We start from the raw sequence: 56,080 nt of genomic DNA, 5'->3' as shown, positions 1-56,080 counted from the left end.
CGTGAACTCGTAAGGAACTCGCTGCGTATGCGCCCCGACCGCATCGTTGTTGGCGAGGTTCGTGGCGGCGAGGCGTTGGACATGCTCCAGGCCATGAATACGGGCCATGACGGTTCGGTGTCCACCGTCCACGCCAATTCGCCACGGGACGCCATAGCGCGTTTGGAAACGCTGGTGCTCATGGCTGGAATGGAGCTGCCGCTTCGCGCAATTCGCGAGCAGGTGAGCTCAGCCGTTGACCTGATCGTGCAGCTCACACGTTTGCGTGATGGCACCCGACGCGTTACGCACATCACCGAGGTCCAGGGCATGGAAGGAGATGTCGTCACGCTCCAGGACGCATTTGTCTTCGACTACAGCGCCGGCGTCGATGCCCACGGCAGGTTCCTCGGCAAGCCCATCCCCACCGGGGTTCGTCCGCGGTTCATAGAACATTTCCACAACGTTGGGATTTCTGTTCCCGCGGGTATTTTCGGGTCCATGCTTACCGGCGGAGCCGACGCAGGCAAGGGGAGGAGGTAGAGATGCAGCCGCTATTGGCCGTTGTAGGAATCATCAGCGCGCTGGGCGCAATATTGCTGGTTCTGTTGGTCGTATTCCGACCGGCAAGCGCAGACATATCGTTGGAGCGCCGGCGCCAAGGCAACATGATCGACGCCCAACATACTATTCTCACGCGGTTCAGCGGCGCAGCAGTGGGCGCCGTGGAGCGAGGTGTTGGGCATCAGGGAGGACGCCTCTTCAACCGGGCCGTACTTCAAGGGGCAGGTCTGAAGATGGCACCGGCCGAGTTCTTGGTTCTGTTGTTCTCTGCTGCCGTCGTGGCCGGATTACTTGGTTTCGTGGCTCTGGGCCCGTTGGGGGCCATCCTGCTCGCCCTTTTGGTGCCGGTCGTAGGGTGGGTGGTTTTGCGTTTACGCACATCCAGGCGTCGCAGTTCCTTCGATGCGCAATTACCTGACTTGCTGATGACGCTATCGGGGAGCCTGCGTGCGGGGCACTCTGTCATGCGAGCCTTCGATTCTGCGATTCAGGAATTCGAAGCACCGATGTCCGAGGAACTCAGCCGGATCGTGAACGAGGCCCGTGTGGGACGAGACCCGGAATCGACGATGATGGAAATCGCACAACGCATGGACTCGGAGGACTTTTCCTGGATTGCCGAAGCTATCCTGATCAACCGCGAGGTTGGCGGTGACTTGGCCCAGGTTCTGGACCAAGTCGGGGAGACAATTCGCGAGAGGGCACAGATCAAGGGCCAGGTGAGTGCATTGGCCGCCGAAGGCAAGATCTCCGCTTACATTTTGGTTGCCTTGCCCATTGGCGTGGCGTTGATGCTCGCCTTGGTCAATCCCACATACATCGGCAAGCTTTTCACGCATCCTATCGGTATTTTCATGCTCATACTCTCCGCAGTAATGCTCTGCATCGGGTCATTTTGGATGAGCCGCACGGTTCAAATCAAGTTCTAGGAGGGTGGACAACATGGGGATCGAAACAATCGGTTGGACGGCCATAGCGCTGGTGGTGTTTCCGCTGGCGTTCCTTACCTGGAGCTTTGTCTCGGTAGACCGGAACCAGCTGGTGCTCATCAAGCAAAACCTGAATAGGACACAGTTGGCCCCTGGCGAAGAAGCACCGCGGCAATCCGAGTTCACGGCTTTGGCCCGCCACCTGGTCTCAGGTACTTATGCGGCAAAACTAGATCGCCTGCTGGCGATGGCGGGTCGGCCCTCCACGTGGCCGCTGGATCGTGTGATCGTTGCCAAGCCAATCGCGGCGTTACTACTGGGTGGTCTCGGATTCTTCCTATTCCTGGTGAACCCGGTACCGGCGTTGTTCTTCTTGGCAACCGGGCTGCTGGTTCTCGGGTTCTTCCTTCCGGATCTGTTGGTCTACAACACCGGGATCAAGCGTCAGGAGACCATCCAGCTCGAACTTCCAAATATCCTGGACCAGTTGCTGATTTCCGTAGAGGCCGGTCTGGGCTTCGAGGCAGCAATGGCCCGGGTGGCTTCAACCAGTCCTGGTCCCATGGCGCAGGAGATGAGCAGGACGCTGCAAGAGATGCAGCTGGGCCGTTCCCGGGCCGACGCCTATGCGGCTTTGGCCGAGCGTTCCTCGGTGGCAGACCTGAAGTCCTTCGTCCGCGCGGTGATCCAAGCGGACCGCTATGGAATCGGCATCGTCAGGGTGTTGAAGGTCCAGGCATCGCAAATGCGCGTCAAGCGCCGCCAGCGGGCCGAAGAGAAGGCCATGAAGCTGCCGGTGAAAGTGCTCTTTCCTCTCCTGACGTTCATCTTCCCCGTTTTGTTCATCATCATTCTGGGTCCTGCCGTCATCAATATCTTGCAAAGCGGACTCCTCAAATAGGTGACAGCTCTTGCTGCTGATCGTCCGGCTACCCGCGGTTGCGGGCAGCCGGACGATGCATTTCAAGGGCAAGTTCCAACATGGCCTCGGCGCTGTGCGAGAAGCGGACGCGATCGTTCCAGACCATGGAGATGGGTACGTTCCGCGTAGCGGGATGGATGTGCCGCACCGCGAGGGGCTTGCCCTCGTAGGAGACGTCCGCGACCGGGCGCTGCACCAGGATCGCGTAGCCCATCCCCCGGGCCACCATCGAACGAGTCACCTCGAAGTCGGTGGTCCGGAAGCGGATCCAGGGACTCAAGCCCGCCGCCGAGAACATCATCTCGGTGTTTTCACGGCTGGGATTGACGTCCAGCAGAATCATCGGCTCGTTCACGAGTTCGGCGAGCGCCACCTTGGCCTTTTCCGCCAGTGGGTGATCCGCGGGCAGCACCACAGCGGGCACCGCATCGATCAGCCGCTTGCGTGTGAGCCCGGGCGGAACGGTCAGCTCATAGGCGATGGCCAGGTCCAGCTCTCCGGAAAGCAGCATCTCGTGGATTTCCTGCTGCGTCCCGGCATAGAAGTCCAGCTCCACCGAGGGGTAACGGAGCGCGTACTCGGCCATGAGCTCGGTCAAGAGCGTTGGCGCCAAGGACGAATAGCAGCCGATGGCCACCTTGCCCCGCAGGATCGTTCCCGCGTCGGCGGCCATCTCCTGCAGATCGTCCGCCGCATGCAACAGCCCGCGGGCTTTGGCCATCACATAGTCCCCCGACGGGGTCAGGCTCACCCCGTGGGCCTTGCGCCGGATCGTCAGCTGGGAGTTGAAGACCCTCTCCAGTTCGTTGATCGCGCCGGTGACGGCCGAGGGCGAAAGCAGCAACGCCTCCGCCGCCGCGGCGATCGAGCCGTGTTCGGCGACGGCCACAAAACACTCAAGCTGCCGCAACGTGTACCTGGGCATCAATAACCTCGCTAAAACCGTGGATACAGCACTGGAATTCGTACTTTACCCATTGTTATGCCGCGGGTCACACTGGGTGTCAAGCAGCCGTCACTTTCCAGGAGATCGAAACCAGATGAGCCACTCAGCCGTTCCCGCCGCCACCTGCCCGTTCACCGGGGCAACCACTCCCCCTGAAACCGCCGAAGCCGTAAACGAATCCGCCGTGACGACAGTGGAGGCCGATGCAGGCATCGAGGCACCGGTCGCGGACTGGGTGACCATCCCGGATCTCCACGCCGACCCGTTCCCGATCTACCAGCGGATGCGCGAGGAATCCCCCGTGCACTGGGTCCCGGCGGTCAACCGCTACATGGTCACCTCCTACGCGGCCTGCCACGAGATCGAGCAGGACGAGGCCCGCTTCTCCGCCAACGAACACAACTCGCTGATGAAGCGCGCGATGGGCCATTCCATGTTGCGCAAGGACAACCCGGAACACCAGGTCGACCGCGACTCCTACGGCGCCACGCTGCGCCCGGGCACCATCAAGAAGCACTGGAACGCGATCTTCGAGGCCAACAACGAGAAGTACCTCGCCGAGCTGATCGCCAAGGGACCCGGCGCAGACTTCGTCTGGGACTACGCCGCCCCCTACACCGGGGAGAACCTCCGGCAGATCATGGGCTTCCACAACGCCACCCAGCAGGACATGCAGCGCTGGAGCCAGACGCTGATCGACGGTACCGGCAACTACGCCGACGACCCGGAAATCTGGGCCAAGGCGAAGGTTTCCTCCGCCGAGGTCGACGCCGCCATCGACGAGATGCTGCCCTATCTGGCCAAGAACCCCGACGAGTCGCTGCTCTCCGGTTTGGCCTCGATGCCGATCCCGCTGGAGGCGATCCGCGCCAACCTCAAGATGACAATCGGCGGCGGGCTGAATGAGCCGCGCGACGTGCTGGCCACCACCGTGTGGGCGCTGCTGAACAACCCCGAGCAGCTGGCCGCGGTGAAGGCCGACCCGAAGCTGCACGCCGTCGCCTTCGAGGAGTCCGTCCGCTGGGTCGCCCCGATCGGCATGTACCCCCGCGAGACCACCACCGACCTGGTCCTCGGCGGAGTCAGGCTGCCCCAGGGCGCCCGCCTGGGCGTGGTGCTCGGTGCCGCCAACCGCGACCCGGAGGTCTTCGAGGACCCGGAAACCTTCAACATCTTCCGCCCCAAGAAGCCGCACCTGGGCTTCGGCGGCGGCGTGCACTTCTGCGCCGGAACCTGGATCGCCCGGGCGCAGGTCGCCCAGATCGCCATGCCCGCCGTGTTCGAGAAGCTGCCGAACCTGCGCCTCGACCCGTCCGCGGAGACCGTCGACGCCGGCTGGGTCTTCCGCGGCATGACCAAGATGCCGGTGCTCTGGGGCTGAACGGCTCCCGCTCCAGCTCCCCCGATTTCACGTACATTTTCCCGAAGGATTTTTCCATGCCCACCATCACCTTTACCCAGCCGACCGGCGAAGCCACCGAAGTCACCGTCGAGGAGGGCACCTCGCTGATGCGCGCCGCCGTCACCAACGGCATCGAGGGCATCGTCGGCGAATGCGGCGGCCAGGCCATGTGCGCCACCTGCCACGTGTTCGTCCGCCCCGAGTTCGCCGGCCAGCTGCCGGACGTCAGCGACGACGAGGACGAGATGCTCGACTGCACCACCGCCGAGCGCACCGACGCCTCGCGACTGGGCTGCCAGATCAAGATGTCGGCCGAGCTCGGACGCATCGTGGTCGATGTCCCCTCGGACCAGGTCTAAGACCATGGGGAACACTTCCAACGAGTCGGTCCTCGTCATCGGTGCCGGACAGGCCGGCATCCAGGTCGCCGACTCGCTGCGCGCCGAGGGGTTCACCGGGAACGTCACGATCCTCAACGACGAGGCCCACTCCCCCTACCAGCGCCCGCCGCTGTCCAAGGACTACCTCGGGCCCGGATCGTCCGCCGAACCGCTGCCGTTGCGCGGGCCCGGATTCTTCGCGGACAAGGACATCGCGCTGCTGGCCGCATCGGCGGTTTCGATCGACACGGAGGCACGCTCCGTGACGCTCTCCGGCGGCGTGTCCCTGGACTACACCCACCTGGTGCTCGCCACGGGCGCCGCCAACCGGCAGCTCCCCTGTCCGGGCGCCGACCTCGAGGGCGTGCATGCGCTGCGCACGCTCACCGACGCCCGTCGGCTGCAGGATTCGCTGTCCGCCGCCCGGAAGGTGGTGGTGGTCGGCGCCGGCTTCATCGGCTTGGAGTTCGCCGCCGGGGCCCGGGCCCGCGGGCTGGAGGTCACGGTGCTTGAGTTCGCCCCGCGCCCCATGGGACGCGCGCTTTCGGTCACGGCCTCGGACTGGTTCACCCAGCGGCACATCCAGGACGGGATCGACCTGCGCCTGAACGAGGGGGTGGCGGCAATCCACCGCGACGCTGCCGGCCTGTCGGTGGAATCCACCGACGGCACGCGCTACCCCGCCGACCTGGTGCTCTACGGCGTGGGAGTGGACCCGCGCACCGAACTTGCACGGAAGGCCGGCCTGGAGGTGGAGAACGGGATCGTGGTCGATTCCGCGCTGCGGACCTCGGTCCCCGGGGTGTGGGCGGTCGGCGACTGCGCGTCCTTCCCCCGCCGGGATTCGGGTGCGCGCATGCGCCTGGAATCGGTGCAGAACGCCACGGACCAGGGGCGCCATGCGGCCCGCAGCATCCTGGGCGACGAAGCGGCCTATGCCCGGACCCCGTGGTTCTGGAGCACCCAGGGCTCCATCAGGCTGCAGATCGCCGGCATTTCGGAGCCCGGCGACGAACCGGTGCTGCTCGGGGATCCCGCCGCCGGGAAGTTCTCCATCGCGCTGCTGCGCGACGGGGTGCTTGCCGCCGTGGAGTCAGTGAACTCTCCCGCGGACCACATCGCCGCGCGCAAGCTCGTGGGCCGCGGACTGGCGGTGACCCCGGAGGAAATCGCCGCACCGGGATTCAGCTTCAAGGCCCTGGCCAAGTCGTTGCCGGTGGTCCCGGAGCCGGTGCCCGCGTAGCCGGACAGTGCTCAGTCCCGGTTCCAGGCCCCACGCATGACATCGATCGCGTGTTCAAGGAAGGCCTCGGCGCGGGGGCTGAGCGTGGAAGCCTGCGGCCAGATCGCCACGACGGCGCTGGGGCTGTTCGGGGGTTCAAGCTTCCGAATCGCCACGGGCAATCCCTCCAGCGTCATCGACGGATTGTTCGGCCTGGCCATGAGCAGTCCGTAGCCCAGCCCGCGGCCCACCATGGCGTTGACCAGCACCACCTGGGGCAGGGAATAGGCGAGCTTGGGGTGCAACCCGGCGTCCGCAAAGAGCCGACTGGTGTTTTCGGTGCTCGGGCTGGAGTCGTAGTTGACCAGCGGTTCGTTTTCCAGGTCGCGGATCGACAGGGATTTCCGCGCGGCCAGCGGGTGGTCCGGGTGAAGCACGACTTCCAGGCGGGTGTCATAGATGTGCCGTTTCGCCAGCCCCGTGGGCAGCAGGAGGTCGTAGACGATGGCCAGGTCGAGTTCCCCGTTTTCCAGGGCCGGCAGCAGGTCGTCATGGGTGCCCACACGCACCGACACATCGATTTCCGGGTGAAGCGCCGGGAATCCTTCAAGAACGGAGGGCACGACATGGCTGGCAAATGACGCGAAGCACCCGATGGCCACGGGTCCGCGCAGGCTCCCCTCCGTCCGCGGAAACGAGTTTCCCAGCTCGACGGCATCGGCCACGATGCGCCGGGCCTTGTCTGCGAAGTACTGGCCCGCCGGCGTCATGCGGATGCCGTGGGACTTTCGGCGTACGCACAGCTGCTCCCCGGCGATCCTCTCCACGGCGGTGATGGCCTGCGACAGCGCGGATTCGGAAATACGGAGTTCGGTTGCCGCCGAGCCGAGGGTCGGGTGGTGCGGCAGTTCCGCCATCAGCTCCAGCTGGCGCAGCGAAAAACGAAGCATTCTTAAGTCCAATCAAACAAGTTGTACACCTAATTGAAGTTTACTCAATCTATGTGGGCTGGGACACTGATAGGTGACGCGTCACACTCTTACGGATCGTGCTCCCAGGATCCGGCATTGTGCGGAGCCGCGTTCTCCCGCCATGAACAGCCCGCTCAACGAGGAGCACCATCCCCATGAGTTCCACACACGCCCAAACCCCGGCCCAGCGCGCCAACTCGCGCCGCGTAGCCTTTGCCACCATCATCGGCACCACCATCGAGTGGTACGACTTCTTCATCTACGCCACGGCCGCAGGCCTGATCTTCGCCGAGCTCTTCTTCAAGCCGGCCGGCGCCCAGATCGGCCTGCTGCTCTCCTTCGCCTCGGTCGGCATCTCGTTCCTCTTCCGCCCGCTCGGCGCCTTCCTGGCCGGGCACTACGGCGACAAGATCGGCCGCCGCGCCATGCTGGTGATCACCCTGATCATGATGGGTGCCGCAACCACCCTCATCGGCGTGCTGCCGACGTTCGAGACCGCGGGCGTCGCGGCCCCGATCATGCTGCTGTGCCTGCGCATCCTGCAGGGCATTTCCGCGGGCGGCGAATGGGGCGGCGCCGTGTTGATGGCCGTCGAGCACGCACCGAAGGACCGCCGCGGCCGCGCCGGCGCGTTCCCGCAGCTGGGTGTCCCGCTGGGCATGCTGCTGGCCTCGGGCGTCACCGCGCTGATGACCGGCGTCATCTCCCCCGGCGAGCAGTTCCTGGCGTGGGGCTGGCGCGTGCCGTTCCTGCTGAGCATCGTGCTGATCGCCGTCGGCTTCCTGGTCCGCCGCGCCGTTGACGAATCCCCGATCTTCGAGGAGATCGCGGCCAAGAAGCAGCAGACCAAGGTTCCGGTCGTCGAGCTCTTCCGCAAGCACTGGCTGCTTGTCATCCTGGCCGCGCTGGTCTTCGCGGGCAACAACGCGGCCGGCTACATGACCACCGGCGGCTTCTTGCAGTCCTACACCACCAACCCGAACGGCCCGATCGGCTTCGAGCGCACCCCGGTCCTCGTGGCGGTCGCCTTCGCCGCGGCCATGTGGTTCTGCACGACGCTGCTCTCGGGCTACCTCGCTGACAAGATCGGGCGCAAGCGCACGTACCAGATCGGCTTCATTTGCCAGGCGCTGGCCGTCTTCCCGGTCTTCATGCTGGTGAACACCGCCTCGCTGCCGATGCTGTACCTGGCCTTCGCGATCTTCGCCGTCGGTCTGGGCCTCGGCTACGGCCCGCAGGCCGCGCTGTACTCGGAGCTGTTCCCGGCCTCGGTCCGCTTCTCCGGCGTCTCGATCTCCTACGCGCTGGGCGCCATCCTGGGCGGCGCATTCGCGCCGATGATCGCCACCGCGCTGGTCCAGGCAACCGGCGGCACCAACGCCGTGGCCCTGTACCTGCTGGCCATGACGCTGGTGTCGCTGACCGCGGTGTCGCTGCTGCGCGACCGCAGCGGAATCGACCTGTCGATCAACAACCAGGCCGAGCAGGAGGTCGGTGCGACCATCTTCGACAAGCGCACCGCTCCGCCCGTCGAGTCCGCATCGGCTGCACGCTAAGGGCGATTCGGGCCGCCTAGCCATGCATTAAACGGCCAGGGCGTGGTGGGTGTGTTCCTTTCCGGGGAACACACCCACCACGCCCTTCGTTTTGCCCAAACTTCCCGCACCCCGGGGACGGGGTGAATCGGGCCCGTGTCAGTCGGCTTCGGTCGGGAAGGCGACGCCCTCGCCGATGACCCGCAGGTTCAGCTCCATGCCGGGGCGCGCCATCGCGGCGTTCCAGTGCCGGATGGTGATGACCTCGCCGCCGCCGACGAGCCCCTGCACCGGGGAAAGCTTGATGCGGACCGTGGTTTCGGGGCCGAAGAACACGGTGTCCACCACGGTGCCCCTGATGGGGCCGTCCGCGGTGATGCGGATCTGCTCGGGGCGCAGCATCAGACGAACTTTCCCCTGGGTGGTGGCGTGGCGGACCGGGATCCAGCCCAGCGAGCACGTGGCCAGCGACCCCTGCAGCTGGGCGTCGAGGATCACCGCGTCGCCCAGGAATTCCGCGGTGTCGCGGTCGGCGGGCCTGGTGTACACGGAGAACGGGCTGCCCGTCTGCGCCAGCGTCCCGCCGCGCATGACGGCGACCTGGTCGGCGAAGGAGAGCGCCTCGCCCTGGTCGTGGGTCACCAGGATGGTGGTGACGGCGGCCTCGTGCAGCACGTCGGCCACGGCCTTGCGGGTCGCCACCCGCAGCCCCGCGTCCAGGGCGGAGAACGGCTCGTCGAGCAGCATCAGCTTCGGCTTGCGGGCCAGCGCACGGGCGAGCGCCACGCGTTGCTGCTGGCCGCCGGAGATTTCGTGCGGGCGGCGTGCACCCATGGCGGCCTCGAGCGAGACCATGTCCAGCAACTCGGCGACACGCTTGGCGGTGGCGGCCCTGCCGCGGACGCCCGACTCGCGGTCCAGGCCGAAGGCGATGTTCTGGGCCACGCTCAGGTGCGGGAAAAGCGCCCCGTCCTGCGCCACGTACCCGATCTCCCGCTTGTGGGCCGGAACCCAGGCGTCCCCGGCCACCGTGTGCCCGTTGAGTTCGATGGACCCGGTGTCCGGGTTTTCGAATCCGGCGATCAAGCGCAGCAGCGTTGTCTTCCCGGAGCCCGACGGCCCCACGATCGCGGTGGTTCCGCCCTCGGCGATGGCGAGGTTGACCCCCTTGAGCACCGGCTTGTTCCCGAAGCTCTTGACGAGGTTGGTGGTGCGCAGGAATGTCACTGCCGGCATCAGCCCGGAGATCTTGTGCGGTTTTGGCAATGCGTGGGTCATTGTCCGGCAGCTTTCTTCGATTGCTGGAACAGCAGGTAGGTCATGGGTGCGGAGATCAGGATCATGAGCAGCGCATAGGGGGCGGCACCCGAATAGTCGATTTCGCTGCTCTTGGCCCAGAACGCCGTGGCCAGGGTGCGGGTTCCGTTCGGTGCCAGCAGCAAGGTGGCAGTCAGCTCGTTCACGATCGCCAGGAAAACCAGCGCGGCGCCGCCCGCGGCAGCCGGTGCGGTGAGCCGCAGCGTGACCCGGAAGAACGCCACTGCCGGCGAGCGGCCCAGCGAACGGGCCGCCTCCTCGAGCTCGCGCGGCGCCTGCGCCAAGCCGGAGCGCAGGTTGACCAGGGCCCGGGGCAGGAACAGCAAGACGTAGGCCGCCAGCAGGACATAGGCGCTTTGGTAAATGCCGGGCACCAGCCTGATGCTCACGGTGACGAAGGCCAGACCGACCACGATGCCGGGCATCGAGCTTGTCACGTAGTTCGAAAGCTCAAGCAGCTTGCTGAACCAGCTGGGATGGCGCACGGCGAGGAACGCCATGGGGAAGGCCACCACGCAGGTCAGCAGTGCACCGGCCAGGCCGTAACCCATGGTCTGGGCCAGGGCCGGGAAGAACCTCTCCGGGTCCCAGATCTCGGCGCCCCCGGCGATCAGCCAGCGGACCACCGAGTACAGCGGGACTCCCAACGAGAGCACAAAGAGCCCCAGGAGTGCCAGCTGGGCCGGCAGTTCGTAGCGACCCAAGCGGAGCCGGAAGGCCAGCCCCTGGGCCCCGAAGCCGACCCGTGCGTAACGGGCGTTGCCGCGCACCTTGGCCTCGGCCAACAGCAGCAGCATGCACAGCAAAACCAGCACACTGGCGAGCATGTTTCCGGCGGCGCCGTTGAACGTGGACTGGAACTGGACCATGATCGCGGTGGTGAACGTGTCGAAACGGATCATGGCAAAGGCCCCGTACTCGGAGAGCAAATGCAGTGCGACCAGCAACGAGCCGCCGGCCATGGCGATGCGCAGCTGTGGCAGCACCACCCGGAAGAACACCGCCCAGGGCCCCAGGCCCAGCGATGCGGCCGATTGCTCGATGGCCGGATCGAGCCTTCCCAGCGTCGCCGCCACCGGGATGTAGACCAGCGGGAAGTAGGAAAGCGTTGCGATGAGCGCTCCCGCGCCCAGCCCGGCCAGCGATGGGATCGTTGAGGCCCAGGCATAGCTGTTCACGAACGCGGGGATGGCCAGCGGGGCGGCCAAGGCCAGCGCCCACCACCGGTAGCCGCGCAGGTTGGTGCGTTCCACCAGCCAGGCGCCGCCCACGCCGAGGACCAGGCACAGCGGAACGGTGACCAACACCAGCAGGATGGTGTTGAGCAGCAGTTCGCCCACACGCGGCCGGATGATCAGTTCGACCACGGTGTCCCACCCTGTGGAAGCCGTCATGTAGATGACGTAGCCCAGCGGGATGAGCGAAAACAGGGCGATAAGTATCGCCAACAGGGAAAGGCTGGAAACGCCCAATGGCGGGCGGGGGCTTTTGCCCCCACCCGCCATGCTCGATTCCCGTTTGTTGCCGGGAACCGTTTGAGTCTTACTCATATGAGTTACAGCAGTCCTGCCTTGGTCATCAGCTCGGTGACCTTTGCCGAGTTCAGCTTGGCCGGGTCAACGGTCGGAGCCTGGAGGTCCTTGAGCGGAACGAGCTTGTCGTTGGACGCGACGTCCGAACCGACTGCGTATTCAAACGAAGTGCCGTTCTTCAGGATTTCCTGGCCGGCCTTACCGGTGACGAACGTCAGGAACTTCTGTGCAGCTTCTGCGTTCTTCGAGGAGGCAAGCACGCCGCCACCGGAGACGGAAACGAATGCTCCCGGGTCCTGATTCTTGAAGTAGAACGGCTGAACATTCTTGGAGTTCTCTCCGGTCGCGGCCTGGTCACCGTAGTAGTAGTAGTGGTAGATCAAAGCCGCGTCGATTTCGCCGGCGTTGACGGCCTTCATCGCGGTGGAGTTGCCCTTGTAGGCGGTGAAGTTTTCCTTCATGCCTGCCAGCCATTCGGTGGTGGCTTCCTCACCCTTGAGCTCGAGCAGGGCCGCAACGATGGCCTGGAAGTCCGCGCCGGTCGGCGAAGCTGCCCACTTGCCCTTCCACTCCGGCTTGGCCAGATCCAGCATGGACTTGGGAAGCTGGTCCTTGCTGATCTTGGCCGGGTCGTAGACGAACACGGTGGAGCGTGCGGCGATGCCGGTCCACTTGTTGGTCGACGGGCGGAATTCGGCAGGCACCTGGTCGATGGTGGCCTTGTCGACATCGGCAAACAGTCCGGCATTCTCAACCTGCGCCATTGCGGGAGAATTTTCGGTCAGGAATACGTCGGCCGGTGAGGCCTTGCCTTCCTGGATGATCTGGTTGGACATCTCGGTGTCGGAGCCATTGCGAACGGTGACCTTGATTCCGGTTTCCTTGGTGAACGCGTCGACCCATTCCTGGGCAAGGCTCTCATGCTGTGCGTTGTAGACGGTGATCTCGCCCGCTCCGGAAGCCGCTGGGGTCGGAGCACCGGTGGAGCACGCGGTCAGGCCCATCACGGCGGTGGCCGCCAGTGCAATGCCGGCCAGCATGTTTTTGCGAATCTTCATGGGGCAAAACCTTCTGTGGTGAGGAGAACGAGGCGGCAGTCACAAGCCAATCAATGTGAACCCGCTCGATTAGCTTAGGTACGTCTTACCTAAATATCCATCCGAGGTGCGCAAAAGTGCAAAATTTTCACCCATTAGGTCATGCCCAAGTGACCGAAATCAAAAAACCTGACAGTGAATTGCATTGACGCGGTGTTTGTATTTTCATATCAACCCTAGTCAAATGCATAATTTTGGTAACTTCAGGAATGCGAAAGCCTTCCTCGTCGCTAAGTCCATCCAAACGTGTCTCTCATCACTATTAAGTCGGGTTTCTGGGCCACAGAACTCGCGCCAACCCTGAACACCCGGTTAAGCACGTTGCCTCCGGAGCCATGGAAGTGGCGCCGGAGGCAACGTGAGGTGAGGCAAGGGGGCCAACGTCGTTCGACGTGCGGCCCCCAATGACCCTGGAGCTTAGTGGGGGCGGTATTCGCTGACCATTGGGCAGTCAAACGGATCCCGCGCGGAGAGCCCGACCTTGTTCAGGTACGTAATGACCTGGGCGTAGGACTGGGTGACCGAGGTGACCGTGTAGGGCACCTTGAGCTCGTGGCAGTAGTCGCGCACGATCTTGGCGACCGGAGCCAGGTTGGCGCGGGGCATGGACGGGAAGAGGTGGTGCTCAACCTGGTAGTTGAGGCCGCCGAAGACATGCGACAGGATCCGGTTTCCGAAGGCGCTGCGGGCCATGACATTGCGGCTGGTGAGCACCTGGCGGGAGAAGAAGTCGATGCGTGATTCCTTGGGAATCATCGGCATGCCCTTGTGGTTGGGGGCAAACGAAGCACCCATATAGACACCAAAGACTGCCAGCTGAACGCCGAGGAAGGCGGCAGCAATGCCTGGTTCCAGGAAGATGAAGAGGACCGCCACGTAGACGCTGAGGCGGATCGCAATCGAGGTGATTTCCTTGCCGCGGCCCTTCACCTTGTCGCCGGTGAACAGGTACATCATCGAGCGGAAATGCAGGTTGATGCCCTCAAGAGTCAGCAGCGGGAAGAACAGGTAACCTTGGCGTTCGGTGATCCACTTGAGGAGTCCCTTTTGCCTCTGCGCGTCCTCGGTCTGGAATGAGATCGTGTCCCATTCGATGTCCGGGTCCTTGCCGATGGTGTTGGGCATGGCGTGGTGCTTGCTGTGCTTGTTCATCCACCACTGGTAGCTGATGCCGACCACGATGTTGGCCAGGAAGCGGCCGATCCTGTCGTTTGCCGGACCCGAAGTCAGGATCTGGCGGTGCGAGGCCTCGTGGGTCAGGAACGCAAACTGCGTCAGCAGGATGCCGACCGCCGCGGCGATCAACAGCTGGAACCAGCTATCCCCCAACAGGACGAATCCCGTAACCGCGCCACCGAGCAGGGCCAACAAGACGATGGCCGTTCCCAGGTAATGCCCCTTGCGGCGCCCCAACAGACCCGCGTCGCGCACACGAACTTTCAGGTGGCGGTAGTTGTTGGAGCCGGCGTTTCCGCGCGTGCTGCGCTGCTCTGGAACCGAAGGGGAAAGTGTGGAACTCATACTGCTCAAGGTTCACTCCCGGGAGCGAGGAGGGCGACAATTCAGTCGAAAGAACTGAATGTCTCGGTTCCTATAACTCTGAGCATACGGGCAACGCATGTGTAGCACCTGATCGTTGCACAATGACACTAGTTTCCCGAATTCTGCTCCAGGCATGGGTCCTGCGCTGTTCCGCATAAAAACAGGCTCTGACCACTATTTATCGTCATTTTTCCCGGTCGGTCGCCAATTCGACATATGCCACACTTGGAATATTATGCCGAAATTTTTCATTTCGGACGTGTGCGGCCTCCGGGTTGCGGGATCGAAAGGAACAACCCGGGACCCACACCTAAACAAGCCCGCTACTTCTTGCCAGACCGCAGCACTTCCAGCCGCTGACGGTATTCGGTTTCATCGATTTCGCCTCGTGCATAGCGCTCGCGAAGCACTCCTTCGGCGCTCATGGGATCGCCCTGGATCCGGTGGCGCCAGTACATGCGGCGGCTGAAGAAGATGAAGAATCCGATGAGCAGGATCCAGAAGATCGGGATCAGGATGAACCACCCCGGACCGTAGCCCGGTCCCCAGGGATGGGTCGGCATTGCTGCCAGGGCGGGAATGATCATCGTTGTCATGATGGGTTGCTCCTCAAAGCGTGGATATCGGGTTTCGAGGCCCTTCGCCTCACGTATCCACTCTCTTCCTTGAGCACCCGTCCCCACATCGGCCCGGTGGAGTCACCTGGGGTTGCCGCTCGTACTCCATCTGGTGCAGCGGAGGAAGGCACCGGGATTAGCCGCGGGTTCCTCGGTGCTCCTGCGAGGCGGGCGATGCACCGGGCGTGATCAGCCCGCTCTCGTAGGCGATGACCACGAGTCCGGTTCGATCGCGGACGCCCATTTTCCCGATGATGCGCGAGACGTGGGTCTTGGCCGTCAGCGGGGTGATGAAAAGCTGTTCGGCGATCTCTGCGTTGCTCCTGCCGGAGCCGATGAGCAGCAGGACTTCGCGTTCCCGCTCGGTCAGCGACTCCAGGGCCGCGGGCTGTTGCGGCGTCCGTAACGGCTTGGTGGCCGCGACCTGGGCCAGCAGCTTGCGGGTCACCGAGGGCGACAGCAACGATTCTCCCGCCGCAACAATGCGCACCGCCGCGATGAGTTCCTCCGGCTCCGTGTCCTTCACCAGGAAGCCCGAGGCCCCGGCCCGGATGGACGCCAGGATGTAGTCGTCGAGCTCAAAGGTCGTGAGCATGATGACGCGCGTGTGCGCGAGGTTTTCGTCGGCAGTGATGGCCTCGGCCGCGGTGATCCCGTCACCTTGCGGCATGCGGATGTCCATGAGCACGATGTCGGGCTTCAAGGCCCGGGCCTGGGCAACGGCCTGGACGCCGTTCGAGGCCTGCCCCAGCACGCGCATGTCGTCCTCGGCGTCCAGAAGTGCCGAAAATCCGGCCCTGATGAGGGACTGGTCATCGACGATGAGAATGCCGATCATGGTTTTCCCCGTTCCATGGGTTCCGGTTCCTGCGGTGGCGCGGGAATCCACGCGTTGATCCTGGTTCCCGGCCGCCCCGGGCGACCTGTGGGGGCACTGGCGGTTGTGATTTCCATGATGCCGCCCCGGGAACCGACCCTCTCGCGCATGCCGCCGAGTCCGTTGCCCTCGTCGCTTGCACCCATGCCGATCCCGTCGTCCTGGACGGTGATATGTGCGCCTTGCTCCGTAAGTTCGACAAGCACATCTACTCGACCGGCCTTGGCATGACGTACCGCGTTCGTCAGGGACTCCTGGACCACCCGGTAAACGGTGTTTTCGACGCGCTCGTCGACCCAGGTCGGCGGCGGCAACCTCGGCGGTTGGAAGCCGATCTCCAGGTTCGCGCCGCGCACCCGTTGCACCAGGTCGGCGAGCTGCTCGAGACGCTGGCTGGGCACGCGCGGGGCATCCTGCCGCAGCACCGCAAGCACCTCGCGAACCTCGTCCAGCGCCTCCTTGGATCCCGCCTTGATGTTTTCCATGGCCTCCACGAGGGTCGCCGGGTCGCCGTCCTTCCGCGAGAGGTGCAGGGCGACGGAGGCCTGGACGTTGATCATCGACAGCGAATGGGCCACCACGTCGTGGATGTCGCGGGCCAGGACCAGCCGTTCCTCGTCCCGGCGGTGCTTGGCGTGTTCCTCGGCGGCGCGCCGGAATTCGATGCGGCGGTCCTTGGCCATGCGCGCAAGCTCGCCGACCAGCAGGACGACAACCAGCCAGATGATGACGAACCACGCCCGGGTCGTGAGCTCCTGCCGGGTCGCCAGCACGAAGAACAGCAGCGCGATCCCGGCGCCCGTCCCCCAGGCCCACCAGCGTTTCCCCGCGGCGACGGCCAGGACCAGCCCGACCGCCAGGGAGAACGGGAACGGGCCCCAGGGGAACCCGGCAATCACGTACAGCGCCGTCACTCCCCCGATGCCCGCCACCATGGGGCCGGGGGCCTTGCGGCGCAACAGCAGCAAGGCGGGGCCCGCGAGCAACAGGGCGACGGCCTGCCAGCCCAGGGCGGTCCCGAAACGGTGTGCGGCAAAGAATGTGCCGACCACCTGCACCGATGCCACAAACACACTCAGGACGGCGAGTGGCGGGCGGCGGCGGGTGGTCATGCTTCGAGAATACGCCCGAGCGCCGCATGGCATCATCGGGCACCGGTCGTAGTCCCTCCTACTCCACCGGGAGTACACGGAGACAAAGGCTCCGGCAACGCAAACGGGCGGCCACGGCTTCCGCCGAATCCTTGGGCAAGGCTTCGGCGAAGCGTGACCGCCCGCGGGCGTGAAACGGGGTGTTACAGGCCGGCTGCGCGCTCGGCGGACTCGACCACGTTTGCCAGCAGCATGGCGCGGGTCATCGGGCCCACGCCGCCCGGGTTCGGGGAGATCCACGAGGCGACCTCGTAGGCCGCGGGCTCCACGTCGCCGGTCACAACTGCCTTGCCGTTCTCGTCGTTGACGCGCGAGACGCCCACGTCGAGCACGATCGCGCCCGGCTTCAGGTCCTTTGCCTTGATCATGTGCGCGGAACCTGCCGCGGCGATGACCACGTCCGCGGTGGCCAGCTCGGCTGCCAGGTCCTTGGTGCCGGTGTGCGCCAGGACCACGGTGGCGTTGATGTCGCGGCGGGTGAGCAGCAGCCCGATCGGGCGGCCAATGGTCACGCCGCGGCCGACGACGAGCACGCGCTTGCCGTTGAGGTCGATGCCGTGGCGCTCCAGGAGCACGACGCAGCCCTTGGGGGTGCAGGGCAGCGGGGAGGTCATCGGGCGGTTCACGTTGGCGACCAGACGGCCCAGGTTCATCGGGTGCAGGCCGTCGGCGTCCTTGGCCGGGTCCATGGCCTCGAGGACGACGTCCTGGTCGATGTGCTTGGGCAGCGGCAGCTGGACGATGTAGCCGGTGCATTCCGGGTTCTCGTTCAGTTCGCGGACCTTGGCCAGCAGGTCTTCCTGCGTGGTGTCCTCCGGCAGGTCGACGCGGATCGACTGGATGCCGACCTCGGCGCAGTCCTTGTGCTTGCCGCCGACGTACCAGGTGGATCCGGGGTCGGAGCCGACGAGGATGGTGCCAAGGCCGGGGGTGATGCCCTTGGTCTTCAGCACCGCGACGCGTTCGGTGAGTTCGGCTTTGATGGCCGCGGCGGTGGCCTTGCCGTCGAGGATCTGTGCGGTCATAAGGAGGTGCTCCGTTTCAAAAATGTTGCGTGTTCACGGGAAGCGGCGCCGGCCCGGATCGCGGGCCGTGCGCCGCATCCCATTCACCTTGATGCGGTCAATGCCCCGTGGAGGGCATGGGTCTTGGGGTTAGGCGTGCCAGTCTTCAAGGCCCGGGTACAGCGGGAAGGCCGCGGTCAGGGTCTCGACGCGGGCGGCCAGGGCGGCCTTGTCCGCGTTCTGGCCGTCGCGCAGGGCGATGCCGATGATGTCGGCGACCTCGGTGAAGGCCGCGGCGTCGAAGCCGCGGGTGGCCAGCGCCGGGGTGCCGATGCGCAGGCCGGAGGTGACCATCGGCGGGCGCGGATCGAACGGCACGGAGTTGCGGTTCACGGTGATGCCGATTTCGTGCAGGAGGTCCTCGGCCTGCTGGCCGTCGAGCTCCGAGTTGCGCAGGTCCACGAGGACCAGGTGCACATCGGTGCCGCCGGTCAGCACGGAGACACCCGCGGCGGTGACGTCCTCGGCGGTGAGGCGCTCGGCCAGGATCTTGGCACCCTCGAGGGTCATGACCTGGCGCTGCTTGAATTCCTCGCCGGCGGCGATCTTGAAGGCTACGGCCTTGCCGGCGATGGCGTGCATCAGCGGCCCGCCCTGGTGGCCCGGGAAGACGTTCGAGTTGATCTTCTTGGCCAGGTCGGCGTCGTTGGTCAGGATCAGTCCGGAGCGCGGGCCGGCCAGGGTCTTGTGGACCGTGGAGGTGACGACGTCGGCGTACGGAACCGGGTTCGGGTGCAGGCCGGCCGCGACCAGTCCGGCGAAGTGGGCCATGTCGACCCAGAGCTTGGCGCCGACCTCGTCGGCGATGGAGCGGAACTCCGCGAAGTCCAGCTGGCGCGGGTAGGCCGACCAGCCGGCGATGATGACCTGCGGCTGCTCGGCGATGGCCTGGGCGCGCAGCTTGTCCATGTCGACGCGGAAGGTGTCCGGCTCGACCTCGTAGGCGGCGACCTTGTAGAGCTTGCCGGAGAAGTTCAGCTTCATGCCGTGGGTGAGGTGTCCGCCGTGGGCCAGCGAGAGGCCCAGGATCTTGTCGCCCGGCTGGATCAGCGCGGAAAGGGCGGCGGCGTTGGCCGAGGCGCCGGAGTGCGGCTGGACGTTGGCGAACTTGGCGCCGAAGAGGGACTTGACGCGCTCGATGGCCAGGTTCTCCGCCACGTCGACGTGCTCGCAGCCGCCGTAGTAGCGGCGGCCCGGGTAGCCTTCGGCGTACTTGTTGGTGAGCACGGAGCCCTGGGCCTCGAGCACGGCGCGGGGCGCGAAGTTCTCGGAGGCGATCATTTCCAGGGTGTCGCGCTGGCGACCCAGCTCAAGCTTCAGGACCTCGGCGATTTCCGGGTCGACCTCGGCCAGGGACTGGTTGGTCACGGTGTTGTTGCTCATGATGAACTCCATCGGGGTGAGGGTTGGTTTTCGGGCAGACTTCTACTTGCGAATAATTCAACCCCCGGGCCCAGGCGCGCGGTCCGTGGTCAGCTCATGTGCCGCTCCCCGGTGGTTCACCCCACCTAACGCCAGTTGCGACGGTTCCAATCCTAGTCGGAATAGCGCGGTGGTGGAGACTGTTACACCCCATGACAGTTGAAACTTCAACAGACATGGTCGGGAGCGCAGCAAACGTGGAGGAATCGAACGCGGTGTTGGACACCATCGTCATCGGGGCCGGGCAGGCCGGGCTCTCGGCGGCCCACCACCTGCTCCGCAAGGGATTGAGGCCCTTCGAGGACTTCGTGGTGCTCGATTCCAACGACGGCCCCGGCGGGGCCTGGCGCCACCGCTGGGACACGCTGACCTTCGACCGCGCCCACGGCCTGCACCCCCTGCCCGGAATGGCGTTCGACACACCCGACCCGAAGGAGCCCGCCTCCGCGGTGGTCGCCCGCTACTACGGAAGCTACGAGGACCACTTCGACATCCCCGTCATCCGGCCGTTCAAGGTGAAAAAGGTCACGGGGTCGATCGGGGACGGGTTCACCGTCACTGCGGCCGACGGGCGGAGCCTCACGGCCCGGAGCCTGATCAACGCGACGGGCACCTGGGACAAGCCCCACTGGCCTTCCTACCCCGGCCAGCGCGAATTCGCCGGCTGGCAGCTGCACACCCGGGACTTCGTCGCCCCCGAGGAGTTCCTGGGCCGGCGAGTGCTGGTGGTCGGCGGCGGTACCAGCGCCGCCCAGTTCCTGCTGCAGCTCGCGGACCTGGGCATCGACACGCTGTGGTCCACGCGCCGCGACCCGCAGTGGAGGACGGCGCCGAAGGACAAGTCCTGGGGCATCGAGGTGGAGGCCGAGGTCAACGACCGCACCCGTTCCGGGTTGCCGCCGCGCAGCGTGGTCTCGGTGACCGGCCTGCCGCTGACCGATTTCTACACCGCCGGCGTCGAATCCGGCGTGCTGGTTTCGCGCGGCGGCATCGCCGGATTCGGCGAGCGCTCGGTGCGTTTCGCCGACGGCAGCGAAGAGGAGATCGACGTGGTCCTCTGGGCCACCGGGTTCCGCGCCTCGCTCGACCACCTGGCCCCGCTGGGACTGCGCGAACCGGGCGGGGGCATCCTCATGGGCGACGACTCCGTGTCGGTGGTGAAGGTGCCGGGTTTGTTCCTGGTCGGCTACGGGGCCTCCGCCTCCACGATCGGGGCGACCCGCGCCGGGCGGGCCGCCGCGGTGGGTGCCGCGCGCCTGCTGGCCGAACCCGTACTTGCCGAACGCCGGCCGGTGGCGGCGCTCTAGCCCCGGGACCCCGCCGCGACCCGCAACACAGGCTTCACATGCTGCGTCGGGCCCGACGGCGGGGGTAACCTCTTCGAGGTGAGCACCAACGAATTCATCGTGTCCCTGTCCTGCCCCGACCGCCCGGGCATCGTCCACGCAGTGTCGGGCGCCCTGCTGCAGGCCGGTTGCAACATCACCGAGTCGCAGCAGTTCGAAAGCCCGGAAACACACAACTTCTTCATGCGCATCGCGGTGGCCACCGAGCAGCCCGTCGCCAGCCTGCGCGCGGCGCTGGAACCCATCGAGGCCGCGTTCTCCATGAACCTGGACATCAGCGCCGAGGGCGCGCCGCTGCGCACCCTGATCATGTGCTCCACCGAGGGCCATGCCCTGAACGACATGCTCTTCGCGCAGCGCGCCGGGACGCTGCCGATCGAGGTACCGGTGATCGTCTCCAACCACCTGGACCTCAAGCCCATGGCCGACTTCTACGGCATCGAGTTCGTGCACATCCCGGTCACCGCGGCCACCAAGGCCGACGCCGAGGCGCGGCTGCTCGAACTCGTCGCCAAGCACGGGATCGAGCTGGTGGTGCTGGCCCGCTACATGCAGATCCTTTCCGACGACCTCTGCCGCGCGCTCAACGGCAAGGCCATCAACATCCACCACTCGTTCCTGCCCTCGTTCAAGGGCGCCAAGCCGTACCACCAGGCCCACGCCCGCGGCGTGAAGCTCATCGGCGCCACCGCGCACTACGTGACGGCGGACCTGGACGAGGGGCCGATCATCGAGCAGGAGGTCATCCGCGTGGACCACGCGCGCACCGCCAACCAGTTCGTGGCCATGGGACGCAACGTCGAGGGCCGCACGCTCACCCGCGCGGTGGGCTGGCACGCCGAGCGCCGCGTGATGCTCGACGGCCACCGCACCGTGGTGTTCTCCTAGTACCGCGGTCGCGCTTATAGGGTGCATGCCGTTTTCCCGTAAGGGGCCATCCATTGGGTGGCCCCTTCTCCAGTGTCGTTGCAAAGGCTCCCGCGCCAGTGCCCCAGGCATCGAATGCAAGCGCTCGGGTTCGTTGCGGTAGATCATGGTGCGCGAGAGCCCGAGCAAGGCAACGGCCCGCCGGACCAGTACCTCCCGAGCCAATCAACAGCCGGTAGGTGGTTCATCGGCGCTTCCCTGGCTTCGGATCGTCGTTCGTGTTCTCGGAGAGGGACTCCAAGAGCTCGTGCAGTTTCCCCATCACACCAAGGGCTGCCTCGGATCGTTCCAACCGGCTCCCGCTCACCTCCAGCCGACGGCGCAACCGTGCGATCTAGGCCTGCTCAGCAGCGAGTCTCCCGATGGATTCTCCGGGGTTCTTGCCGGCCAATACCCTTGCATCGCGCAGTTTGCGCCGCTCGTTCATCCGCAAGGAATATAGTCCCTGCCCGCGCAGGAACGCACCGACCGCCTGGCGAGTGCAGGCTTCCTCGCACTCGGCCAAAAACAGAACCCAAGGAGCCGTGAGAGCTCTTGCCCCATACCGCTTTCAGGTCTTCCGCCTGTGCAGCTAGCACTTGTAGTGCTAATCGCGGCCAGCGGGCTGGACCCCTTTTTTTGCCTGCAATCTGGGTCTAGGAACGCTTCCAAGCACTGGCTACGTTTATCCAAACCACCGAAACGTGAGCTTGTTCACATTCGATGCGGTGTGGAGATCTCTTCCACTGCTGTTGTGCCGCTCGAGACGTCAGACTTGGAAGGGTTCCCATGGCCACCGCCACTATCACCGCATCCGAAAATCAGCAGCACATTTCCACCTCCGGCAAGAAGTCGAAGAATCATGCACGGACCGCACGGAGGCGACAGACGGCAATCCGCCTCGCGGTCTTTGCAGCCTTCCTGCTGCTGTGGTGGGGCGTAACGGCCGCGGGCCTGGTAAAACCATTGTTCCTGCCTTCACCCGGGGCCGTCTGGAATGCCGCCGTCCAGGCGAACTCGTGTCATCCCGTAGCCGCTGGAGTCGACCGCCTCGTCTGCGGCGAGCAGAACTACTTCATGTGGGAGCATTTGATCGCCAGCCTGCAGCGGATCGGCGCCGGCGTGGGCATGGCCATAGCGTTTGGGGTGATCCTGGGCTTCATCATGGGCACGATAAAGCCAATCAACACGGTCATTGAGCCGTATCTGAACTTCCTTCGCTCGCTGCCGCCATTGGGCTACATCGGCCTGCTGATCGTCTGGTTCGGCATTGGAGACGTTTCGAAAATCTGGCTGTTGTTCCTCGCCGCGTTCCCGCCGATTGCGATGGCCACCATTTCCGGGGTGGGCGGAATCCGGCAGGCCCGGATTCACGCAGCCCAGTCTCTCGGCGCATCCCGGTGGCAAGTCATGACAAACGTCATCCTCCCTTCCAGCCTGTCGGAAATATTCAGCGGCATCCGTATCGCCGTCGGCTTTGCGTGGACCACCGTAGTGGCAGCCGAGCTAAACAACGGCATCCCCGGCATCGGCGGTCTGGCCTATATTTCCGGCACCCAGCTTCAGACACCTCTGACCATCGCGTGCATCATCGTCATCGGCATCTCTGCCATCGCGCTGGACGCCCTCATCAAGAACCTCGGGCGCGTCCTCGTTCCGTGGCATGGCAAGGCATGACCGTCCCATTCCGTACTCGAACCATCCGCACCTCAAAAGAAAGATTCATCATGACGAAGCTTCCTTCCGGATCACGTAGCGCCGCCGCCGTTGTCGCCCTACTGGCCATGACCCTGTCCGGCTGCGCCAGCGCGTCGGAGCGCACCACCGAAACCTCAACCTGCCCGTTTGCACCCGATGAATCCATTACTGCCACAGCACGCATTGCCTATCAGCACATTCCAAACGGGGATCTGATCGTCAAGGACCAGGGCCTTCTCGAAGCATGCATGCCCAATGCGAAAATTACGTGGAGCAAGTATGACTCGGGCGGAGACGTGGTGCAGGCTTTCGGTTCCAACTCCGCGGACTTGGGGCTGATCGGCTCCAGCCCCGCTACGAAGGCACTCTCGGCTCCATTGAACATCGATATGAAGGTGGTTTGGCTCCATGACGTCATTGGAGCCGCAGAGTCCCTCATCGCCAAGGACACCTCCGTCAAATCAATTGCGGATCTAAAAGGCCGGACGATCGCCGTTCCCTTTAGCTCCACAGCCCACTACAGTCTGCTCAACGCCCTGAGGGAAGCCGGACTGGACGCCGCCAAAGATGTCAAAGTCATCAATTTGTCGCCCGACAAGGTGATCGGCGCATGGCAAAGCGGAGAGGTTGACGCCGCCTGGGTCTGGGACCCGACACTGACTCAGCTCAAGGAGGAAGGGACCGTCGTAACAGGCAGCGGCGAGACTGCCGAGGCCGGGTTCCCGACTTTCGACGCAGCGGGCGCCACCACTACTTTCATCACAGCAAATCCTGGCTTCATGGATGTGTGGACCAAGAGCCAGAACTACGCTGTGGAACTTATCAACGAGGATCCGAAGGCAGCCGCGGTCTCCGTGGCAGTCGAGTTGGGAATCGCCCCCGAAGAGGTCGAAAAACAGTTCACCGGGTACAAATACTTGACGGCGAAAGAGCAAAGCGGGGCCGAGTACTTCGGCGGTAAGCTCGCAGCTGACTTCCACAAGACAGCTGGGTTCCTCCACGGCGAAGGTGAAATCTCGGCTGTGGGCAACGAACAGGACTATACCGACGGGCTCTACGGCGCGTCGATCTCCAAGGCAGGCACCAAATGACAGCGGTGAACGACCGGCCCATTGCGGGCTCTGTATCCGCCGGACGCCGGGTGGTCCTCGACAATATCTCCCAGCGATACACAACCGACAGCGGGGATACGGTGCATGCGGTCTCGGACACCTCCATCACTGTCGAGTCCGGCGAGTTTGTATGCATTGTTGGTCCGTCCGGCTGTGGTAAGAGCACCCTCATGGACATGCTTGCAGGGTTTCTAACCCCTACCCAGGGCACTGTCACCATCGGCGGGGAGAAAGTCTTGGGGCCCGGACAGGATCGCGGCGTCGTCTTCCAACAGCCAAACCTGTATCCATGGCTCAGCGTCCGAAAGAACGTGGAACTTGGGTTAAAGCTCCGGAAGATTCCGGCCTCCGTTCGCCAAGACGAAGCGAAGCGCTACCTGAAAATGGTAGGGCTGGAGCAGTTCATGGACCGCAAACCCTATGAGCTCTCCGGCGGCATGCAGCAACGCTGCCAGATTGCTCGCGTTCTCGCCAATGACCCCGAGATCATCCTCATGGATGAGCCGTTCGGAGCCCTGGACGCGCTGACACGTGAGCGCATGCAGGTTGAACTGCTGGAAATCTGGCGGAAAAGAAAGAAGACCGTCTTCTTCATTACACACAGTGTCGAGGAGGCAATTTTCCTCGGGACGCGGGTACTGGTGATGAGCGCACGTCCAGGACGTATCATCCTCGACGAGGCGATCAACATCAGTGACGAGAACGGTTCCCCGCTTGGTGCAGAGCTGAGATCCGCACCCGAATTTGTCCGTCTCCGGGACAAGGTATCCACCGCCATCTACGAAGCGCAGGGGGTAACCGGGATTTCTCCCGCTCAGCATTGAAGTCAGTGACCCATCTCAGGTCCGGAAGATCGACTCCCTGCCGACCGTTTTTCTCAGGGCAACAACGGTCTACCGGATGGCGGCGTAGGCACGGCCAGGATATTCCCGGTCGGCGACTTATGTGAACAGTTGTTGAGACGCTGGCGAATAGCCCGAGGTGGCATGGGTGTTCCACATAGGTGGTACCCCTATCTTGCGGACCTGGAACTGGCCGGGAATCGCCGTTGGCGATTCCCGGCCAGTTCTCTGTGCCTTTGCAGGCGTGCATACTCCCAGAAGCCGGCGGTTGCCGTGGTCTTCTGGCTGCGGAGCCCTCTCAGCCAGTCTCGTTGGAGACCGTTTCTTGAATGAGAATGGAGTCTGATCCATGGCCACTGCGGAGCGTGGCACTCGGCAGTCATCTGGGGGTTCCCGGCAAGCCTTCCCGTTACGGGACCAAACGCAATGCGGACGACTTTGGACTGCGCAGTCGTCTCAAACGAAAAAGACTTGCCTGCATTGGGACTTGAGCCGCCGTCGGACACCGGTCTGGTGCCCGACGCTCGATAAGGGTGCCGGGAGTTCGTCCGGCGGCCCCGTCAGCCCTCGGCGTCGCCGAGCGCCACGTGGACCTCGTTCGAGACGGGAGTGCCGAGCTCCACCGTCCGTGACACCGTGCAGTACTTCTCATGCGAGAGGTCGACCAGACGCTCGACCATGCCGGCTGCCTTGCGTCCCTCCTCCGTGTCGGGGAAGGCCACGTTGAAGGACAGGTGCAGCCCGTCCACCCGGCTGGCGCCGTCCTCGACCACCTTGCGGCCGGTTGCCGACACCCGGAAGTCCGTGGGCTCGGCGCTGCGTGCGGTCACCGTGTCGACGTCGATCGACGAGCAGCCGGCGATCGCCGCCAACAGCAGCTCCACCGGGCTCAGCAGCCCTTCGCCCTGGCCGAACTCGATTTCTGCGCCCGCTCCGTTGCGCACCGTGTAGCGGCCGGTTGCTGTGCGGGTCAGCTCAACGGAACGCAGCGTGGGGTCTTCGTTTTCGTTCATGGGACCATCATGCCACCAGCGGACGGGTTCACGGCCAGGTGCTGCAACATACCGGCACGGGCGCAACGCCGGCTAGCTTTCGGTGGCCCACTGCTCGTGCTCGTCCAGGTGGTGGCGCTCGCTGGCCCCGGGCTGGGTTCCCGAATCGGCCAGCTGCTGCATGCGTTCCATGAGTTCGGCCGCGACGGTCCAGGTCTCCAGGGTCGAGGGCGGGTTCACGCCCGCGGCCCTGGCAATCTTGTTGCGCCACTTGTTGGTGAACCCCAGGACCTGCTCGCCGCCGATGTTCCGGTCCCAGAGCCAGCGGGCCAGTTCCTTGGCCTTTTGCAGCCTGTTGGCCTCGGCCTTGGTGCCGTGGCGGAACAGGTCGATGGCGGGTTTCGCGGGCGCCGGCGCGGCGGTGGGTTCAGTGATCGCGGGGGCGGGCTCGACGGCCACTTCGGGCTCGAGCTCCGGAAGCCCGATCGCGATGATCTCTGCGCCGTTGTCGATGGTGTGCACGGCCGCCCGGATGATCCCCTCCAGCTCCGCCAGGATCCGCGGCGGAATGTTCGGGGCCTGCTCCCCCAGCGTGGACCGCAACTCGGCGACCATACGCTCGTAAACCTCAACCTTGTGCTGCGGCCACATCGTCCCAGCTGCTCCCGTTCTTCGGCGTCGGACACCGATTCAATTCCTGCCGCTCCAAGGCGCGGATCCGATCCCCAAGACTATCCGGTGGCCCCGGACCGTGGCCACCGGAGGCCCGGGCACCCTGCCCACGGGCCATCCCCCGGGACGGCCGCGGGCCCCTTCGGCGAGGCACGCGCCCGGACCGGAATTCGGGTCCGGAAAAACGCTTCGGGCCACGTCGTGTCACGCTACCGAAACGGGCGAGGGGCACAGGCTAGAGTGGTGCCATGGCTCACATCATTACCATTGACTCCAAGACCCCATCCGTCGACCAGACCTGCTTCGTGGCACCGACCGCGACCCTGTCCGGCGACGTCACCCTGGGGCCGCAGGCCAGTGCCTTCTACGGCGTTTCGGTACGCGGCGACTCGGCCGCGATCAAGGTCGGCGAAGGCACCAACCTGCAGGACAACGTGGTGCTGCATGCCGACACGGGCGTTCCCTGCACCATCGGGGACCGCGTTTCGGTGGGCCACTCGGCCGTCGTCCACGGGGCCACCGTGGGAAACGACTGCCTGATCGGCATGAGCGCAACCATCATGAACGGGTCGGTCATCGGGGAGCACTCCCTGGTGGCGGCGGGCGCCCTGGTGCTCGAGGGAACCGTCGTTCCCCCGCGTTCGCTGGTTGCAGGGGTACCGGCCAAGGTCAGGCGTGAACTGACCGATGAAGAAGTCGAGGGCCTGAAGGAAAACGCTGCCCACTATCTGGTGCTGGCAGCCAAGCACCGTGACGCCAACGCGGCACGGTAGATACCCACAGGGGAGTACAAAGCGATGGCCAGTTACATTCAGGCACCACCCACTGCACACCCCGGAGCACCCTCACCGGTGCATGCCACGGGCCGCACCCTCAACTGGGGTGTGGTTTCCACCGGCAGGATCGTCTCCCACGTGATTGCGGACCTGCAGTCCCTCGGTGACGCGAACGTCATCGCGGTGTCCTCGCGCAGCGAGGAGCGCGCCCGCATCTTCGCCGAGGAACACGACATCGAGTGGGCGTTCGGCTCCTACCAGGCGATGTTCGACGAGCCGGAGGTCGAGGCCGTCTACATCGCGACCCCGCACGGCCAGCACTTCGAGATCGCCATGGCGGCCCTGAAGTCGGGCAAGCACGTGGTCTGCGAAAAGTCGCTGACCATCAACGCGCACGAGGCCCGCGCCCTGGTCGCCGAGGCCCGCGAGCGCGACCTCTTCCTGATGGAAGCCGTCTGGTCGCGCTTCACCCCGGTCTTTGCCCGTGCCCTGGAGATCCTCGAATCCGGCGAACTCGGCGAGGTTTCCTGGGTCCAGGCGGACCTCGGCTTCAAGGCCGAATACGATCCGAACTGGCGCCTCTTCAACCCGGCGGACGGCGGCGGGGCACTGCTGGACATGTCCATCTACCCGCTCACCTGGGCCATCGGCGCCATGGGGTTCCCGACGTCGGTGCAGGCAACGGCCGACCTCAACGAGGACGGCGTCGACATCCAGAACGCCATCACGCTCGCCTACCCGGGCGTGCGCCACGCGCAGCTGATGACCACGTTGACCGCCACTCCCCCGCGCGAGGCGCGGGTGGCCTGCAGCAACGGCTGGCTCAGCACCAACGCACCACTCCACAACCCCACCAAGTTGTTCATCCACCCGGCCAAGGGGCTCAGCCGCACCGAGGTCTTTGAACCGGTGGGCAACAACTACACCTACCAGTTCCGCGAGGCCACGCGGTGCATCCAGCAGGGCCTGAACGAGTCCCCCACCATGCCGTGGGAACACTCGGTCAACACCATGGCCATCTTCGACGGCATCCGCCACCAGCTGGGGATCCGCTACCCCAACGACCTGGCCCGCACCAGCTAGGGCCAAACGGCCCCTGTTTCTGCACAAACGAGGGTGGCGCTTGCCGACGAACCGTCGTCGGCAAGCGCCACCCTTGCCATGTCTCGGGTGCACTGTCCCGCACAGGGCTACTGGGCCACGGGTCCGGTTTCTCCGGCATCGCGCAGCGCCGCACGCAAATCCTCGAGGGACGGCAGCCCGGCGAATCCCTCCGGCGCCGGGTAGACCCGGCAGCTGAGGGCCGGCTCGGCCGCGGAGGCGAACAGGTCCCGGCCGGAGACGACGAACGTCGGGGAACCGTGGAACGCCAGTTCCCGGGCTTCCTCGTCGCTGGCCAGTTCCCGGATGCGCAGGTCGCCCGCATCCAGCCCCTCGGCTTCCAGGGCGCGACGATACAGCTCGCCGGCCGGGTCGCTGTTCGGGCAGTCGGCAATGATGCGCAATTCGAAGTCCATGCCCCAATCGTCCACTTCGCGCCGCGGGAACGCAAAGAGCCGCCGGGTTGCAGCCCGGCGGCTCTTTCACGGTTGATGCGTTGGCCGGCCTTCGGCCCCCTCAGACCCCATGCACGGCCAACGCAAACTTGTGGCCCGGCCGGTGGGCCGGGAATCCCTTCTCAGGCCGTGGCCGCAACCAGGGAGGCGCGGCGCGCGGCGGCCAGGCCGAGTTCGAGGTCGGCAATCAGGTCCTCGACCTGTTCGACGCCGACGCTGAGCCGCACCAGGTTCTTGGGCACAGCCAGCGGGGTGCCGATCACCGAGGCGTGGGTCATTTCCGAGGAGTAGCAGACCAGCGACTCGACGCCGCCCAGGGACACCGAGAGCGCGAACAGCTCGGTCGACTCGGCGAAAGCGCGCGCTGCGGCCTCCCCGCCGGCGAATTGCAGCGAGACGATGCCGCCGAATCCGCGGGACTGGGTCTTGGCCAGCTCGTGCCCCGGGTGCGATTCGAGCCCCGGGTACAGCACCGTGGAAACCTCGTCGCGGGTGGTCAGCCAATCGGCGATGCGGGCGGCGTTCGAGCAGTGGCGCTCCATGCGCAGCCCCAGGGTCTTGAGCCCGCGGGCCGCAAGGAAACAGTCCTGCGGGCCGGCCACGGCTCCCCCGGCGAACTGCTGGAACCCGACGGCCTCGGCCAGCGACTGGCCGCGGAAGATCCGCTCAGCCACGATCACCGCCCCGCCGAGCACGTCCGAGTGCCCGCCGATGTACTTGGTGGTCGAGTGCACCACGACGTCCGCGCCGAGGATGATCGGCTGCTGCAGGAACGGGGTGGCGAAGGTGTTGTCCACGACCAGCAACGCGCCGGCCTCGCGGGCGATCCGTGCCCAGCCGGCAACGTCGGCGATGCCCAGCAGCGGGTTCGACGGGGTTTCCACCCAAAGCAGCGCGGTCTTCCCGGGCTGCACCGCGGCGGCCACGGCCGCGAGGTCGGTGATGTCCACCGGGGTGTTGGTGATCCCCCATTTGCCGTGCAGGCGGTTGATGAGCCGGTTGGTGCCGCCGTAGCCGTCGGCGCCGAGGACGATGTGGTCCCCTGGTTCCAGCACCGCGCGCAGCAGCGCGTCCTCGGCGGCGATGCCGGAGGCGAAGGCGAAGCCCGCGTGGCCCGCTTCCAGGGCGGTGAGCTGGGTTTCGAAGCCGCCACGGGTCGGGTTGGAGCCGCGGGAGTACTCGTGGCCGCTGCGCAGGACGTTGATGCCGTCCTGCACAAAGGTGCTGGTCTGGTAGATCGGCGGGATGACCGCGCCGGTCAGCGGGTCCGGTGCCTGGCCTGCGTGGATGGCCAGCGTGTTGAAGGAGTGGGTGTTGAAGGAATGCTGGGTGCCTGCTGGGTTGCTCATGGTCGTTCCTTCCTAGACGCCGACGGATACGCGGGTCGGTGATGTGGTTTCTTGGGTCAGCGCATCAAGCGCACGGGTCAGGTCCGCGATCAGGTCCGCCGAGTCCTCCAGGCCCACCGAGACGCGCAGGGTCCCGGCGGAGATCCCGGCGGCGGCAAGCTGGGCGCCGGAAAGCCGACAGTGGGTCATGGCGGCGGGGTGCACGATCAGGGACCGTGCGTCGCCGATGTTGGCGGCCAGGGCAAAGAGCTCGACCGAGTCGACGACCTGCGGGACGGCGGCGGCGTCGTGCAGGTCGAAGGAGAACACGCAGCCGGTGCCGGCCGGGAAGTCCCGGTGCGCCAGCTCGTGGTCCTGGTGGCCGGGCAGCGACGGGTGGTGGACCCTGGCCACGGCCGGGTGCTCGTTGAGCGCCGCCACCAGGTCCAGCACGTTGGCCTGCGCCTTGGCCACGCGCAGCGAGAGCGTCTCGATGCCCGTGAGGATCGCCGAGGCGGAGGCCGCGCTGAGCGTGGGGCCCAGGTCGTGCAGGAACTTGGAGCGTGCAAGCATCAGGTACGCGGTGGCGCCGTAGCGTTCCAGCAGCGAGTCCCCGTAGTAGCGGGCCTTGGGCGCGGCGATCTGCGGCCAGCGGGTCGCATCGGAGAAATCGAAGGTGCCGGCGTCGACGATCAGTCCCCCAAGCACCGATCCGTGGCCGGCCAGCGCCTTGGTGGCCGAGTGGACCACGATGTCGGCGCCGAACTCGATGGGGCGGTAGGCGGCGGGGGTTGCCAGGGTATTGTCGACGACCACCGGGATGCCCGCGGCGTGGGCGACGTCGGCGATGGCGCGCAGGTCCACCAGGGTGATCAGCGGGTTGGAGACGGACTCGAGCAGGAAGCCGCGGGTCTTCTCCGTGATGGCCGCCGCCCAGTTGGAGGGGTCCTCCGGGTCGACGAACGTGACGGTCACGCCGAAGTCCGCGAAGGTGTCGGTGAGCAGGTCGACGGTGCCGCCGTAGAGCTTGTTGGAGGCCACCAGGTGGTTGGGGCCCTGCAGCAGGGCCAGCAGGGAAACGGCGACGGCCGCCTGGCCCGTGGCGGTGGCCAGCGCGCCGATGCCGCCCTCCAGCGCCGCGGCGCGCGCCTCCAGCACGGAGACCGTGGGGTTGCCGGTGCGCGAGTAGGTGAAGCCCGCCTTCTTCAGCTTGAAGAGCTCGGCGGCGGTGGCGTAGTCGGTGAACTCAAACGCCGCGGAGTTGTAGATCGGCACGGTCATGGGTCGGTGCGGGCCCGCGGGGCTGTAACCGGTGTGGATTTCGGTGGTGGCGTTCTGCCAGTTGCTGGTGGCCATGATCGTGCCTTTCGGGGCCTGGTGCTGAGGAAAAGTGCGGGGAAGGACGTGCGGGGGTGCATCGAGTTGCGGATCGATACACCCCCCCACGTCCGGCCCCTGTGCCGCCGCGGGGCCCGGTCGGGATTGGGACTCGGGTGCGGGCCCGGCGGCGGTCCTGCGGGACTAAACGCGCTTAGGCGTTTGCGCCGGTGTTTGCGCCGATCGTGGCGCGGGCCGCGAGGGTGGCCTCGACCAGGTTGGCCAGCGAGGCCTCGGTCTCCGCGTAGCCGCGGGTCTTCAGGCCGCAGTCCGGGTTGATCCACAGCTGCTTGGCCGGCAGCGAGGCCAGGGCGATCTCGATGAGCTCGGCGACCTCTTCGGTGGACGGGACGCGCGGCGAGTGGATGTCGTACACGCCCGGGCCGATGCCGCGGCTGTAGCCGAACTCGGTCAGGTCCGCGGTGACCTCCATGCGGGAGCGGGCGGCCTCGATCGAGGTGACGTCGGCATCCAGCGCGTCGATCGCGTCGATGATCTCGCCGAATTCCGAGTAGCACAGGTGCGTGTGGATCTGGGTGGCATCCACGGCGCCGGCGGTGGACAGGCGGAAGGAGTCGACCGACCACTTCAGGTAGTCGGCCTGGTCTGCCTTGCGCAACGGGAGCAGCTCGCGCAGCGCCGGCTCGTCGACCTGGATGATGGAGATGCCGGCGTCCTGCAGGTCCGCGATCTCGTCGCGCAGCGCCAGCGCCACCTGGTTGGCGGAAGTCGCCAGCGGCTGGTCGTCGCGGATGAAGCTCCAGGCCAGGATGGTGACCGGGCCGGTGAGCATGCCCTTGAACGGCTTGTTGGTCAGCGACGCTGCGTAGGAGATCCACGGGACGGTGAAGGCCGCCGGGCGGGACACGTCGCCCCAGAGGATCGACGGGCGGGTGGCGCGCGATCCGTAGGACTGCACCCAGCCGTTGGTGGTCTCGGTGAAGCCGTCGAAGTTCTCGGCGAAGTACTGGACCATGTCGTTGCGCTCGGGCTCGCCGTGCACCAGCACGTCCAGGCCCAGGCGTTCCTGCAGCTCCACGACGCGGGCGATCTCCGCCTTGAGGAAGCCCTCGTAGGCGGCGTCGTCGATGCTGCCGTTGCGGTGCGCGGCGCGGGCGGTGCGGACCTCGCCGGTCTGCGGGAAGGAGCCGATGGTGGTGGTCGGCAGCACCGGCAGGTTCAGTGCGGCTTCCTGCGCGGCCTCACGCACGTCGGCGGCGGAGCGGGAGAAGTCGGCGTCGGTGAGCGCGGCTAGGCGGTCGCGGACGGCGGCCACGGTGGTTCCGGCGAACGCCGCGCGGTGGTTGATGGCGGTCTCCGCGGCGGAAAGCTCGGCGGCGATCGCCGATTCGCCCTGCGCCAGGCCCTTGGCCAGGGTGATGACCTCGGCGACCTTCTGGTTGGCGAAGGCCAGCCATTCCGGCAGGTGGGCCGGCAGGTTGTTTTCCAGGGCGACGTCGTGCGGGACGTGCTGCAGGGAGGTCGCGGTGCCCACGGCGATGGTGCCGTTGGACTTCTCGACCTCGGTGCGCAGGGTCTTCAGGATGACCAGCGATTCGGCGAGGTTGTTGCGCCAGATGTTGCGCGAGTTGACGACGCCCGCAACCAGGGTGGCGCCGGCGAGGTCGCCGAGGAATTCAGCCTTCGGGGCCAGACCGCGGACCAGGTCGGCGTGCACTGCCTCGACGCCGGCGCGGGCCAGCAGGCCCTGGGTCGCACCCGGGCGGGCCACGTCACCGGCGGTTCCGTAGCCGAAGGTGACAAACAGGGCCGGGCGCTCGGTGGCGGCGGCGAGCTTGGCGTAGACGGACTCGGCCAGGGCGCCGGGAACGGCCAGTTCGGCGCCGCGGTCGGTGACAAGTGCCGGCTCATCGATCTGGACCCACGGGGCGCCCGCGGCTGCGAGCTCGGTCAGGATCTGTGCGTAGGCTGCGACGACCTCGTCGATGCGGGTCAGCGGGTCGAAACCCTCCGCGGCGCCGTCCTCGGCCTTGGCCAGCAGCAGGTAGGTGATGGGGCCGACGAGGGTCGGGCGGATGGTGCTTCCGTTGGCCGCGTGGGCCTTGAAGGATTCGACCAGCGGCTTGGCATTGGCCGCGATCGGGGTGTTCTCGCCGATCTCCGGAACCAGGTAGTGGTAGTTGGTGTCGAACCACTTGGTCATTTCCAGCGGGGCGCGGGATTCGTCGCCGCGGGCCAGCACGAACGAGGCCGCGGTGTTGACCGTGCCGTCGGCGGCGGCCAGGTCGGCGAAGCGGGTCGGCAGGGCGGACAGCGCCACGGTGGCGTCGAGGACCTGGTCGTAGTAGGCGAAGTCGCCGGGCAGCGAGGCGTCCGTGGCACCCAGGCCGAGTTCGGTGAGCTTGGCAAGGTTGGCCTGCTGCAGTTCGCGGGCCGCGGCGTGCAGGGTGGCCTCGTCGGTGCGGTTGGCCCAGTGGGCCTCGAGGGCCTTCTTGAGCTCGCGGTTCGGGCCGATGCGCGGGTAGCCGAGGATGGATGCTGCCGGGAAGGTTGGCTTCGTCATGGTGTTTCTCCTTGGGTGTTGAAAGTGTTGTAAGTGTTGGAAAAGCGTTGAAGGACCGGGCGCCTAGACGGCGGCGCGGGCGGCCCAGGAGTTGACGACCTGGGCCCGGGTGCGGGGCAGCTCGAGCCGTTCGATGACGTCGAGCGAGCCGCGGTGGTCGTTGAAGGTGTAGAGGTGGACGCCGGGCGCCCCGTCATCGAAGGCACGCCGTGCCAGGGTGACGGCAGCGCTGACCCCGATGTAGTGGCGTTCGGCGTCGGTGCTCGCCGATTCCAGCGCGTGCGCCAGGATCGGATCCGGTTCGACCCCTGTCATCGACGCCAGCCGGTTGAGCCGCTTGAGCGAATTCAGCGGGATGACCCCCGGAATGATCGGGATGGACACTCCTGCGCGGCGAGCCGAGTCAACCAGGTTGGTGTATTCCTCTGGCCGGAAGTACACCTGGGTGATCGCGTAGTTCGCCCCCGAGCGCTCCTTGGCCAGCAAGACCTCCACGTCGTGCTCGAACGACGGGGATTCGGGGTGCCGGATCGGGTAGGCGGCCACGCCGACCCCCAGCCGCCCGCCGGCCAGCGCCGCCGAGTGCTCGGTTTCGACCTCGCGGATGAGTTCGATCAGGTAGCGGGCGAAGGGGAATTCCCCGCGCCAGCCGTCCGGGTCTGTGGGCAGGTCGCCGCGAAGCGCCAGCACCCCGCGGACCCCGAGCGAGATGAAGTGGCGGATCAGGTTCTCGAGGGATTGGCGGCTCTCCCCCACGCAGGTCAGGTGCGCCAGCGGGCGCAGCCTGGTGTTCTGGATGAGGTGCTCGATCAGTTCCAGCGAGGCCCGGCGGCGTGCGTGGGTCCCCGAGTAGGTGACCGACACGTAGTCGGGGTTTGTGGCCTGAAGCGCCTCGATGCTGTTGAAAACGCCCTCGGTCGCGTCGCGGTTCACCGGCGGGTACAGCTCATAGGACAGTGACGGCGGGGCCGCGGACGGTGTAATGCTCATGTGTGACTCCTCGTCTAAACGAGGGAGGCCCCAAGGTACGCCACAAAAGCCCCAGCAATCCGTGCGGATGACTGCGGCGATGGTGAGCAGGTTTTGAAGCGGCTCCATCGCTTCTGGCCTTAGCACCCTCAACAACGGAGTCCCCGCACAGGGGGAATCCATCGATTGATGGTTGCTGCGGCGTCAACGAGCCAGATCTCTCAGCCGCTCTTGATGGTTGATGCATTCATCATGTTCCACGCTTCAAGGGCGGTGCAAGGTGCCGGTCGCGCACCGCGTCACGTGGGGCAAAAACACTTCACATGACGATTTTTTGTCATTCTTGCCAACATTGTCCGGCCGATTGTTAAGTACGAGTCGGGGCCTACTTCCCCGGATTTCCGGTGGCTTGCCGCCCGTGCGTTACTTTTGGGGCCCAATGTGAAGCCTCTGTGACGAGGCTGCTCGGGGCGCCGACGCCACAACCCGGGTCATCCATTCACTGAAGCCGTTGTGCCCGGGTCGCCCCATGAGATACTGTCGTCACGACACAATCTTGTCGGATCCGCCAAGGTGCAGGCTCCGCCAACGCGCGAACCAGCGTGATCCTGCAGCCCGGCGGTCCGCCGCGGTGGAACGACCAGCCATGTAAACGCGAAAAGGGGAATGGGAATGCAGCTTGCCAACAAGGTAGTCATCGTCACCGGCGGAGCCTCGGGCATCGGGGGCGCCATTTCCCGGGTGTTGGTGGCCCGCGGCGCCAAGGTCGTCGCCGTAGACGTCAACGGCGAGGCCGGCACCACGCTCAAGGGTGACCTCGGCGGTGACGTGCAGTTCCTGCTGGGCGATGTCAGTGACAAGGCCGTGGCAGCCGCCGCCGTGGAACTGGCGAGCGAAACTTACGGCGGGTTGGACGCGCTGGTGAACAACGCCCATGCATCGCGCCAGGCCATGTTCAACGACCTGACCGAGGATGAGTGGGAACTTTCCTTCAACACCGGCTTCCGCGCCACCCGCCAATTCATGGCCGCGGCCTACCCGCTGCTGGCGGTCAACGGCGGCTCGGTCGTGAACTTCGGCTCGGGTTCGGCGATGGTCGGCCAGATGACCCAGGCGGCCTATGCCTCCGCCAAGGAAGCCATCCGGGGACTTTCCCGCGTGACGGCGAATGAATGGGCCAAGGACAACATCCGCGTCAATGTCGTCTCCCCCATGGCGCTGACCGACGGGGTCAAGGCCTGGAGCGAGGCATTCCCGCAGATGTACCAGGACTCCCTCGCGAAGGTCCCGCTGGGGCGCTTCGGGGATCCGGAAGAGGATGTCGCACCCATCGTGGCGTTCCTTGTCTCGGATGATTCGCGCTACATGACGGGCCAAACCCTCATGGCCGACGGCGGGGCGAACAAACTCTACTAGCCGGCAAAGCATCAAGCCTTCCGGGTGCGGGTCATGGGCCTGTTAGCAGCTACCGCATCCCGCGACCGAAGGTTGGTGCCGTCCCGCGGGATGAACCACGGGTCCGGTCAGGCCACTGGTCCGGCATACTCCGGACCGGAGCCGCGTGCTCCTCGAAGCACATTCGCCGGTGCGCCGGCATTCCTGGTTTTCCGGTACCGAGAGCAGTGAATCGCTACGACAAATGGCCGGATTTTTCGCGGAGGTCAGAGGCCGATGAGGAGAACCAGCCGCGTTAGACACAATTTCGGACGTAAGCACGTTGAGGTCCTTCACCACCGGTGCGTGTTCGATCCCGGTTCAACAAAGTCGGTCTCGAAGCAACGCCTACCTGACAGCTCTCTTCTTACGCCCAATGACGTCCGGTTCGGTCGGCAGGTGGATCGCAATGTGGAGCCCGCCGGCGCGACGCGGGGCAATAGAGAGCGATCCGTCGTGTGCGAGGGCGATGCTTTTGACAATGGCCAAGCCGAGACCGACGCCTGCATGGTCGCTCGTGCGAGTGCGTTCGGTGCCGCGCTGGAATCTTTCGGTGAGTGTGGAGACCAGTGCTTCGCTGAGTTGCTCGCCAGTGTTCTCGACGATGAGCACAACGGATTCGGGGCCGGCCATGGTTCTCACCCAGACCGTCCCCTGCACCGGGAGGTTATGGACGATCGCATTGTGCAGGAGGTTCGTTACCATCTGCAGCAGAAGCGCAGATGAACCGAATGTCGGGGTGAAGCTGCTGGAAACGTCGATGGTGACTCCACGCTTTTCTGCAAGCGGGAGGAGGACTTCGGCTGATTCTTCGACTACCAAGGAAAGGTCGACACGTTCTTGCGTGAAGGACCTCTGGTCGGCCCGCGTGAGCAAAAGTAGTGCTTCGGTGAGGTCGATTGCACGAGTGTTGACCGTGTCGAGACGTTCGAGAAGTTCATTGGTGTTTCGGTCCGGGTCGTTTCGTCCCACGTTGAGAAGTGTCTGTGTTATTGCCAGCGGTGTGCGCAGTTCGTGGGAGGCATTGGCAGCAAATCGCTGTTGTTCGGCAACGTGTGCTTCGAGCCGTTCGAGCATCGTGTCGAAGGAATCGGCGAGTTCACGGAACTCGTCCTTGCGGCCCCCTAACCGGATTCGGTGTGATAGCGATCCGTTAGCAGCGGTTCGAGTGGCATCGTTGATTCGGGAAAGGGGCGCGAGCATCCGTCCGGAGAGGAGCCATCCGCCAATCACCCCGAACACCAGTAGGAAGGCCATCACTGCGGCTGCTGCTGGACCGAAGGCGCGTTGGAGGTCGGAGCGGTTCGGAACGAAGCCCCCATTGCTATTGATTGCGCCCTCAGGAACGTAGCGAAGGAGGAAGATCCACACAGCAGCGAGTAGCAAAGCCACTGCGAGCACGAGGAACCCGACGTAACTGAGGGTGAGCTTGAGGCGTACGCTCATCCCTGGTGCCCTAAGCACGTCCGTGTCTTTCACCCTCGGTGAAGTTCTCTGCGTCGATGCGGTATCCAACTCCCGGGACAGTGGCGATGATCCAAGGTTCGCCAAGGCGCCGACGCAGTGCTGAAACGGTGATGCGTACGGCGTTGGTGAACGGGTCCGCGTTCTCGTCCCAGGCCCGTTCCAAGAGGTCCTCGGCACTGACGACACCGCCTTCGGCTGCGACAAGAACTTCCAGGACAGCGAATTGCTTCCGGGTCAGTCCGACGTAGCGTCCCTCCCGATATACCTCGCGGCGGAAGGGGTCCAGCCTCAAGCCTGCTATCTCTCGAACGGGCGGCCGGTGGTGTGCTCGCCGGCGGTCGAGGGCACGGAGCCTGAGCACGAGTTCCTGAAGTTCAAATGGTTTCGTGAGGTAGTCGTCGGCACCAAGTTCGAACCCGGAGGCCTTTTCATCGATGCGGTCGGCGGCGGTGAGCATGAGAATCGGCGTACCACTGCCTGAAGCCACGATGTGTCTTGCGACCTCGTCACCGGATGGCCCGGGGATATCACGGTCAAGAATGGCGATGTCGTAGCTGTTGACATTCAGCAGTTCCAAAGCGGTATCGCCATCACCAGCGATGTCTGCCGCGATCGCTTCCAGGCGTAGACCATCGCGGATACCTTCGGCCATATAGGGCTCGTCTTCGACGATCAACACGCGCATGCTCCCCATGCTACGAGGTGAGACATATCGTCGGCGTATCGAAAACCTCATACATGCTGGCAACCTCGCTCCGTCTTGACTGGAAACATGACGTACAACGAACCAACACAAACCCCCAGACGTCGGAAACCAGCGGCGATCGTCATCATCATGACAGCCGTCTTGGCATTGGTAACCATCCTCCTGGTATTCATGGTGGGAGCGATTCTCGGGGCCCGCGACTTCCATCCGCTGTCGACCTCCCTCGAATCTCCCACGTCGCGCGTCGCGATACCTCATGGGAAGCGACCCGGGGGGCTTGGAGTGGCGGGCGGTGACGTCCCCAAAGGCACGACGGTTGCCTCTGACATTCCGGCGGTGGTCAACCTCGATCCTGCTCTTCGTGCTGCTTTGGGCAGGGCATCCAAGGACGCAGCCAGGGAGGGAATCAAGTTTTACGTCAACAGCGGTTGGCGTTCCCCGGACTTCCAGCACAATCTGCTCCAGCAAGCGGTCACTACGTACGGTTCCAAGGAGGAGGCCTCACGGTGGGTGGCAACCGCGGAAACCTCCGCACATGTGTCGGGGGACGCGGTCGACATCGGGCTTTGGGACGCCAGTGCATGGTTGTCCAAGAACGGTGCGAAGTACGGTTTGTGTCAGATCTACGACAACGAGGCTTGGCACTTCGAACTGCGTTCCGAGGCGATCAAGAATGGTTGCCCCGCCAAGTACTTCGACCCTACCTACGACCCGAGGATGAAGCGGTGACTGGCATGCCCAGCCGGGCCCAGTCCACGGTCATTGGTCTCAGACCACCCACGCTGCAGACGATCCTGGAATCGATCGCGAAGAACATCGCAATCGTGCAAGCCCGGTCCGACTCCCGAATCATGGCGGTGGTAAAAGCAGACGGTTACGGACATGGCGCCCTGACCGTGGCCCACGCTGCGGTCGCCGCCGGAGCGCAGTGGCTTGGCACCACCGATTTCGGCGAAGCCGTGACCCTGCGTGAAGCTGGCCTAAGCGTGCCGATTCTTACATGGTTAAACCCCGCGGGTTTCGATGCTGGGGCCGCCGCGGCAGGCGGGATCGACTTGGCGGTCGGCTCGGTCGAGGAATTGCAGACAATTCTCGAACAGCCTTCCGCTGGTGCTGTCCGCGTTCACTTGCACATGGACACCGGCATGTCTCGAGAAGGCGTCCCCCACTCGGAGTGGGACGCCATAATCCTCCGCGCTGTCGAGGGACAACGGCGAGGCAAGATACGCATCGTTGGGCTCATGGGGCACCTGCCGTTAGCTGACCGGGCAGACCCAAGAGCGAACGAAGAAGCGGTTTCACTCATGCATGAAGCCAAGGCAAAGGTCACGGCTGCGGGGTTCGATGATCCGCTCACCCACCTGGCCGCTACGGCCGGCGCGCTGACGGACCCTGCCACCCATTTCGGAATGATCCGGCTCGGGGCCGGACTTGTCGGCATCGATCCGAGCGGGACCACCGACCTTTCCGGCGCATCCCGCCTGACCGCGCCCATCGTGCACAACGCAACCGTCAAGTCGGGAACAGCCGTCGGCTACGGCGGCACGTACATCACCGATCGGACGACTCGGCTGAGCACCCTGCCGGTGGGCTACGCCGACGGAATCCCTCGAGAAATCTCCCCGAACGCTTCGGTGGAGATCCACGGTTACCGGTACCCGGTGGTCGGACGCGTCTCGATGGACCAGATCATTATCAACACCGGGGCCACCTACTACCCGCGAGGCACCACTGCGACCGTGTTCGGCCCGCAGGACGGGGTCACACCAACCATCCAGGACTGGGGCGGCTGGGCCGGGACCATTCCCCACACCATCGTCACCAACATCGGATCACGAGTGAAAAGGACAATTGCATGACAAAACACATCTTGGTCATCGGCGGCGGCCAGAGTGCCGAACACGATGTCTCGCTGGCGACAGCCGAAGCCATCGGCAAGGCACTGCGCAAGAACGGATTCGAGGTCACCGACGTCACCATCGGCCGCGATGGAATATGGAGGCAGGCCCGGAGACCGCTTGGAAAGAGCGCCGCCACCTCTCTTATGGGTGCATTGTTCCTTTTCGAGCAAGCGGATGTGGTTTTCCCAGCTCTGCACGGCTCCATGGGCGAGGACGGGACGCTGGCAGCGTTGTGTGCACTCGCCCAGAAACCTGTAGTCGGCTCGGGCCTGCGGGCGGGAGCACTCGGCATGGACAAATGGGCCACCAAGCTTGTTGCCGAATCCACCGGGATACGTACCGCGCGAGGGAGACTGGTCGACGCAGCCGATATGGAGGACATCGACTTCGAGACAGACGTTGTCGTGAAACCAGCTTCCTCGGGGTCCAGCTACGGCGTCAGCTTGGCGCGGGACACCGAGCAGCTTCGAGAGGCGCTGCGGACGGCCGCCCGCTTTGATGACCGGATCATCATCGAGCACGTCGTTCACGGACGGGAGATCGACGTTGCCGTCATACGCGAGCCCGATGGAAATTGCTGGGCTCCGCCACCGCTTGAGATCCACACCAGTGGCTTGTTCGACACGACCACGAAGTACGATGGGTCGGCTCGGTTTAGCGTACCTGCCGCCCTCGGCAGCGCGGAGCGTGACGCGATCACGCGGGCGGCACTGGGAATGTTCGAGGCACTCGGTTGTGCCGGTGTAGCGCGCATGGATTTCTTCCTCACCAACGAAGGCCCCGTCCTCAATGAGGTCAACACGATGCCCGGAATGACAGCCGAATCCCAAGTACCAAGAATGTTCGCGGCCGCGGGCATCCCATATGCAGAACTCGTCACCCGGTTGGTGGACTCTGCCACGCTCCCAACAACTGAGCCACTCGCGGAGGGATAGCGGAAACGGAGCGGCCAACAATCGCACCACCAGGTTCGTTCTGGATGCGTTGCGTCTCGGATTCAGCGACTGGCAGTGAACCCCTCCATACGTCTCATTGCCACACGGATTCTTGAGACAGTGGAACGGGCATCTGTCCGTTGAGCCTCTGCACTGGTGTGAACCGCAGCCCATGGCGCAGTCAAGCCAACTCATTGGCGTCATCCATCGAATGTGCCGCGGGTTGTCCGCAACTCGCCCCCGGTGCCCACTAGGCTGGTTCGCACCATGGATATCAGGCAGAAAACCCACCAGACCGGCGGACGCGACCGCGCGATCATCGAGGAGATGCGCGCCGGCGAAGACGAGTTCCGCATCGACATCGAGCGCATCAGGTTCTCCCCCTACTTTTCGCGGCTCTCCGCCGTCACCCAGGTGATCCCGCAGGCAGGCGCCGGCACCGTGGTGCACAACCGGCTGACGCACTCGCTCAAGGTCTCCGCCGTGGCGCGCTCCATCGCCATCGGCCTGATCAACGCGGACGAGCACACCCGGAATATCGTTGCCGGGTTGGGCGGTTGCGACCCCGTGGTGGTGCAGGCCGCTGCCGCCGCCCACGACCTCGGGCACCCTCCCTTCGGGCACCTGGGCGAGCAGGAACTCGATCGGGTGGCCCGACACACGCTCGGGCTTCCCGACGGCTTCGAGGGCAACGCGCAGAGCTTCCGCATCCTCACCGCGCTGGACAGCTGCGACGCGACACCTCGGGGGCTGAACCTCACCAAGGCCGTGCGCGCGGCGGTACTCAAGTACCCGTGGACCCGCAACGAATGGCGCTCGCGGCCATCGGACGCCACGGAAATGCTGCCCCGCGGCGTGGGCTCCGTCGGCAACACCGGGGCCCACAAGTTCTCGGCCTACGACATCGAATCCGCCGAGATGCACGATGTGCTCTCCGTGTTCCCCGGCATCGCGAAGCACCAGCAAACGCTGGAGTGCTCGGTGATGGACATCGCCGACGACATCGCGTACGCCGTGCACGACCTGGACGACTTCTACCGGGCAGGGGTGCTGCAGTACACCACGGTCTCCGCCGAGCTGCGGGCATGGCTCGATTCGGGCGCGCGGCTTGCCCTCCTGGATGACGCCGCCCTGGACACGCGACGGCCCGGGCACGCGCTGGAGCGTACCTGGCGGCACGTCGCAGCGAAGGATCCCTGGATCGCCAACGCCGAGGCCTTCCGCGCCTCGGTGGAACGCGTCGGCCACGACCTGGTCGAGGGGCTGCTGGCGGTCCCCTACGACGGCGGGATCGAGGCGGACCGCGCCGTCACGGGATTCACCCGGCGGTGGATCGACAGGCTGCAGGCCTCCATCGCCGTGGAGCAGGACCCCACGGTCCGCAGCGGGCACGTCCGGCTGGCCGACGAGGCCTGGCACGACGTGGTGGTGCTCAAGTTCGTGCACTCGCGCTTTGTGCTGGAGCGCTCCGACCTGGCCGTCTACCAGCGCGGGCAAACCCGCATCATCGCCTCGCTGGCCGAGGGGCTGCACGCGTGGCTCGAGGACCGCGACGACGCGGCCCGGGCGCCGCGCAGGCTGCTGGACTCGGTCGAGGCCGCAACCGGAGAGTACCGTCTCCTTCGAACCCAGTCGCCCGCGCTGTTCGCGCAGGCCGGCAACGGCGAGGTCGAGAGGCTGGGCCGAGCCCGGGCGATCGTCGACTACATCGCCTCGTTCACCGACGCGCAGGCCGTCTCGGTGAACGCTTTGCTGACGGGGACCTACGAGGGGCTGTGGGAGGTCGGCCGGGGGCTCTAGCCCCCGGCCCGATTCCGCATACGCCAACGGCGGGCCGCCAGTCCCCGGAAGGGGAAGGCGGCCCGCCGTTGTGCCGTGCGGCCGGAGACTACTTCTTGAGCAGTTCCAGTGCGGTGTTCAGCGTGGTGCTCGGGCGCATGATGGCTGCGACCTTTTCCTCGACCGGGCGGTAGTAGCCGCCCAGCTCGACCGGGACACCCTGCACGGCTGCGAGCTCGGCCACGATGGCTTCCTCGTTGCCGCCCAGTGCCTCGGAAACGGCCGTGAATGCCGCTGCCAGCTCGGCGTCCTTGGTCTGTGCTGCCAGTTCCTCGGCCCAGTACTTGGCCAGGTAGAAGTGGCTGCCGCGGTTGTCCAGCTCGCCGGCCTTGCGCTTGGGCGACTTGTTCTCCAGCAGGAAGGTGCCGGTTGCGGCGTCCAGGGTGTCTGCCAGGATCTGCGCACGCGCGTTGTCCGAGGTGTTGGCCAGGTGCTCGAAGGAGACGGCCAGGGCCAGGAACTCGCCCAGCGAGTCCCAGCGCAGGTGGTTCTCGTTCACCAGCTGCTGGACGTGCTTCGGGGCGGATCCACCGGCACCGGTCTCGAACAGGCCGCCACCGGCGATCAGCGGCACGATGGAAAGCATCTTGGCGCTGGTGCCCAGTTCGAGGATCGGGAACAGGTCGGTGAGGTAGTCGCGCAGCACGTTGCCGGACACCGAGATGGTGTCCTCGCCGCGGCGGATGCGATCGATGGTGTACTGGGTGGCCTCGACCGGCGACAGGATCTCGATGACCAGGCCCTCGGTGTCGTGGTCCTTGAGGTACTCGTTGACCTTGCCGATCAGCACGGCGTCGTGCGCGCGGGTCGCATCCAGCCAGAACACGGCCGGGGTCTTCGAGGCGCGGGCGCGGTTGACGGCCAGCTTGACCCAGTCGCGCACCGGCACGTCCTTGGTCTGGCAGGCGCGCCAGATGTCACCCGGGAAGACCTGGTGTTCGATCAGCACTGCGTCGCTGGCGTCCAGGATCTGGACGTGGCCGGCGGCCTTGATCTCGAAGGTCTTGTCGTGGGATCCGTATTCCTCGGCCGCCTGGGCCATCAGGCCCACGTTCGGGACGGTGCCCATGGTGGTCGGATCGTAGGCGCCATTGGCGCGGCAGTCATCGATGACGACCTGGTAGATGCCCGAGTATGAGGAGTCCGGCAGGACGGCCAAGGTGTCGGCCTCCTTGCCGTCGGCGCCCCACATGTGGCCCGAGGAGCGGATCATTGCCGGCATCGACGCATCGACGATGACGTCCGACGGGACGTGCAGGTTGGTGATGCCCTTGTCCGAGTCGACCATGGCCAGGGCCGGGCCTTCTTCGAAGCCCTTGGCGATCAGTGCCTCGACGCCGGTGCGGACCTCGTCGGAAAGCTCGTCGAGCCCGCCGAGGATTGCTGCCAGGCCGTTATTCGGGTTCAGGCCTGCTGCTGCAAGCTGCTCGCCGTAGACCTCGAAGAGCTCGGAGAAGTACGCCTTGACGACGTGGCCGAAGATGATCGGGTCGGAGACCTTCATCATGGTGGCCTTCAGGTGTGCCGAGAAGAGCACGTCATCGGCCTTGGCGCGGGCAACCGCGTCCTTCAGGAACTTGCCCAGCGAGGCGGCGTGCATGACGGTGCCGTCGATGATTTCGTCCTTGAGAACCGGGAAGCCCTTCTTCAGGACCTTGACTTCGCCATCTTCGCCGACAAAGCGGATGGAGATGTTCTGGTCCTTGGTGATGACCACGGACTTCTCGTTGGAACGGAAGTCGTCTTCGCTCATGGTGGCGACGTTGGTCTTCGAGTCCGCGGACCAAGCACCCATGGAGTGCGGGTTCTTGCGGGCGTAGTTCTTCACGCTCAACGGTGCGCGGCGATCGGAGTTGCCTTCGCGCAGCACCGGGTTCACTGCGGAACCCTTGATCTTGTCGTAGCGGGCGCGGATGTCGGTTTCCTCGTCCGAGGACGGGTTGTCCGGGTAGTCCGGCAGTGCGTAGCCGGCGGCCTGCAGTTCGGCAATGGCTGCCTTGAGCTGCGGGATGGAGGCCGAAATGTTCGGCAGCTTGATGATGTTTGCGTCCGGGCTCTTGGCCAGGGCACCGAGCTCGGCCAGAGCGTCGGGAATCTGCTGTTCCGCGGTGAGGTAGTCACCGAAGGTCGAAATGATGCGGCCGGCCAACGAGATGTCGCGCGTCTCGATCTCTACACCCGCGGTCGAAGCGTACGCTTCGACAATCGGCAGGAACGAGTGGGTTGCCAACATCGGAGCTTCGTCGGTGTGGGTATAAATAATCTTGGCCATAGGTGAGGCGTCTCCCTGAACGGTCTTATCGGATATGTGTGGTCCGAATTGATCTCAACGTCCCTAACTTACCCGATTTACTGCCCGTAGACACGTTTTGTGGCAAGGCTCTTGTTGCCCACGCACCCGCATTCTCCGCGAAAAACCGGGGCGTTTCGGCTGTACCCCGGCACCTGCAGTTAAGTTAACTCTTCATAACTGAACTTCCGGAGCGTCCCGCTACCGGGCGAGCGGGATCAGTTCACCCAGCTCACGCACCGTTTCATCGAAGAGCTCCATCGGGTTGGACTCGATCCCTTCAAACTCATCCCGGGCAAAGGATTGCCAGGCAACCCTCCAGGCGGTGGTCACGAGCTCGGCCACAAGCATCGCCCTTATCGGCGTCAGCTCGCCCCGCCCAGCGAGCACCTCTCCCAGCGCCTCGACAAGGCCCCTCTCCTCACTGGCGACGAAACGCATCAGGTCGGGTTCCTTCACGAGCAGCCGCGAAATCCTACGGAAGTCGCTACATTCAACCTCCACGGCGAATTGCTCCCGGCAGGTGCCGAGCAAGCTCGCCAGGATGCCAAACGGATTGCCCGCAGCGAATTCGCCGCCCACCAGAGCGGTGACCAGCTCGCCCTGGCCCGGCATCAGTGCGTGCTCCTTGGAAGCGTAGTAGCGGAAGACCGTGCGTTCGGAGATGCCCACGCGCTCGGCGATGTGCCCGATGGTGGTGGCCCCCAACCCGCGCTCCTCAACCAAGTCCAGGGCGGCACCCCGAATGTCTCGCTGCATCTGGGCCCGGCGGTCCTCACGGATACCCATGGTCGACTCTTTTCCTGATGATTGGCACTTGATCCCCCGGCGGGGGACTTCGAACACCATTCTATATTTTCTGTCACACAATGACACGTTTACTGTTCAAAACATGTCAGACCGTGACACTATTTGGTGGTCAAGTTCCCATAGATGAGGTATTTCCCAATGTCACGCCCTGCTCCAGACACGATTTCTCCGACCGCGCATCCACCCCGGAATGCCACTGCCACGCTTCCGGGAAGGCAACTCGCGGGAATCATTGGCTCCCTCGCGCTGGCCGCGTTCCTGATGATCCTGAACGAGACGGTGCTCAGCGTCGCACTGCCGGCGATCATGGCGGACCTGTCCGTTTCCGCGGCGGCCGGGCAATGGCTGACCACCGGGTTCCTGCTGACCATGTCGGTGGTCATCCCGACCACCGGCTACCTGCTGCAACGCTTCAGCACGCGCAGCCTGTTCGTCTTTGCGCTCTCCAGCTTCCTGGCCGGCACCGTCATCGCGATCTTCGCCCCGAGCTTCGCGGTGCTGCTCACGGCCCGCATCATCCAGGCGGTCGGCACCGCGATCGTGCTGCCGCTGCTGATGACCACCACCCTTTCACTGGTGCCTGCGCACAAGCGCGGTGCCGTCATGGGCCTGAACTCGATCGTCATCTCCGTCGGCCCGGCCATCGGCCCGACCGTTTCCGGCGCCATCGTCAACGCCTTCGGCTGGCACTACATCTTCATCCTGATGGCACCCCTGGCAGCGCTCATCCTGGCGCTGGGCAGCATCTTCATCAAGCTCCCCTCGCGGGCCCGCAGGCTGCCCCTGGACGTGCCCTCGGTGGCGCTCTCCGCGCTGGCCTTCGGGTTGCTGGTCTACGGCATCTCCAGCCTTGAGCACGCCGGGGAAAACCTGCCGGCCACCATCGCATGCTTCGCCGTGGGACTGCTCGCCTTCGGGCTGTTTGTGCGGCGCCAGCTTCGCCTGACCCACGAAGGCAGGGAACTGCTGAACCTGACGCCATTCAAGACCCGCACCTTCACGTACTCGGTGCTCCTGATCATGATCGCCATGGGCACCCTGCTGGGCACCATCGTGGTGCTCCCGATCGTCCTGGAATCCGGCGCCGGCTTCGGCACCCTGGCCATTGGCATGATGCTGCTGCCCGGCGGGCTGGCCCAAGCGGTGGCGGCACCCGTTTTCGGCCGCATCTACGACCGCTTCGGCCCCCGGCCCGTCCTGATCCCCGGCGCCGCGCTGCTGGCGGCGGGCCAGTGGATGTACGTCGCAGTGGATGCCGACACCTCGCTGTGGGTGTTCATGGTCAACCACATCGTCTTCTCGATCGGCCTGGCCCTGCTGATGACGGGCCTGATGTCCTCGGCCATGGCCAGCGTCGAGCCTCGCCTGTACGGACACGGCTCGGCCATCTTCACCACCGGCCAGCAGCTCGGCGGCGCCATCGGCACCACCATCTTCGTGACGGTCATGTCGCTGCTGTCCACGGCGAAGCTGGCCGGGGGTTCGGACCTGGCCCACGCGCTGTTCTCCGGGGCGCACGTTTCCTTCGTCGTCGGGGCCGTGCTGGCCACCATTGGACTGGCCATCTCGCCATTCATCAAGGTGGGCAAGGCGCACTAGCCGCGCCCGCGGACCGGGTGACAACCATTGCGCACCGTTTCGTTAAAGCCGAACGGCCGCCGGCGCTCCCTTGGACGGGGTGCGCCGGCGGCCGTCAGGACCGCTGCTTCCTAGTGGAAGAAGTGGCGTGCACCGGTGAAGTACATGGTGATGCCGGCTGCGTTGGCCGCGGCAATGACCTCTTCATCGCGAACCGAGCCACCCGGCTGCACGACGGCGCGCACGCCGGCGTCGATGAGGATCTGCAGGCCGTCGGCGAACGGGAAGAACGCATCCGACGCGGCAACCGCACCGTGGGAGCGCTGCTCGGAGACGGCGTCACCGGTGCCCGAGGCGCCGCCCGCGGCGTCGACCTTGGATTCGATGGTGACGCCCAGGGTGTTGGCGCGCTCCACGGCAAGCTTGCAGGAATCAACGCGGTTGACCTGGCCCATGCCGATGCCGACTGCGGCACCATTCTTGGCCAGCAGGATGGCGTTGGACTTCGCGGCACGCACTGCGGTCCAGGCGAAGACCAGGTCGGCCAGGGTCGATTCGTCGGCTGCCTCGCCGGCGGCCAGGGTCCAGTTCGCCGGGTTGTCACCCTCGGCGTCGACCTTGTCGCTCATCTGCACGAGCACGCCGCCGGAGACCTGGCGGATTTCGCTCGGGTAGCGGCCGTAGCCCTCCGGCAGTGCCAGCAGGCGGATGTTCTTCTTCTTGGAGAGGATCGCAACGGCTTCGGCTTCGAAGTCCGGGGCAATGACGACCTCGGTGAAGATGTCCTTGACGGTCTCCGCCATGGCCGCGGTCACCGGGCGGTTGGCCGCGATGACGCCGCCGAAGGCGGAGAGCGGATCGGTGGCGTGGGCCTTGGCATGGGCGTCGGCGATCGGGTCGACGGCGCCTGCCGAGGCGACTGCCACGCCACACGGGTTGGCGTGCTTGATGACGGCGACGGCCGGCTGCTCGAAGTCGAAGGCGGCGCGCAGTGCGGCATCGGCGTCGACGTAGTTGTTGTAGCTCATGGCCTTGCCGTGCAGCTGGTCGGCCTGGGCGATGCCGGCCGGGGCGGCCTTGTCAACGTACAGGGCAGCCTGCTGGTGCGGGTTTTCGCCGTAGCGCAGAACCTCGGAACGCTCCAGCGCCAGGCCGGTGTATGCGGGCCAGTCGATGAAGCCGTCGCCGTCTTCGTCGAGGAACTGTGCCGCGGTCCAGGAGGCAACGGCCGTGTCGTAGGCTGCGGTGTGCGCGAAGGCCTTGGCAGCCAGGCGCTGGCGGGTCTTCAGGTCGAAGCCACCCTCGGCCGCTGCCTTGACAACCGCACCGTAGGCTGCCGGATCGACCACGATGGAAACCGCTGCGTGGTTCTTGGCAGCCGAACGCACCATGGCCGGACCGCCGATGTCGATCTGTTCCACAACGGCATCGCCTTCGGCGCCGGAGCGGACAGTCTCCACGAACGGGTAGAGGTTCACGACGACCAGGTCGAAGGTCTCGATCTCCATGTCGGCCAGGGTCTGCATGTGTGCCGGGACGCGGCGGTCGGCAAGGATGCCGCCGTGCACGCGCGGGTGCAGGGTCTTGACGCGGCCGTCAAGCATTTCCGGGGAACCGGTGACTTCCTCGACCTCGGACACCGGGATGCCGGCTGCCGCGATGCGCTTGGCGGTGGATCCGGTGGACACCAGCTTGACGCCGGCAGCGTGCAAGCCCGCAGCCAGTTCCTCCAGCCCGGTCTTGTCGTAGACGGAAATCAGGGCGCGACGAATCGGGACGCGATCAAGGACGGTCTGGCTCACAGAAGTCTCCCAGGGTGCGGTTTGAGGGGTGTCCACCCATTCTACCGGCTGGGAGTGTGCGCCAGACCTCTCGCTTGATCTACCTCACACGTGCTACTTGATCATCGATCCGTCGGGAGCGGCCAAGTACCAAACTTCCTTGACGTCCTGTCCGAGGATGTCGCCGGGCTTGCTGTCCTGCGCAAAGTAGTAAAGCGGCATTCCGTTGAGGGTGAGCTGCAGCTTTCCATCGGGGCTCTTGATGGTGCCGACCTTGCCGGTGACTCCCTCGACCTTGGGGGTTTCGCTGCTTGCCACGGCGATGGGCCAGGCGTCCAGGCATGCGCCGGTGCAGGCGCTGACCTTGGTGTCCTTGGTGTCCTTCAAGAAGTAGTACAGGCTCATGCCCTTGCCGTCCACGACGATGGTTCCCTTCGCGGATTCCCCCGTCTTCAGGTCCGGGGTTGCGGCAGCGGGCGAGGACGGGGCCATGCTGGTGGGTGCCATGCTGGAAGGCGCGGTGGTGGCCGAGGCGCTGGTGGTGGTCGGGGTGCTGGAAGAACATCCCGACAAAAGTACGGCCGCTCCGATCATGAGCGCGGCGGAACCGGCAAAGGTCTTGCTGTGGTGCAGTTTCATAGTGGCACTTCCTAGACTCGGGGGATCACGAAAGCCCGGTTCTTCCCGCGGCGGGCGCCTTGGGAACGATTTGGGGCGGGCTTCCTGACTGGTAAGACGCACCGGTTGATCATTCGGTTCAGAGAAATCCACAACTTTTTTGCGCATACTCGATAAGTACGTTGAACCATTTGTCATTGATGTGCGTCTAAGTGGGTGAAGAATGTCCTCGAACCAAGATGATGGAGCCGATGTGCCGTTCGATGCACAAGTGGTATCTGAGATTTACCGTGAACATGGCCCGGCACTGCGGCGTTATGTCATGCGGGTGTCCAATGACAGGGACACCGCCGAGGATATCTTGCAGGAAACAGTGCTCAAGGTCTGGCAGGCCGCACCGCGCATCACCGGGTCGCTGCGCAGTTACTTGTTTGCCACGGCACGCAATGTGCTCATCGACCGGAACCGGCGGGCCGCCGTCCGTGTTCCCACCACCTCGCTGACCGATGCGACACCGCTTCCGCCCAGCGGTTCCGGACGGATCGATGAGCTATTGGACCGCGTCCTGATGGAAGAAGCACTCTTGAACTTGTCAGACGAGCACCGGCAAGTGGTCCTGCAATTGCACTACGCAGGGTCGACGGTCACCCAGGCCGCTGCGCATTTGGGTATCCCTGAGGGAACGGTGAAATCACGTGCCTTCTACGCGGTGCGTGCCCTACGAAGCATTCTTAAAGACATGGGGGTTGAGCGTTGAACGCATCCAATGAACCGCTGAACGAACACATCCTGCTCGGCGCCTACATTCTCGGTGGCTTGTCGCCCAGCGAACGCCTGGAATTTGAATTGCATCTTGAGGGATGCGCCGCCTGCCAGGATGAAATGCAAGGGGCTTCCGGCCTGTCGGCGCTGCTGGGCACCCTGAAGCTCTCGGATACCAACGTGCTCTTGGGAATGGAGCCGCCGATGGACGCCATGGAACCGGATTTGGACGCCGATGCCGAGCCGGAACCTCAGGAGGGATGCATCGATTTGCTGGAGCGGCTTGCCACCAAGCGCCGCAACAAACGACTGCGGATCGGCGCTTTCGGGCTTGCCGCTGTGGCCGCTTCCGTGGCAACCGGCGTATTCCTTGCCCCGGTGATCCGCCCCAGCCCGGGACCCGACGCCAGTTTTGCGGTGGCATCCGAGCTCGGCCCGCGTGTGGAATTGGGAATGAACGCCAAGGCATGGGGAACCGAGCTGGAATTCAGCGGCGCGGATCTTCCCACCAGCGGCATCCTGTCATTGTGGGTGGTCGACCACGGAGGCGTTGCAGACCGGGCGGGGTCGTGGCAGGCCACCACCACCGGCAAGACCAAGCTCATAGGAGCCGTCCCAACCCAGCTGGGAAACATCGCGACGGTTCAATTGCGCGACTACGATTCCAAGGTCCTGGCGGTGGTGACGCTTCCACAGGCCCCAGCTCCGCAAAGCTAGTAAGCCAGCTCCGGGAAATGTTTGGCCAGCTGGTCCTGGGTGAGGCAACGACGCAGGATCCGGTCGGCATGCTCCTCGTCGGAGAGATAGACGACCATGTCCGCGTTGCGTCCCACTGCCAGTGCCTGCCGCAGTGAATCCGTGACGCGAATAAGCATCTCGTAGTACAAACGGTTGGTCTCTTCCCAGCCGTGGTGCTTGGCGACGCTGGTGAGCGCCTGGCTCCACAGCTCGGTGGCCGAATCGTCGAAGAGCTCGATCGAGCACCAGAACCAGTCCGGCGGATTCCACTTGGAGGAATAGAAGCCCTGCTCCTCCACGGAGTTCATGGCTTCGAGCTCCTTCAGGACATCGTCGAGGTCTTCCTCATCCTCTTCGTCGTCCTCGTCTTCGTCCTCGTCGTCTTCGTACTCGCGACCGGAACCGTCGTCTTCGGCGTCCGGGCGTTCCTCGAACCCTTCGTCCTCGTCGTCGTCAAAGTCGTCCTCCACTACGACTTCTTCGTCCTCTTCTTCCTTCTGCTTCCGGGCCAAGGCCTGGAGGGAATTGAGGGCGAGCACCGGTAGGTCCAAATGGTCGGTTTCGTCGGCGCTGACCCCGTCAAGGGCCACGGCATAGAAAACCTCGTTCGGGTGACGGTCAATAATTTCTTCCGCCTGGCGAAGAGCCGACACCCGTATCGCCTCTTCGAGAGCGGTCCAATCTACTCCCATATCCAGACTCTACCCCGGAGGGGCCAACTCGGGAACAGTACGGCGGCCCGCGAGCTTTTCCGCGAGGAAAGCGCCCAATTTCGCGAAGACACGGCCCAATTTCCTACAAAAAGTCAATAGCTATTCTGTGCTTTCTGCCCCGTCGGCGTAGCCTTGTGAGCAGTGCTGCTCGATCTATTCCGTCGGCACATCTTTGCGTCGCCGGATTCCACAAGCGCGATGTCCCACCGAAGCACCCGATCACACTTCCTTGAAGGCCCCGCATGAATAATTTCCGGAAGCTGCCCAGCGGCGAGTCAGTCGTCCAAAACCTGCCCTGGAGGTGGGGTGTCCAGGGGAAGATCTTCATCATCGGCGGGCTCGGCTTCATGTTCGATGCCTGGGACGTCACGCTCAACGGGGCGCTGATCCCCCTGGTCTCCGCCGAGTGGGGCCTCGATCGTCCCACCGCCGCGTGGCTGGGCACGGCCAACCTGATCGGCATGGCGCTCGGTGCGTTCATGTGGGGAACCATTGCCGACAAGATCGGGCGCAAGAAGGCCTTCACCTGGACGCTGCTGATCTTCTCGCTCTTCACCGTCGCCGGGGCGCTGGCCCCGAACTTCGCCTGGTTCATCGCCTGCCGATTCCTCGCCGGCGTGGGCCTGGGCGGCTGCATCCCCGTGGACTACGCGCTGGTCGGCGAGTTCACCCCGGCCAAGCAGCGCGGCCGGGTGCTCACGGCCATGGACGGCTGGTGGCCGGTGGGCGCCGCGCTGTCCTTCTTCGTCTCCGGTTGGGTGCAGGCGACCACCGGCAACTGGCGCCTGATCCTGGCCGTCATGGTGCTGCCCGCGCTGTTGGTCTTCTGGATCCGCCGCGGCGTACCCGAGTCCCCGCTGTATCTGGTGCGCCAGGGGCAGCGCGACGAGGCCGCCAAGGTCATCGACGACCTGGTGAAACGCACCGGGGCCCCGGAGCAGCAATACACGCTGCCGGAGCCCGAGGAAGCGCCCCGGCTCTCGGCCGGATCGTGGCTGGAGCAGCTGGTGAAGATCTGGAAGTTCAGCCCCAGGATCACCATGACGTCGTGGGCGCTGTTCCTGACCATCCTGCTGGTCTACTACCTGGCCCTCACCTGGATGCCCTCGATCCTCGCTGATACCGGAATGGCGCAGTCCACCGCGTTCTTCATGACCGCCGTGATGGCGTTGATGGGCCTGGTTGGCGTGGTGATTGCTGCGCTGCTGGTCGAGCGCGTGGGACGCAAATGGCTGCTGGGCATCACCGGGCCGCTCTCGGCAATCGTGCTGGTCCTGGTTGCGTTGTCGCTGAACGCCCCGAGCATGGCGCTGGCCTGGTTGTTGGTCTTCGGAGTCGTCGTGCAGATCGCCATCCCGGTGCTCTACGCCTACGTTTCCGAGCTCTACCCCACGGATCTGCGCGGGTCCGGGTTCGGCTGGGCGTCCTCGTTCAGCCGGTTGGGCGCAGGGTTCGGGCCGCTGGTCTTCGCATCGCTCTGGCCTATCGTCGGGCTGGCCAACCTCTTCTTGGCCGCAGGGGCCCTGGTGCTGGTGGCGGTGATCATGATGGCGTTCTTCGCCCCCGAAACCAAGGGACGCGCGCTGCAGTAGTGCACTTCCCGCGCTGAAACGGGGCCGTGATCTCCATTGAACGCATTGGAGATCACGGCCCCGTTCGCATCGGCACCCTAGAACAATTGCGCCTGCTGTCCGTGCCAGTAGGTGTTCCGGACTGGTTGTTGCTCCGGATCGAGGTACTTGGGCAGGATGACGTGGGGCAACCCGTCGTGGATGACAAGTTTGGCTTCTCCGGCATCGAACATGTGGTGGTGCCTGGTGCAGCCCGGGGTCAGGCCTTCGACGCTCGTTGTGCCGCCGTCGACCCAGGCATCGATGTGGCAGAATTCGCAGTGTTCGGGCGGAACTGTGCAGCCAGGGTAGATGCAACCGCCGTCGCGCGCGAGGACCGCGCGTTTCATGTAGTCCGGGGCGAATCTCATGGTGCGTCCGACGTCGAGAATTTCGCTTTGTCCGCCCAGCACTATGGGGATGACGCCGTCGGTGCTGAGCCGGCGTCGGACCTCCCCGATCGGGATTTCCAGGCCGTGGGCGCTCCATCCCGATCCCTTGGCCAGACCGAGCAGTGTTTCAAGATGCATGTAGATCACCAGCTGGGCTGTGGGCAGTCCGGTGGTGCCCTTGACGGTTCCGGCATTGGGACTGCGCATGAGGTTCAGCAGCGTTTGCAGGTGACGTTGCGGGGGTGTGAGCCCGTCGGTCCCAAGGTCGGTGGTGTTGAACATGCCCATGGATCCCTCGACGGAGATCGGATTGTCGAAGGTGGCCGCTCCGGCTGGTTTGGTGAACCAATCCGGGCCATCCTGCGTTTCTGTCGTGCCGTTGGCTGTGCCGTTGAGGGTGCCGTTGAGGGTGCCGTTGAGGGTGCCGAGTCCGGGCTGGGTAGCCGCCGCGGCCATTGCTTCGCGGTTCCCGGCTTGGGTCCGGGGGTTGTCTGATTGGGCGAAGTGGGAGAGGAACACCTCTGCGTCCGAATTCAACATGCACAAATTCATGTAGGTGAAGTTCCTGGTGCGCTTCGTGATGAATACACCGGTCTTGGCGCGGACTTCCTCCGCAGTGGGGGTCGTGGCGGCAGCGTCAAGTTCGTCTCCCCACGAGTCAAGGAGCCGGTTGGTGTTCCTGGATGTGTCTTCCTTGACCGAGCGGGCCACCTGTTCCTCGATTCGGATGCCCAGATCGTCGGGGGTCGCTTGTTTCTGGATGCCGGGACGCAGCTTGTCGAGCTTGCGGGCAGCGGCTGCGGTTGGTCTCACCCGGGCCGCACCGGAGCGCAGTTGTTCGGCCAGGATCGGGTAGCGAGGTGGTTGGGGGTTTCCGAAGGCGTCGGTTCGGGGCAGCAGGGCGAACGCCGCGTGGATGCGCGCCTTGGCATCGAAGTG

49 protein-coding genes and 1 riboswitch (2 of these 50 running past the window's edge) are annotated in these 56,080 nt (G+C 65.0%); of the genes, 23 read left to right on the top strand and 26 right to left on the bottom strand.

Features of this window, described 5'->3' with window-relative positions:
• The 3 genes in view from ACFY5D_RS15350 to ACFY5D_RS15340 are tightly spaced (at most 13 nt apart) and all read left to right on the top strand, a layout consistent with a single transcriptional unit that may run on beyond the window.
• A protein-coding gene (locus ACFY5D_RS15350; RefSeq protein ID WP_387532081.1) for a CpaF family protein crosses the window boundary here: on the top strand, nt 1-522 show its final stretch. 825 nt of this gene lie to the left of the window's left edge; only the last 522 of its 1,347 coding nucleotides appear in the window; its start codon lies beyond the left edge, outside the window; the stop codon is at nt 520-522.
• A 2-nt stretch (nt 523-524) separates the two neighbouring features.
• Nucleotides 525-1,472, top strand: coding sequence for a type II secretion system F family protein (locus tag ACFY5D_RS15345; RefSeq protein ID WP_387531565.1), 948 nt, complete (start codon nt 525-527; stop codon nt 1,470-1,472).
• Nucleotides 1,473-1,485: 13 nt separating this feature from the next.
• The gene (locus ACFY5D_RS15340; protein WP_387532079.1) at nt 1,486-2,373 is read left to right on the top strand and encodes a type II secretion system F family protein; all 888 of its coding nucleotides are present in this window, start codon (nt 1,486-1,488) and stop codon (nt 2,371-2,373) included.
• Nucleotides 2,374-2,401: 28 nt separating this feature from the next.
• On the opposite strand, the gene ACFY5D_RS15335 is transcribed toward ACFY5D_RS15340, so the two are convergent.
• Complete coding sequence (locus ACFY5D_RS15335) at nt 2,402-3,319, bottom strand: LysR substrate-binding domain-containing protein (RefSeq protein WP_387531562.1); 918 nt, start codon at nt 3,317-3,319, stop codon at nt 2,402-2,404.
• A gap of 115 nt (nt 3,320-3,434) precedes the next feature.
• On the opposite strand from ACFY5D_RS15335, the gene ACFY5D_RS15330 reads away from it, so the two are divergent.
• Genes ACFY5D_RS15330 through ACFY5D_RS15320 form a run of 3 tightly spaced genes read left to right on the top strand, consistent with a single transcriptional unit; the run spans nt 3,435 to nt 6,365 of the window.
• Entirely contained in the window at nt 3,435-4,721 is a 1,287-nt protein-coding gene (locus tag ACFY5D_RS15330; protein ID WP_387531560.1) for a cytochrome P450, read from the top strand.
• A gap of 56 nt (nt 4,722-4,777) precedes the next feature.
• Nucleotides 4,778-5,101 carry a 2Fe-2S iron-sulfur cluster-binding protein gene (locus tag ACFY5D_RS15325; protein ID WP_387531558.1) on the top strand — a complete coding sequence of 108 codons (324 nt, stop codon included), beginning with the start codon at nt 4,778-4,780 and terminating at the stop codon, nt 5,099-5,101.
• A 4-nt stretch (nt 5,102-5,105) separates the two neighbouring features.
• Entirely contained in the window at nt 5,106-6,365 is a 1,260-nt protein-coding gene (locus ACFY5D_RS15320) for an NAD(P)/FAD-dependent oxidoreductase (RefSeq protein ID WP_387531555.1), read from the top strand.
• Nucleotides 6,366-6,376: 11 nt separating this feature from the next.
• Here the strand turns inward: ACFY5D_RS15320 and ACFY5D_RS15315 are convergent, their stop codons facing one another.
• Entirely contained in the window at nt 6,377-7,294 is a 918-nt protein-coding gene (locus ACFY5D_RS15315; RefSeq protein ID WP_387531552.1) for a LysR family transcriptional regulator, read from the bottom strand.
• A gap of 176 nt (nt 7,295-7,470) precedes the next feature.
• Here ACFY5D_RS15315 and ACFY5D_RS15310 point away from each other — a divergent pair, with 176 nt between their 5' ends.
• Complete coding sequence (locus ACFY5D_RS15310; RefSeq protein ID WP_387531549.1) at nt 7,471-8,871, top strand: MFS transporter; 1,401 nt, start codon at nt 7,471-7,473, stop codon at nt 8,869-8,871.
• 138 nt (nt 8,872-9,009) lie between these two features.
• Here the strand turns inward: ACFY5D_RS15310 and ACFY5D_RS15305 are convergent, their stop codons facing one another.
• From ACFY5D_RS15305 to glyA, 9 genes are all read right to left on the bottom strand, one after another.
• A complete protein-coding gene (locus ACFY5D_RS15305) occupies nt 9,010-10,086 on the bottom strand; it encodes an ABC transporter ATP-binding protein (RefSeq protein WP_387532076.1) in 1,077 nt (358 codons plus the stop codon).
• Nucleotides 10,087-10,124: 38 nt separating this feature from the next.
• Nucleotides 10,125-11,672, bottom strand: a complete 1,548-nt coding sequence (locus ACFY5D_RS15300; RefSeq protein WP_387532073.1) for an ABC transporter permease — start codon at nt 11,670-11,672, stop codon at nt 10,125-10,127.
• 50 nt (nt 11,673-11,722) lie between these two features.
• Nucleotides 11,723-12,757, bottom strand: a complete 1,035-nt coding sequence (locus ACFY5D_RS15295; protein ID WP_387531546.1) for an iron ABC transporter substrate-binding protein — start codon at nt 12,755-12,757, stop codon at nt 11,723-11,725.
• A 456-nt stretch (nt 12,758-13,213) separates the two neighbouring features.
• On the bottom strand, nt 13,214-14,317 hold the full coding sequence (locus ACFY5D_RS15290; RefSeq protein ID WP_387531543.1) for a fatty acid desaturase family protein: 1,104 nt from the start codon (nt 14,315-14,317) through the stop codon (nt 13,214-13,216).
• 344 nt (nt 14,318-14,661) lie between these two features.
• Nucleotides 14,662-14,934: an SHOCT domain-containing protein gene (locus ACFY5D_RS15285; protein WP_387531540.1), complete on the bottom strand. Its 273-nt coding sequence runs from the start codon at nt 14,932-14,934 to the stop codon at nt 14,662-14,664.
• A 157-nt stretch (nt 14,935-15,091) separates the two neighbouring features.
• Nucleotides 15,092-15,793: a response regulator gene (locus tag ACFY5D_RS15280; RefSeq protein WP_387531537.1), complete on the bottom strand. Its 702-nt coding sequence runs from the start codon at nt 15,791-15,793 to the stop codon at nt 15,092-15,094.
• On the bottom strand, nt 15,790-16,944 hold the full coding sequence (locus tag ACFY5D_RS15275; RefSeq protein ID WP_387531534.1) for a sensor histidine kinase: 1,155 nt from the start codon (nt 16,942-16,944) through the stop codon (nt 15,790-15,792). The genes ACFY5D_RS15280 and ACFY5D_RS15275 overlap by 4 nt, the downstream gene beginning before the upstream one ends.
• A 182-nt stretch (nt 16,945-17,126) precedes the next feature.
• Nucleotides 17,127-18,008 carry a bifunctional methylenetetrahydrofolate dehydrogenase/methenyltetrahydrofolate cyclohydrolase gene (locus tag ACFY5D_RS15270; RefSeq protein ID WP_387531531.1) on the bottom strand — a complete coding sequence of 294 codons (882 nt, stop codon included), beginning with the start codon at nt 18,006-18,008 and terminating at the stop codon, nt 17,127-17,129.
• A gap of 129 nt (nt 18,009-18,137) precedes the next feature.
• Complete coding sequence (gene glyA, locus ACFY5D_RS15265; RefSeq protein ID WP_387531528.1) at nt 18,138-19,430, bottom strand: serine hydroxymethyltransferase; 1,293 nt, start codon at nt 19,428-19,430, stop codon at nt 18,138-18,140.
• A 191-nt stretch (nt 19,431-19,621) separates the two neighbouring features.
• Between glyA and ACFY5D_RS15260 the strand changes: the two genes are divergently transcribed.
• The 5 genes from ACFY5D_RS15260 to ACFY5D_RS15240 all read left to right on the top strand — a co-directional run bounded on the left by ACFY5D_RS15260 (nt 19,622) and on the right by ACFY5D_RS15240 (nt 25,355).
• The gene (locus ACFY5D_RS15260) at nt 19,622-20,776 is read left to right on the top strand and encodes a flavin-containing monooxygenase (protein ID WP_387531527.1); all 1,155 of its coding nucleotides are present in this window, start codon (nt 19,622-19,624) and stop codon (nt 20,774-20,776) included.
• 78 nt (nt 20,777-20,854) lie between these two features.
• Complete coding sequence (purU, locus tag ACFY5D_RS15255; protein ID WP_387531524.1) at nt 20,855-21,703, top strand: formyltetrahydrofolate deformylase; 849 nt, start codon at nt 20,855-20,857, stop codon at nt 21,701-21,703.
• 807 nt (nt 21,704-22,510) lie between these two features.
• Nucleotides 22,511-23,398 (top strand): ABC transporter permease, encoded by an 888-nt coding sequence (locus tag ACFY5D_RS15250; protein WP_387531521.1) that lies wholly within the window; start codon nt 22,511-22,513, stop codon nt 23,396-23,398.
• 50 nt (nt 23,399-23,448) lie between these two features.
• Nucleotides 23,449-24,510, top strand: a complete 1,062-nt coding sequence (locus tag ACFY5D_RS15245) for an ABC transporter substrate-binding protein (RefSeq protein WP_387531519.1) — start codon at nt 23,449-23,451, stop codon at nt 24,508-24,510.
• Entirely contained in the window at nt 24,507-25,355 is an 849-nt protein-coding gene (locus ACFY5D_RS15240; RefSeq protein WP_387531516.1) for an ABC transporter ATP-binding protein, read from the top strand. Before ACFY5D_RS15245 ends, ACFY5D_RS15240 begins: the two co-directional genes overlap by 4 nt.
• A 578-nt stretch (nt 25,356-25,933) precedes the next feature.
• Here ACFY5D_RS15240 and ACFY5D_RS15235 read toward each other — a convergent pair.
• Together ACFY5D_RS15235 and ACFY5D_RS15230 are read right to left on the bottom strand one after the other, a co-directional pair.
• A complete protein-coding gene (locus tag ACFY5D_RS15235; protein ID WP_387531514.1) occupies nt 25,934-26,386 on the bottom strand; it encodes an OsmC family protein in 453 nt (150 codons plus the stop codon).
• 72 nt (nt 26,387-26,458) lie between these two features.
• A complete protein-coding gene (locus tag ACFY5D_RS15230; protein WP_387531511.1) occupies nt 26,459-27,016 on the bottom strand; it encodes a hypothetical protein in 558 nt (185 codons plus the stop codon).
• A 269-nt stretch (nt 27,017-27,285) separates the two neighbouring features.
• Here ACFY5D_RS15230 and ACFY5D_RS15225 point away from each other — a divergent pair, with 269 nt between their 5' ends.
• Both ACFY5D_RS15225 and ACFY5D_RS15220 read left to right on the top strand, forming a co-directional pair.
• A complete protein-coding gene (locus tag ACFY5D_RS15225) occupies nt 27,286-27,810 on the top strand; it encodes a gamma carbonic anhydrase family protein (protein ID WP_387531508.1) in 525 nt (174 codons plus the stop codon).
• A 24-nt stretch (nt 27,811-27,834) separates the two neighbouring features.
• Nucleotides 27,835-28,896: a Gfo/Idh/MocA family protein gene (locus ACFY5D_RS15220; protein ID WP_387531505.1), complete on the top strand. Its 1,062-nt coding sequence runs from the start codon at nt 27,835-27,837 to the stop codon at nt 28,894-28,896.
• Between the two features lie 107 nt (nt 28,897-29,003).
• Here ACFY5D_RS15220 and ACFY5D_RS15215 read toward each other — a convergent pair whose 3' ends face one another.
• From ACFY5D_RS15215 to ACFY5D_RS15195, 5 genes are all read right to left on the bottom strand, one after another.
• The gene (locus tag ACFY5D_RS15215) at nt 29,004-29,330 is read right to left on the bottom strand and encodes a hypothetical protein (protein WP_387531502.1); all 327 of its coding nucleotides are present in this window, start codon (nt 29,328-29,330) and stop codon (nt 29,004-29,006) included.
• 161 nt (nt 29,331-29,491) lie between these two features.
• On the bottom strand, nt 29,492-30,718 hold the full coding sequence (locus ACFY5D_RS15210; RefSeq protein WP_387531499.1) for a cystathionine gamma-synthase: 1,227 nt from the start codon (nt 30,716-30,718) through the stop codon (nt 29,492-29,494).
• A 12-nt stretch (nt 30,719-30,730) separates the two neighbouring features.
• Complete coding sequence (locus tag ACFY5D_RS15205) at nt 30,731-32,053, bottom strand: O-acetylhomoserine aminocarboxypropyltransferase/cysteine synthase family protein (RefSeq protein WP_387531496.1); 1,323 nt, start codon at nt 32,051-32,053, stop codon at nt 30,731-30,733.
• A gap of 175 nt (nt 32,054-32,228) precedes the next feature.
• Nucleotides 32,229-34,598, bottom strand: a complete 2,370-nt coding sequence (gene metE, locus ACFY5D_RS15200) for a 5-methyltetrahydropteroyltriglutamate--homocysteine S-methyltransferase (protein ID WP_387531493.1) — start codon at nt 34,596-34,598, stop codon at nt 32,229-32,231.
• A gap of 63 nt (nt 34,599-34,661) precedes the next feature.
• Nucleotides 34,662-35,588 carry a methylenetetrahydrofolate reductase gene (locus tag ACFY5D_RS15195; protein ID WP_387531490.1) on the bottom strand — a complete coding sequence of 309 codons (927 nt, stop codon included), beginning with the start codon at nt 35,586-35,588 and terminating at the stop codon, nt 34,662-34,664.
• Between the two features lie 101 nt (nt 35,589-35,689).
• A riboswitch (SAM riboswitch) is annotated at nt 35,690-35,808 on the bottom strand.
• 431 nt (nt 35,809-36,239) lie between these two features.
• Here ACFY5D_RS15195 and ACFY5D_RS15190 point away from each other — a divergent pair.
• Nucleotides 36,240-36,983, top strand: coding sequence for an SDR family NAD(P)-dependent oxidoreductase (locus ACFY5D_RS15190; RefSeq protein WP_387531487.1), 744 nt, complete (start codon nt 36,240-36,242; stop codon nt 36,981-36,983).
• A 366-nt stretch (nt 36,984-37,349) separates the two neighbouring features.
• Here ACFY5D_RS15190 and ACFY5D_RS15185 read toward each other — a convergent pair whose 3' ends face one another.
• Nucleotides 37,350-38,447: a sensor histidine kinase gene (locus ACFY5D_RS15185; protein WP_387531484.1), complete on the bottom strand. Its 1,098-nt coding sequence runs from the start codon at nt 38,445-38,447 to the stop codon at nt 37,350-37,352.
• Between the two features lie 10 nt (nt 38,448-38,457).
• Nucleotides 38,458-39,153 (bottom strand): response regulator transcription factor, encoded by a 696-nt coding sequence (locus tag ACFY5D_RS15180; RefSeq protein ID WP_387531482.1) that lies wholly within the window; start codon nt 39,151-39,153, stop codon nt 38,458-38,460.
• Between the two features lie 87 nt (nt 39,154-39,240).
• Here ACFY5D_RS15180 and ACFY5D_RS15175 point away from each other — a divergent pair, with 87 nt between their 5' ends.
• From ACFY5D_RS15175 to ACFY5D_RS15160, 4 genes are all read left to right on the top strand, one after another.
• Entirely contained in the window at nt 39,241-39,903 is a 663-nt protein-coding gene (locus ACFY5D_RS15175) for a M15 family metallopeptidase (protein WP_387531479.1), read from the top strand.
• Nucleotides 39,904-39,908: 5 nt separating this feature from the next.
• A complete protein-coding gene (alr, locus tag ACFY5D_RS15170; RefSeq protein ID WP_387532070.1) occupies nt 39,909-41,033 on the top strand; it encodes an alanine racemase in 1,125 nt (374 codons plus the stop codon).
• Nucleotides 41,030-42,010, top strand: a complete 981-nt coding sequence (locus tag ACFY5D_RS15165) for a D-alanine--D-alanine ligase (protein WP_387531476.1) — start codon at nt 41,030-41,032, stop codon at nt 42,008-42,010. The genes alr and ACFY5D_RS15165 overlap by 4 nt, the downstream gene beginning before the upstream one ends.
• Nucleotides 42,011-42,277: 267 nt before the next feature.
• Entirely contained in the window at nt 42,278-43,810 is a 1,533-nt protein-coding gene (locus ACFY5D_RS15160; RefSeq protein WP_387531473.1) for a deoxyguanosinetriphosphate triphosphohydrolase family protein, read from the top strand.
• Between the two features lie 88 nt (nt 43,811-43,898).
• On the opposite strand, the gene ACFY5D_RS15155 is transcribed toward ACFY5D_RS15160, so the two are convergent.
• Together ACFY5D_RS15155 and ACFY5D_RS15150 are read right to left on the bottom strand one after the other, a co-directional pair.
• A complete protein-coding gene (locus ACFY5D_RS15155; RefSeq protein ID WP_387531470.1) occupies nt 43,899-46,121 on the bottom strand; it encodes an NADP-dependent isocitrate dehydrogenase in 2,223 nt (740 codons plus the stop codon).
• 219 nt (nt 46,122-46,340) lie between these two features.
• Entirely contained in the window at nt 46,341-46,928 is a 588-nt protein-coding gene (locus ACFY5D_RS15150) for a TetR/AcrR family transcriptional regulator (protein ID WP_387531467.1), read from the bottom strand.
• 159 nt (nt 46,929-47,087) lie between these two features.
• Between ACFY5D_RS15150 and ACFY5D_RS15145 the strand changes: the two genes are divergently transcribed.
• On the top strand, nt 47,088-48,548 hold the full coding sequence (locus ACFY5D_RS15145; RefSeq protein ID WP_387531464.1) for an MDR family MFS transporter: 1,461 nt from the start codon (nt 47,088-47,090) through the stop codon (nt 48,546-48,548).
• 110 nt (nt 48,549-48,658) lie between these two features.
• On the opposite strand, the gene purH is transcribed toward ACFY5D_RS15145, so the two are convergent.
• Nucleotides 48,659-50,329 (bottom strand): bifunctional phosphoribosylaminoimidazolecarboxamide formyltransferase/IMP cyclohydrolase, encoded by a 1,671-nt coding sequence (purH, locus tag ACFY5D_RS15140; RefSeq protein ID WP_387531461.1) that lies wholly within the window; start codon nt 50,327-50,329, stop codon nt 48,659-48,661.
• A 93-nt stretch (nt 50,330-50,422) separates the two neighbouring features.
• Nucleotides 50,423-50,947, bottom strand: a complete 525-nt coding sequence (locus tag ACFY5D_RS15135) for a hypothetical protein (RefSeq protein ID WP_387531459.1) — start codon at nt 50,945-50,947, stop codon at nt 50,423-50,425.
• Between the two features lie 232 nt (nt 50,948-51,179).
• Here ACFY5D_RS15135 and ACFY5D_RS15130 point away from each other — a divergent pair, with 232 nt between their 5' ends.
• Nucleotides 51,180-51,683: a sigma-70 family RNA polymerase sigma factor gene (locus ACFY5D_RS15130; RefSeq protein WP_387531456.1), complete on the top strand. Its 504-nt coding sequence runs from the start codon at nt 51,180-51,182 to the stop codon at nt 51,681-51,683.
• Complete coding sequence (locus ACFY5D_RS15125) at nt 51,680-52,405, top strand: anti-sigma factor family protein (RefSeq protein WP_387531453.1); 726 nt, start codon at nt 51,680-51,682, stop codon at nt 52,403-52,405. The genes ACFY5D_RS15130 and ACFY5D_RS15125 overlap by 4 nt, the downstream gene beginning before the upstream one ends.
• Here the strand turns inward: ACFY5D_RS15125 and ACFY5D_RS15120 are convergent.
• Nucleotides 52,402-53,118: a hypothetical protein gene (locus ACFY5D_RS15120; RefSeq protein WP_387531450.1), complete on the bottom strand. Its 717-nt coding sequence runs from the start codon at nt 53,116-53,118 to the stop codon at nt 52,402-52,404. The genes ACFY5D_RS15125 and ACFY5D_RS15120 overlap by 4 nt on opposite strands.
• Before the next feature lie 263 nt (nt 53,119-53,381).
• Here ACFY5D_RS15120 and ACFY5D_RS15115 point away from each other — a divergent pair, with 263 nt between their 5' ends.
• On the top strand, nt 53,382-54,731 hold the full coding sequence (locus tag ACFY5D_RS15115) for an MFS transporter (RefSeq protein ID WP_387531448.1): 1,350 nt from the start codon (nt 53,382-53,384) through the stop codon (nt 54,729-54,731).
• A 77-nt stretch (nt 54,732-54,808) separates the two neighbouring features.
• On the opposite strand, the gene ACFY5D_RS15110 is transcribed toward ACFY5D_RS15115, so the two are convergent.
• A protein-coding gene (locus ACFY5D_RS15110) for an HNH endonuclease signature motif containing protein (RefSeq protein WP_387531446.1) crosses the window boundary here: on the bottom strand, nt 54,809-56,080 show its 3' portion. It continues 423 nt past the right edge of the window; the window shows 1,272 of its 1,695 coding nt (coding positions 424-1,695); its start codon lies off the right edge, out of view; it ends in the stop codon at nt 54,809-54,811.

The sequence above is a fragment of the Paeniglutamicibacter sp. NPDC012692 genome (assembly GCF_042901625.1).
GTDB lineage: Bacteria > Actinomycetota > Actinomycetes > Actinomycetales > Micrococcaceae > Paeniglutamicibacter.
Note: the sequence above shows the minus strand (reverse complement) of the source record. Positions and strands in the feature narration are given on the sequence as shown.

What these genes read in the sequence shown, in the direction of transcription:
- ACFY5D_RS15335 (WP_387531562.1), bottom strand. Translation starts at nt 3,319, where the DNA reads ATGCCCAGGTACACGTTGCGGCAGCTTGAGTGTTTTGTGGCCGTCGCC.
- ACFY5D_RS15285 (WP_387531540.1), bottom strand. Translation starts at nt 14,934, where the DNA reads ATGACAACGATGATCATTCCCGCCCTGGCAGCAATGCCGACCCATCCC.
- ACFY5D_RS15305 (WP_387532076.1), bottom strand. Translation starts at nt 10,086, where the DNA reads ATGCCGGCAGTGACATTCCTGCGCACCACCAACCTCGTCAAGAGCTTC.
- ACFY5D_RS15165 (WP_387531476.1), top strand. Translation starts at nt 41,030, where the DNA reads ATGACAAAACACATCTTGGTCATCGGCGGCGGCCAGAGTGCCGAACAC.
- ACFY5D_RS15245 (WP_387531519.1), top strand. Translation starts at nt 23,449, where the DNA reads ATGACGAAGCTTCCTTCCGGATCACGTAGCGCCGCCGCCGTTGTCGCC.
- ACFY5D_RS15155 (WP_387531470.1), bottom strand. Translation starts at nt 46,121, where the DNA reads ATGGCCAAGATTATTTATACCCACACCGACGAAGCTCCGATGTTGGCA.
- ACFY5D_RS15205 (WP_387531496.1), bottom strand. Translation starts at nt 32,053, where the DNA reads ATGGCCACCAGCAACTGGCAGAACGCCACCACCGAAATCCACACCGGT.
- ACFY5D_RS15300 (WP_387532073.1), bottom strand. Translation starts at nt 11,672, where the DNA reads ATGGCGGGTGGGGGCAAAAGCCCCCGCCCGCCATTGGGCGTTTCCAGC.
- ACFY5D_RS15195 (WP_387531490.1), bottom strand. Translation starts at nt 35,588, where the DNA reads ATGAGCATTACACCGTCCGCGGCCCCGCCGTCACTGTCCTATGAGCTG.
- ACFY5D_RS15345 (WP_387531565.1), top strand. Translation starts at nt 525, where the DNA reads ATGCAGCCGCTATTGGCCGTTGTAGGAATCATCAGCGCGCTGGGCGCA.
- ACFY5D_RS15220 (WP_387531505.1), top strand. Translation starts at nt 27,835, where the DNA reads ATGGCCAGTTACATTCAGGCACCACCCACTGCACACCCCGGAGCACCC.
- ACFY5D_RS15320 (WP_387531555.1), top strand. Translation starts at nt 5,106, where the DNA reads ATGGGGAACACTTCCAACGAGTCGGTCCTCGTCATCGGTGCCGGACAG.
- ACFY5D_RS15340 (WP_387532079.1), top strand. Translation starts at nt 1,486, where the DNA reads ATGGGGATCGAAACAATCGGTTGGACGGCCATAGCGCTGGTGGTGTTT.
- ACFY5D_RS15290 (WP_387531543.1), bottom strand. Translation starts at nt 14,317, where the DNA reads ATGAGTTCCACACTTTCCCCTTCGGTTCCAGAGCAGCGCAGCACGCGC.
- ACFY5D_RS15190 (WP_387531487.1), top strand. Translation starts at nt 36,240, where the DNA reads ATGCAGCTTGCCAACAAGGTAGTCATCGTCACCGGCGGAGCCTCGGGC.
- ACFY5D_RS15230 (WP_387531511.1), bottom strand. Translation starts at nt 27,016, where the DNA reads ATGTGGCCGCAGCACAAGGTTGAGGTTTACGAGCGTATGGTCGCCGAG.
- ACFY5D_RS15275 (WP_387531534.1), bottom strand. Translation starts at nt 16,944, where the DNA reads ATGACCACCCGCCGCCGCCCGCCACTCGCCGTCCTGAGTGTGTTTGTG.
- ACFY5D_RS15260 (WP_387531527.1), top strand. Translation starts at nt 19,622, where the DNA reads ATGACAGTTGAAACTTCAACAGACATGGTCGGGAGCGCAGCAAACGTG.
- ACFY5D_RS15150 (WP_387531467.1), bottom strand. Translation starts at nt 46,928, where the DNA reads ATGGGTATCCGTGAGGACCGCCGGGCCCAGATGCAGCGAGACATTCGG.
- ACFY5D_RS15120 (WP_387531450.1), bottom strand. Translation starts at nt 53,118, where the DNA reads ATGGGAGTAGATTGGACCGCTCTCGAAGAGGCGATACGGGTGTCGGCT.
- ACFY5D_RS15135 (WP_387531459.1), bottom strand. Translation starts at nt 50,947, where the DNA reads ATGAAACTGCACCACAGCAAGACCTTTGCCGGTTCCGCCGCGCTCATG.
- ACFY5D_RS15325 (WP_387531558.1), top strand. Translation starts at nt 4,778, where the DNA reads ATGCCCACCATCACCTTTACCCAGCCGACCGGCGAAGCCACCGAAGTC.
- ACFY5D_RS15240 (WP_387531516.1), top strand. Translation starts at nt 24,507, where the DNA reads ATGACAGCGGTGAACGACCGGCCCATTGCGGGCTCTGTATCCGCCGGA.
- ACFY5D_RS15115 (WP_387531448.1), top strand. Translation starts at nt 53,382, where the DNA reads ATGAATAATTTCCGGAAGCTGCCCAGCGGCGAGTCAGTCGTCCAAAAC.
- metE (WP_387531493.1), bottom strand. Translation starts at nt 34,598, where the DNA reads ATGACGAAGCCAACCTTCCCGGCAGCATCCATCCTCGGCTACCCGCGC.
- ACFY5D_RS15225 (WP_387531508.1), top strand. Translation starts at nt 27,286, where the DNA reads ATGGCTCACATCATTACCATTGACTCCAAGACCCCATCCGTCGACCAG.
- alr (WP_387532070.1), top strand. Translation starts at nt 39,909, where the DNA reads ATGCCCAGCCGGGCCCAGTCCACGGTCATTGGTCTCAGACCACCCACG.
- ACFY5D_RS15215 (WP_387531502.1), bottom strand. Translation starts at nt 29,330, where the DNA reads ATGGACTTCGAATTGCGCATCATTGCCGACTGCCCGAACAGCGACCCG.
- ACFY5D_RS15270 (WP_387531531.1), bottom strand. Translation starts at nt 18,008, where the DNA reads ATGACCGCACAGATCCTCGACGGCAAGGCCACCGCCGCGGCCATCAAA.
- ACFY5D_RS15280 (WP_387531537.1), bottom strand. Translation starts at nt 15,793, where the DNA reads ATGATCGGCATTCTCATCGTCGATGACCAGTCCCTCATCAGGGCCGGA.
- ACFY5D_RS15175 (WP_387531479.1), top strand. Translation starts at nt 39,241, where the DNA reads ATGACGTACAACGAACCAACACAAACCCCCAGACGTCGGAAACCAGCG.
- ACFY5D_RS15295 (WP_387531546.1), bottom strand. Translation starts at nt 12,757, where the DNA reads ATGAAGATTCGCAAAAACATGCTGGCCGGCATTGCACTGGCGGCCACC.
- ACFY5D_RS15180 (WP_387531482.1), bottom strand. Translation starts at nt 39,153, where the DNA reads ATGCGCGTGTTGATCGTCGAAGACGAGCCCTATATGGCCGAAGGTATC.
- ACFY5D_RS15315 (WP_387531552.1), bottom strand. Translation starts at nt 7,294, where the DNA reads ATGCTTCGTTTTTCGCTGCGCCAGCTGGAGCTGATGGCGGAACTGCCG.
- ACFY5D_RS15250 (WP_387531521.1), top strand. Translation starts at nt 22,511, where the DNA reads ATGGCCACCGCCACTATCACCGCATCCGAAAATCAGCAGCACATTTCC.
- ACFY5D_RS15185 (WP_387531484.1), bottom strand. Translation starts at nt 38,447, where the DNA reads ATGAGCGTACGCCTCAAGCTCACCCTCAGTTACGTCGGGTTCCTCGTG.
- glyA (WP_387531528.1), bottom strand. Translation starts at nt 19,430, where the DNA reads ATGAGCAACAACACCGTGACCAACCAGTCCCTGGCCGAGGTCGACCCG.
- ACFY5D_RS15310 (WP_387531549.1), top strand. Translation starts at nt 7,471, where the DNA reads ATGAGTTCCACACACGCCCAAACCCCGGCCCAGCGCGCCAACTCGCGC.
- ACFY5D_RS15330 (WP_387531560.1), top strand. Translation starts at nt 3,435, where the DNA reads ATGAGCCACTCAGCCGTTCCCGCCGCCACCTGCCCGTTCACCGGGGCA.
- ACFY5D_RS15235 (WP_387531514.1), bottom strand. Translation starts at nt 26,386, where the DNA reads ATGAACGAAAACGAAGACCCCACGCTGCGTTCCGTTGAGCTGACCCGC.
- ACFY5D_RS15210 (WP_387531499.1), bottom strand. Translation starts at nt 30,718, where the DNA reads ATGAGCAACCCAGCAGGCACCCAGCATTCCTTCAACACCCACTCCTTC.
- ACFY5D_RS15160 (WP_387531473.1), top strand. Translation starts at nt 42,278, where the DNA reads ATGGATATCAGGCAGAAAACCCACCAGACCGGCGGACGCGACCGCGCG.
- ACFY5D_RS15145 (WP_387531464.1), top strand. Translation starts at nt 47,088, where the DNA reads ATGTCACGCCCTGCTCCAGACACGATTTCTCCGACCGCGCATCCACCC.